This window comes from Uniformispora flossi (assembly GCF_049534875.1).
Lineage (GTDB): Bacteria > Actinomycetota > Actinomycetes > Streptomycetales > Streptomycetaceae > Yinghuangia > Yinghuangia aomiensis.
The window spans coordinates 1-53,887 of sequence record NZ_JBMULZ010000006.1 but is presented as its reverse complement, the minus strand read 5'-3'; the positions used below and the strand labels follow the sequence as shown (position 1 = coordinate 53,887).

Annotated in this window: 63 protein-coding genes; 22 read left to right on the top strand and 41 right to left on the bottom strand. The window is 69.3% G+C overall.

Translation table 11 applies throughout. The features are described from left to right. Nucleotides 1-48: 48 nt before the first annotated feature. Together ACPA54_RS15415 and ACPA54_RS15410 are read left to right on the top strand one after the other, a co-directional pair. Entirely contained in the window at nt 49-522 is a 474-nt protein-coding gene (locus ACPA54_RS15415; protein ID WP_423530001.1) for a MarR family winged helix-turn-helix transcriptional regulator, read from the top strand. Nucleotides 523-649: 127 nt separating this feature from the next. Further along, on the top strand, nt 650-1,624 hold the full coding sequence (locus tag ACPA54_RS15410; protein ID WP_423529999.1) for an LLM class flavin-dependent oxidoreductase: 975 nt from the start codon (nt 650-652) through the stop codon (nt 1,622-1,624). Nucleotides 1,625-1,874: 250 nt separating this feature from the next. On the opposite strand, the gene ACPA54_RS15405 is transcribed toward ACPA54_RS15410, so the two are convergent. From ACPA54_RS15405 to cysD, 4 genes are read right to left on the bottom strand one after another with little or no spacing between them, the layout of a single operon-like run. Beyond that, complete coding sequence (locus ACPA54_RS15405) at nt 1,875-3,101, bottom strand: hypothetical protein (RefSeq protein ID WP_423529997.1); 1,227 nt, start codon at nt 3,099-3,101, stop codon at nt 1,875-1,877. Beyond that, nucleotides 3,098-4,390, bottom strand: a complete 1,293-nt coding sequence (locus ACPA54_RS15400; RefSeq protein WP_423529995.1) for a sulfotransferase family protein — start codon at nt 4,388-4,390, stop codon at nt 3,098-3,100. Before ACPA54_RS15400 ends, ACPA54_RS15405 begins: the two co-directional genes overlap by 4 nt. Next, nucleotides 4,390-5,694 (bottom strand): sulfate adenylyltransferase subunit 1, encoded by a 1,305-nt coding sequence (locus ACPA54_RS15395; protein ID WP_423529993.1) that lies wholly within the window; start codon nt 5,692-5,694, stop codon nt 4,390-4,392. The genes ACPA54_RS15400 and ACPA54_RS15395 overlap by 1 nt, the downstream gene beginning before the upstream one ends. 2 nt (nt 5,695-5,696) lie before the next feature. Beyond that, complete coding sequence (gene cysD, locus ACPA54_RS15390) at nt 5,697-6,602, bottom strand: sulfate adenylyltransferase subunit CysD (RefSeq protein ID WP_423529991.1); 906 nt, start codon at nt 6,600-6,602, stop codon at nt 5,697-5,699. A gap of 131 nt (nt 6,603-6,733) precedes the next feature. On the opposite strand from cysD, the gene ACPA54_RS15385 reads away from it, so the two are divergent. The 3 genes from ACPA54_RS15385 (at nt 6,734) to ACPA54_RS15375 (ending at nt 9,724) form a co-directional block, all read left to right on the top strand. Then, nucleotides 6,734-7,552 carry a 3'(2'),5'-bisphosphate nucleotidase CysQ gene (locus tag ACPA54_RS15385; RefSeq protein ID WP_423529989.1) on the top strand — a complete coding sequence of 273 codons (819 nt, stop codon included), beginning with the start codon at nt 6,734-6,736 and terminating at the stop codon, nt 7,550-7,552. Between the two features lie 81 nt (nt 7,553-7,633). Beyond that, nucleotides 7,634-8,965 carry a hypothetical protein gene (locus tag ACPA54_RS15380; protein ID WP_423529987.1) on the top strand — a complete coding sequence of 444 codons (1,332 nt, stop codon included), beginning with the start codon at nt 7,634-7,636 and terminating at the stop codon, nt 8,963-8,965. 177 nt (nt 8,966-9,142) lie between these two features. Continuing rightward, entirely contained in the window at nt 9,143-9,724 is a 582-nt protein-coding gene (locus tag ACPA54_RS15375; protein WP_423530595.1) for a helix-turn-helix domain-containing protein, read from the top strand. A gap of 158 nt (nt 9,725-9,882) precedes the next feature. On the opposite strand, the gene ACPA54_RS15370 is transcribed toward ACPA54_RS15375, so the two are convergent. Together ACPA54_RS15370 and ACPA54_RS15365 are read right to left on the bottom strand one after the other, a co-directional pair. Continuing rightward, a complete protein-coding gene (locus ACPA54_RS15370; protein WP_423529985.1) occupies nt 9,883-10,281 on the bottom strand; it encodes a rodlin in 399 nt (132 codons plus the stop codon). 112 nt (nt 10,282-10,393) lie between these two features. Beyond that, a complete protein-coding gene (locus ACPA54_RS15365) occupies nt 10,394-10,792 on the bottom strand; it encodes a rodlin (RefSeq protein ID WP_423529984.1) in 399 nt (132 codons plus the stop codon). Nucleotides 10,793-11,185: 393 nt separating this feature from the next. Between ACPA54_RS15365 and ACPA54_RS15360 the strand changes: the two genes are divergently transcribed. Continuing rightward, nucleotides 11,186-12,220, top strand: a complete 1,035-nt coding sequence (locus ACPA54_RS15360; protein ID WP_423529982.1) for an LLM class flavin-dependent oxidoreductase — start codon at nt 11,186-11,188, stop codon at nt 12,218-12,220. A gap of 30 nt (nt 12,221-12,250) precedes the next feature. Here the strand turns inward: ACPA54_RS15360 and ACPA54_RS15355 are convergent, their stop codons facing one another. Further along, nucleotides 12,251-12,727 carry an SRPBCC family protein gene (locus ACPA54_RS15355; protein WP_423529980.1) on the bottom strand — a complete coding sequence of 159 codons (477 nt, stop codon included), beginning with the start codon at nt 12,725-12,727 and terminating at the stop codon, nt 12,251-12,253. Nucleotides 12,728-12,776: 49 nt separating this feature from the next. Then, nucleotides 12,777-13,121: a VOC family protein gene (locus ACPA54_RS15350; RefSeq protein WP_423529978.1), complete on the bottom strand. Its 345-nt coding sequence runs from the start codon at nt 13,119-13,121 to the stop codon at nt 12,777-12,779. 178 nt (nt 13,122-13,299) lie between these two features. On the opposite strand from ACPA54_RS15350, the gene ACPA54_RS15345 reads away from it, so the two are divergent. Further along, nucleotides 13,300-14,439 (top strand): site-2 protease family protein, encoded by a 1,140-nt coding sequence (locus tag ACPA54_RS15345; RefSeq protein WP_423529976.1) that lies wholly within the window; start codon nt 13,300-13,302, stop codon nt 14,437-14,439. 116 nt (nt 14,440-14,555) lie between these two features. Here ACPA54_RS15345 and ACPA54_RS15340 read toward each other — a convergent pair whose 3' ends face one another. Then, nucleotides 14,556-15,716 (bottom strand): acyl-CoA dehydrogenase family protein, encoded by a 1,161-nt coding sequence (locus tag ACPA54_RS15340; protein ID WP_345676193.1) that lies wholly within the window; start codon nt 15,714-15,716, stop codon nt 14,556-14,558. A gap of 60 nt (nt 15,717-15,776) precedes the next feature. Beyond that, the gene (locus ACPA54_RS15335) at nt 15,777-16,637 is read right to left on the bottom strand and encodes a 3-hydroxybutyryl-CoA dehydrogenase (RefSeq protein ID WP_423529974.1); all 861 of its coding nucleotides are present in this window, start codon (nt 16,635-16,637) and stop codon (nt 15,777-15,779) included. A 148-nt stretch (nt 16,638-16,785) separates the two neighbouring features. On the opposite strand from ACPA54_RS15335, the gene ACPA54_RS15330 reads away from it, so the two are divergent. Beyond that, nucleotides 16,786-17,526, top strand: coding sequence for a TetR family transcriptional regulator (locus tag ACPA54_RS15330; RefSeq protein WP_423529972.1), 741 nt, complete (start codon nt 16,786-16,788; stop codon nt 17,524-17,526). 142 nt (nt 17,527-17,668) lie between these two features. On the opposite strand, the gene ACPA54_RS15325 is transcribed toward ACPA54_RS15330, so the two are convergent. Continuing rightward, entirely contained in the window at nt 17,669-19,198 is a 1,530-nt protein-coding gene (locus ACPA54_RS15325) for an AMP-binding protein (protein WP_423529971.1), read from the bottom strand. A 218-nt stretch (nt 19,199-19,416) separates the two neighbouring features. Here ACPA54_RS15325 and ACPA54_RS15320 point away from each other — a divergent pair, with 218 nt between their 5' ends. Together ACPA54_RS15320 and ACPA54_RS15315 are read left to right on the top strand one after the other, a co-directional pair. Then, nucleotides 19,417-20,373, top strand: a complete 957-nt coding sequence (locus ACPA54_RS15320) for an NADP-dependent oxidoreductase (RefSeq protein ID WP_423529970.1) — start codon at nt 19,417-19,419, stop codon at nt 20,371-20,373. Next, nucleotides 20,370-21,749, top strand: a complete 1,380-nt coding sequence (locus tag ACPA54_RS15315; RefSeq protein ID WP_423529968.1) for an MFS transporter — start codon at nt 20,370-20,372, stop codon at nt 21,747-21,749. The genes ACPA54_RS15320 and ACPA54_RS15315 overlap by 4 nt, the downstream gene beginning before the upstream one ends. On the opposite strand, the gene ACPA54_RS15310 is transcribed toward ACPA54_RS15315, so the two are convergent. The 3 genes from ACPA54_RS15310 to ACPA54_RS15300 all read right to left on the bottom strand — a co-directional run bounded on the left by ACPA54_RS15310 (nt 21,676) and on the right by ACPA54_RS15300 (nt 23,169). Next, nucleotides 21,676-22,122, bottom strand: a complete 447-nt coding sequence (locus tag ACPA54_RS15310) for a carboxymuconolactone decarboxylase family protein (protein ID WP_345676199.1) — start codon at nt 22,120-22,122, stop codon at nt 21,676-21,678. The genes ACPA54_RS15315 and ACPA54_RS15310 overlap by 74 nt on opposite strands. A gap of 15 nt (nt 22,123-22,137) precedes the next feature. Next, nucleotides 22,138-22,371 carry a hypothetical protein gene (locus ACPA54_RS15305; RefSeq protein ID WP_345676200.1) on the bottom strand — a complete coding sequence of 78 codons (234 nt, stop codon included), beginning with the start codon at nt 22,369-22,371 and terminating at the stop codon, nt 22,138-22,140. Nucleotides 22,372-22,521: 150 nt separating this feature from the next. Then, complete coding sequence (locus ACPA54_RS15300; protein ID WP_423529965.1) at nt 22,522-23,169, bottom strand: GNAT family N-acetyltransferase; 648 nt, start codon at nt 23,167-23,169, stop codon at nt 22,522-22,524. A 42-nt stretch (nt 23,170-23,211) separates the two neighbouring features. Between ACPA54_RS15300 and ACPA54_RS15295 the strand changes: the two genes are divergently transcribed. Both ACPA54_RS15295 and ACPA54_RS15290 read left to right on the top strand, forming a co-directional pair. Continuing rightward, nucleotides 23,212-24,000: a methyltransferase domain-containing protein gene (locus ACPA54_RS15295; RefSeq protein ID WP_423529963.1), complete on the top strand. Its 789-nt coding sequence runs from the start codon at nt 23,212-23,214 to the stop codon at nt 23,998-24,000. A 102-nt stretch (nt 24,001-24,102) separates the two neighbouring features. Continuing rightward, nucleotides 24,103-25,206 carry a serine hydrolase domain-containing protein gene (locus tag ACPA54_RS15290; RefSeq protein WP_423529961.1) on the top strand — a complete coding sequence of 368 codons (1,104 nt, stop codon included), beginning with the start codon at nt 24,103-24,105 and terminating at the stop codon, nt 25,204-25,206. A gap of 55 nt (nt 25,207-25,261) precedes the next feature. Here ACPA54_RS15290 and ACPA54_RS15285 read toward each other — a convergent pair whose 3' ends face one another. Then, nucleotides 25,262-26,356, bottom strand: coding sequence for a WD40/YVTN/BNR-like repeat-containing protein (locus ACPA54_RS15285; RefSeq protein WP_423529959.1), 1,095 nt, complete (start codon nt 26,354-26,356; stop codon nt 25,262-25,264). Between the two features lie 189 nt (nt 26,357-26,545). On the opposite strand from ACPA54_RS15285, the gene ACPA54_RS15280 reads away from it, so the two are divergent. Beyond that, a complete protein-coding gene (locus ACPA54_RS15280; protein ID WP_423529957.1) occupies nt 26,546-27,724 on the top strand; it encodes a hypothetical protein in 1,179 nt (392 codons plus the stop codon). 10 nt (nt 27,725-27,734) lie between these two features. Here the strand turns inward: ACPA54_RS15280 and ACPA54_RS15275 are convergent, their stop codons facing one another. The 8 genes from ACPA54_RS15275 to ACPA54_RS15240 form a co-directional block, all read right to left on the bottom strand. Then, a complete protein-coding gene (locus tag ACPA54_RS15275; RefSeq protein WP_423529955.1) occupies nt 27,735-28,247 on the bottom strand; it encodes a GtrA family protein in 513 nt (170 codons plus the stop codon). Nucleotides 28,248-28,647: 400 nt separating this feature from the next. Then, nucleotides 28,648-28,875 carry a hypothetical protein gene (locus ACPA54_RS15270; protein ID WP_423529953.1) on the bottom strand — a complete coding sequence of 76 codons (228 nt, stop codon included), beginning with the start codon at nt 28,873-28,875 and terminating at the stop codon, nt 28,648-28,650. Nucleotides 28,876-28,945: 70 nt separating this feature from the next. Continuing rightward, entirely contained in the window at nt 28,946-29,815 is an 870-nt protein-coding gene (locus ACPA54_RS15265) for an amino acid ABC transporter permease (RefSeq protein WP_423529951.1), read from the bottom strand. Then, nucleotides 29,812-30,456, bottom strand: coding sequence for an amino acid ABC transporter permease (locus ACPA54_RS15260; protein WP_423529949.1), 645 nt, complete (start codon nt 30,454-30,456; stop codon nt 29,812-29,814). Before ACPA54_RS15260 ends, ACPA54_RS15265 begins: the two co-directional genes overlap by 4 nt. 58 nt (nt 30,457-30,514) lie before the next feature. Continuing rightward, nucleotides 30,515-31,438, bottom strand: coding sequence for a glutamate ABC transporter substrate-binding protein (locus tag ACPA54_RS15255; RefSeq protein ID WP_423529947.1), 924 nt, complete (start codon nt 31,436-31,438; stop codon nt 30,515-30,517). Nucleotides 31,439-31,452: 14 nt separating this feature from the next. After that, nucleotides 31,453-32,172 (bottom strand): amino acid ABC transporter ATP-binding protein, encoded by a 720-nt coding sequence (locus ACPA54_RS15250; RefSeq protein WP_423530593.1) that lies wholly within the window; start codon nt 32,170-32,172, stop codon nt 31,453-31,455. A 164-nt stretch (nt 32,173-32,336) separates the two neighbouring features. Continuing rightward, on the bottom strand, nt 32,337-33,155 hold the full coding sequence (locus tag ACPA54_RS15245) for an ABC transporter permease subunit (RefSeq protein ID WP_423529945.1): 819 nt from the start codon (nt 33,153-33,155) through the stop codon (nt 32,337-32,339). After that, entirely contained in the window at nt 33,155-34,222 is a 1,068-nt protein-coding gene (locus ACPA54_RS15240) for an ABC transporter ATP-binding protein (protein ID WP_423529943.1), read from the bottom strand. The genes ACPA54_RS15245 and ACPA54_RS15240 overlap by 1 nt, the downstream gene beginning before the upstream one ends. A gap of 252 nt (nt 34,223-34,474) precedes the next feature. On the opposite strand from ACPA54_RS15240, the gene dprE2 reads away from it, so the two are divergent. Together dprE2 and lpdA are read left to right on the top strand one after the other, a co-directional pair. Next, nucleotides 34,475-35,206: a decaprenylphospho-beta-D-erythro-pentofuranosid-2-ulose 2-reductase gene (dprE2, locus tag ACPA54_RS15235; protein WP_423529941.1), complete on the top strand. Its 732-nt coding sequence runs from the start codon at nt 34,475-34,477 to the stop codon at nt 35,204-35,206. Nucleotides 35,207-35,405: 199 nt separating this feature from the next. Beyond that, on the top strand, nt 35,406-36,812 hold the full coding sequence (lpdA, locus tag ACPA54_RS15230) for a dihydrolipoyl dehydrogenase (RefSeq protein ID WP_423529939.1): 1,407 nt from the start codon (nt 35,406-35,408) through the stop codon (nt 36,810-36,812). A gap of 41 nt (nt 36,813-36,853) precedes the next feature. Here lpdA and ACPA54_RS15225 read toward each other — a convergent pair whose 3' ends face one another. The 9 genes from ACPA54_RS15225 to ACPA54_RS15185 all read right to left on the bottom strand — a co-directional run bounded on the left by ACPA54_RS15225 (nt 36,854) and on the right by ACPA54_RS15185 (nt 41,245). Then, the gene (locus tag ACPA54_RS15225; RefSeq protein WP_423529937.1) at nt 36,854-38,176 is read right to left on the bottom strand and encodes a tyrosine-type recombinase/integrase; all 1,323 of its coding nucleotides are present in this window, start codon (nt 38,174-38,176) and stop codon (nt 36,854-36,856) included. A 53-nt stretch (nt 38,177-38,229) separates the two neighbouring features. Beyond that, the gene (locus ACPA54_RS15220) at nt 38,230-38,421 is read right to left on the bottom strand and encodes a helix-turn-helix transcriptional regulator (RefSeq protein ID WP_423529935.1); all 192 of its coding nucleotides are present in this window, start codon (nt 38,419-38,421) and stop codon (nt 38,230-38,232) included. 279 nt (nt 38,422-38,700) lie between these two features. Continuing rightward, nucleotides 38,701-39,690: a DUF932 domain-containing protein gene (locus tag ACPA54_RS15215; RefSeq protein ID WP_423529933.1), complete on the bottom strand. Its 990-nt coding sequence runs from the start codon at nt 39,688-39,690 to the stop codon at nt 38,701-38,703. A gap of 39 nt (nt 39,691-39,729) precedes the next feature. Beyond that, nucleotides 39,730-39,894 (bottom strand): hypothetical protein, encoded by a 165-nt coding sequence (locus ACPA54_RS15210; protein WP_423529931.1) that lies wholly within the window; start codon nt 39,892-39,894, stop codon nt 39,730-39,732. A gap of 214 nt (nt 39,895-40,108) precedes the next feature. Next, on the bottom strand, nt 40,109-40,303 hold the full coding sequence (locus ACPA54_RS15205) for a hypothetical protein (protein ID WP_423529929.1): 195 nt from the start codon (nt 40,301-40,303) through the stop codon (nt 40,109-40,111). A gap of 6 nt (nt 40,304-40,309) precedes the next feature. Continuing rightward, nucleotides 40,310-40,492, bottom strand: a complete 183-nt coding sequence (locus ACPA54_RS15200; RefSeq protein WP_423529927.1) for a hypothetical protein — start codon at nt 40,490-40,492, stop codon at nt 40,310-40,312. Then, on the bottom strand, nt 40,489-40,677 hold the full coding sequence (locus ACPA54_RS15195; protein ID WP_423529925.1) for a hypothetical protein: 189 nt from the start codon (nt 40,675-40,677) through the stop codon (nt 40,489-40,491). The genes ACPA54_RS15200 and ACPA54_RS15195 overlap by 4 nt, the downstream gene beginning before the upstream one ends. Before the next feature lies 1 nt (nt 40,678). Then, the gene (locus ACPA54_RS15190) at nt 40,679-40,918 is read right to left on the bottom strand and encodes a hypothetical protein (RefSeq protein WP_423529924.1); all 240 of its coding nucleotides are present in this window, start codon (nt 40,916-40,918) and stop codon (nt 40,679-40,681) included. A gap of 102 nt (nt 40,919-41,020) precedes the next feature. Beyond that, entirely contained in the window at nt 41,021-41,245 is a 225-nt protein-coding gene (locus tag ACPA54_RS15185; protein WP_423529922.1) for a hypothetical protein, read from the bottom strand. Nucleotides 41,246-41,357: 112 nt separating this feature from the next. Between ACPA54_RS15185 and ACPA54_RS15180 the strand changes: the two genes are divergently transcribed. The 4 genes from ACPA54_RS15180 (at nt 41,358) to ACPA54_RS15165 (ending at nt 43,467) form a co-directional block, all read left to right on the top strand. Then, a complete protein-coding gene (locus ACPA54_RS15180; RefSeq protein WP_423529920.1) occupies nt 41,358-41,597 on the top strand; it encodes a hypothetical protein in 240 nt (79 codons plus the stop codon). Further along, nucleotides 41,572-42,099, top strand: coding sequence for a DUF6879 family protein (locus ACPA54_RS15175; RefSeq protein ID WP_423529918.1), 528 nt, complete (start codon nt 41,572-41,574; stop codon nt 42,097-42,099). The genes ACPA54_RS15180 and ACPA54_RS15175 overlap by 26 nt, the downstream gene beginning before the upstream one ends. Before the next feature lie 15 nt (nt 42,100-42,114). Next, nucleotides 42,115-42,930, top strand: a complete 816-nt coding sequence (locus ACPA54_RS15170; RefSeq protein ID WP_423529916.1) for a helix-turn-helix domain-containing protein — start codon at nt 42,115-42,117, stop codon at nt 42,928-42,930. A 309-nt stretch (nt 42,931-43,239) separates the two neighbouring features. Continuing rightward, nucleotides 43,240-43,467: a hypothetical protein gene (locus tag ACPA54_RS15165; protein WP_423529915.1), complete on the top strand. Its 228-nt coding sequence runs from the start codon at nt 43,240-43,242 to the stop codon at nt 43,465-43,467. A gap of 228 nt (nt 43,468-43,695) precedes the next feature. On the opposite strand, the gene ACPA54_RS15160 is transcribed toward ACPA54_RS15165, so the two are convergent. Continuing rightward, a complete protein-coding gene (locus ACPA54_RS15160) occupies nt 43,696-44,793 on the bottom strand; it encodes an AAA family ATPase (protein ID WP_423529913.1) in 1,098 nt (365 codons plus the stop codon). Nucleotides 44,794-44,999: 206 nt separating this feature from the next. Between ACPA54_RS15160 and ACPA54_RS15155 the strand changes: the two genes are divergently transcribed. Then, a complete protein-coding gene (locus ACPA54_RS15155; protein WP_423529912.1) occupies nt 45,000-45,620 on the top strand; it encodes a hypothetical protein in 621 nt (206 codons plus the stop codon). 5 nt (nt 45,621-45,625) lie between these two features. Continuing rightward, nucleotides 45,626-46,375: a hypothetical protein gene (locus tag ACPA54_RS15150; RefSeq protein ID WP_423529910.1), complete on the top strand. Its 750-nt coding sequence runs from the start codon at nt 45,626-45,628 to the stop codon at nt 46,373-46,375. A 136-nt stretch (nt 46,376-46,511) separates the two neighbouring features. On the opposite strand, the gene ACPA54_RS15145 is transcribed toward ACPA54_RS15150, so the two are convergent. The 4 genes from ACPA54_RS15145 to ACPA54_RS15130 all read right to left on the bottom strand — a co-directional run bounded on the left by ACPA54_RS15145 (nt 46,512) and on the right by ACPA54_RS15130 (nt 50,211). Further along, entirely contained in the window at nt 46,512-48,461 is a 1,950-nt protein-coding gene (locus ACPA54_RS15145) for a pentapeptide repeat-containing protein (protein WP_423529908.1), read from the bottom strand. A 243-nt stretch (nt 48,462-48,704) separates the two neighbouring features. Next, complete coding sequence (locus ACPA54_RS15140) at nt 48,705-48,923, bottom strand: HNH endonuclease (protein WP_423530591.1); 219 nt, start codon at nt 48,921-48,923, stop codon at nt 48,705-48,707. A gap of 275 nt (nt 48,924-49,198) precedes the next feature. Beyond that, nucleotides 49,199-50,014 (bottom strand): DUF3310 domain-containing protein, encoded by an 816-nt coding sequence (locus ACPA54_RS15135; RefSeq protein WP_423529906.1) that lies wholly within the window; start codon nt 50,012-50,014, stop codon nt 49,199-49,201. Beyond that, nucleotides 50,011-50,211 carry a hypothetical protein gene (locus ACPA54_RS15130; RefSeq protein ID WP_423529904.1) on the bottom strand — a complete coding sequence of 67 codons (201 nt, stop codon included), beginning with the start codon at nt 50,209-50,211 and terminating at the stop codon, nt 50,011-50,013. The genes ACPA54_RS15135 and ACPA54_RS15130 overlap by 4 nt, the downstream gene beginning before the upstream one ends. A 214-nt stretch (nt 50,212-50,425) precedes the next feature. Here ACPA54_RS15130 and ACPA54_RS15125 point away from each other — a divergent pair, with 214 nt between their 5' ends. Continuing rightward, a complete protein-coding gene (locus ACPA54_RS15125; RefSeq protein ID WP_423529902.1) occupies nt 50,426-51,715 on the top strand; it encodes a NucA/NucB deoxyribonuclease domain-containing protein in 1,290 nt (429 codons plus the stop codon). A gap of 49 nt (nt 51,716-51,764) precedes the next feature. On the opposite strand, the gene ACPA54_RS15120 is transcribed toward ACPA54_RS15125, so the two are convergent. From ACPA54_RS15120 to ACPA54_RS15105, 4 genes are all read right to left on the bottom strand, one after another. Further along, complete coding sequence (locus ACPA54_RS15120) at nt 51,765-52,154, bottom strand: hypothetical protein (RefSeq protein ID WP_423529900.1); 390 nt, start codon at nt 52,152-52,154, stop codon at nt 51,765-51,767. Nucleotide 52,155: 1 nt separating this feature from the next. Next, the gene (locus tag ACPA54_RS15115) at nt 52,156-52,800 is read right to left on the bottom strand and encodes a DUF4406 domain-containing protein (protein WP_423529898.1); all 645 of its coding nucleotides are present in this window, start codon (nt 52,798-52,800) and stop codon (nt 52,156-52,158) included. A gap of 43 nt (nt 52,801-52,843) precedes the next feature. Next, nucleotides 52,844-53,275 carry an HNH endonuclease signature motif containing protein gene (locus tag ACPA54_RS15110; protein ID WP_423529896.1) on the bottom strand — a complete coding sequence of 144 codons (432 nt, stop codon included), beginning with the start codon at nt 53,273-53,275 and terminating at the stop codon, nt 52,844-52,846. A 222-nt stretch (nt 53,276-53,497) separates the two neighbouring features. Continuing rightward, on the bottom strand, nt 53,498-53,773 hold the full coding sequence (locus tag ACPA54_RS15105) for a dsRBD fold-containing protein (protein ID WP_423529894.1): 276 nt from the start codon (nt 53,771-53,773) through the stop codon (nt 53,498-53,500). Between the last annotated feature and the right edge of the window lie 114 nt (nt 53,774-53,887).

Genomic DNA, 53,887 nt, shown 5'->3' with positions numbered 1-53,887 from the left:
CCGGAGTGGATCTTCCCCCGGATAGTTGCGTGATGTATATCAACTATTATGAGCGCTCCACCCCCCGCACCGCGTGACGTCTCGTTGGAGAACGTGCACCGTGCGCTCGAAGCCCTGCTCGCCGCGACCCGCAGCACCCGCCTGCACCGCGAGCTGGCCGCACGTGCCGGCGGCAACCTCACGCGCACCGAGGCGTTCGCGCTCGGGCACATCGTCGCGTTCGGGCCGCTGCGCCTCTCCGCGCTGGCGGAGTTGACCGGGCAGGACCGGTCGATCGCGAGCCGGCAGGTCGACACCCTGGTCAAGGGCGGGCTGGTGCGGCGGGAAGCCGACCCCGACGACGGGCGCGCCCAGCTCCTGCACGCGACCGACGCGGGAGTCGCGCTGTCCCAAGGCCTGCGCGGCGTCTGGTCCGACTGGCTCGCCCGCTCCCTCGACACCTGGACCGACGGCGACCTGGAAACCCTCGCCGCCACGATGTCCCGCTTCGGCAACGACCTCCGCACCCCGAAGAACGACTGAGCACCGCACGTCGGCACGGCAGGACATCAGCACAGCGGGACATCGGCACGGCAGGACATCAGCACGGCAGGACATCAGCACGTCAGCACAGCAGCACCTCGGCACGCCCGACCGAAAAGGAACACCCGTGGTCAACGTCGGCATCTACTTCGACCTGCGCAACCCCGGCCCGATACGCCAAGACTGGGCCAGTCTCTACGCCTTCACGCTGGAGCTGTGCGAAGAGGCCGACCGCCTCGGCGTCCACTCGATCTGGCTCACCGAGCACCACCAGTTCGAGGACGGCTACCTCCCGCAGCCCCTCACCATGGCCGCCGCCGTCGCCGCCCGGACCCGGAACGCCCGGATCGGCACCGGCGTCACCATCGCCCCGCTGCGCCACGCCGCGCACATCGCCGAGGAAGCCGCGATCGTCGACCTGGTGTCCGGCGGCCGCCTCGAACTCGGCCTCGGCACCGGCTACCGCGTCCCCGAGTACGCGCTGTTCGACGCGCAGGACGAGGGCCGCGCGCGCTACGGCGCCACCGACGCCCGCGCCCGCGACATCCGCCGCCTGTGGGACACCGGCGCCATCACCCCGCCGCCCGTCCAGGAGCGCCCCCGCATCTGGCTCGGCTACCAAGGCCCGCAAGGCGCGCGCCGCGCCGGGCTGCTCGGCGAGAGCCTGCTGTCCGCGAACCCGGAGCTGGCCGTGGCCTACCGCAACGGCCTCGCGGAAGGCGGCCACGACCCCGCCACCGCGCGCATGGCCGGGCTGCTCAACGGCTGGATCACGCACGATCCGGAACGCGACTGGCCCGTCGTCTCCGAGGCGCTCGCCCGGCAGTGGAACCAGTACCACCGCTACTCGGTCGAAGGCACCGACATGCCCGTGCCGCCGCCGATCAAGCCGGAACGGTGGCGCGCCCGCGGCGCGAGCGCCAAGCCCGCGCACTTCCTGCACGCCACACCGGAGCAGGCCGCGACCGACATCCGCGCGTACCTCGGCGACGCCCCCGTCGACACCATCTGGTTCTTCGCCACCCTCGGCGGCATGCCGGAGGACCTGGTCCGCGAACACGTCCGGGTGCTCTGCACCGAACTCGCCCCGCGGCTCGCGTAGAGGCAGGGCCCCAGAAGCAGACCCCCAGAAGCAGGGCCCCCAGAGGCAGGGGCCTCGGAAGCAGGGGCCTCGGGGAAGACGAAGGAATCGGGCTCCGCACTGCCCGTCCCCGGAGGAGGCGGGACCGGGCGGCAGCGCGGAGCCCGGCACAAAGGGGCGCCCGGCCCGCTCCGCGGCTCGGAGCGGAACGGACCGGGCGCCGGTCCGGTTCACGGCGTCGGCATGAGCCGTGAACCGAGTCCGTGCGCCGTCAGGCGCGGAACCGCCAGGCCACGTGCGCGGCCCGGGCCCGGATTTGCGCCGCGCGTTCCTCCGCCGACACCGTCGGGGTGTCCGCGGGGAGGTGCTCCCGGAGCTGCGCCAAAGGCACCAGCGAAGCGCGCACCGTCGGCCGGGACCGAACGCCCACCCAGCGGTGCGTGCAGAACACCCGGTCGCGGCCTTCGGTGTCCAGCCAGTTCGGCACGCCCGGATCCGCCGCGGCGATCACCAGGAACGCGTGCCCGTCGGGGCCGCGGTGCGCCTCCCGGTGGTTCACACACGTCGTCCGGTGCGGGAAATCCAGCGACTCGAACCAGCCGATCGACTGCAGCTGTGCGTTCCACTGGGCGGACTCGTCCGGCACCACCTCGACGACCAGGGCCTCGCCGGGGCCGACCCGCACGTCCGCGAACGCGTACACGACGTCCTGGACGCCGCCTTCGACCACGTCGGGTGACGAGAACGTGTTCGGCGGCTGCGCGGTCGCGGTCTCCTCGACCCACGTGTTCCAGTACGAGACCGAGTTCTCCACCATCGCCGCCGCGCCGTCGAGCATCTCGGCGACCCGCTCCGGGGTCAGCGGCGGATGCGGCTCGCCCTGGTTGTCCAGCCGTTCGAGGGCGAACATCGCGGGCTGCGCGGGCTTCCAGTCGTAGTAGAAGTCGCGCACGTGCAGCACGGCCGCTTCCGGGGCGAGCGGGATCCACGGGCCGTCGTAGCCGTCCGGCCGCTCCGCGCACACCAGGATCTCGGCGGTGTCGCCGGGGCCGATGCCGAGCGCGTCCGAGTCGACTTCGGCGGAGATCCCCTTCACGCCCATGTGCATGTTCCCGGCTTTGATCTGCACGATGAACTTCTCGCACGCGTTCATCGCCACGCTCAGCCGGTACGTGCCGTCCCCCGCCACCGGCGCCCGGCGTGCGTTCTGGTCGACGTTCGGCCCGCCCCACCGGTAGACGAGGTTGTTGTGCGTGAACAGCGCCGGATGCCGCGGATCCGTCGCCGCCAGCTGGTACGTCAGCCAGCACGCCACCTGGTTCGCCAGATGCCGGAAGCCCTCGGCCCGGTCCCGGTCCGACCCGGGGAACTCCGGGCCCAGGATCCGGTCGCCGACATCCGCCATCCGCGCACAGAACTCCCGCCATGCGGCACCGGACAGCACGTCCGCGCCGGGCGTCCGCTCCCCGCTCGCGCCACTCGACTGGTCGTCGCTCACGCCGCACCGCCTTCCTCGGGGACCGCGAAGTACGCGCTGTAGTCCGCGAACTCCTTGCGCAGCGCGGCCGCGTCCAGCCGGAAATCGGACAGCTGGTACGTGTGCGCGCCGTGCTTGCCGCGCGGCCGCCCGGCCAGGTACGCGCTCATCGCGTCCTTCGCCTCGTCCGTCAGCTCCCGCCCGAACCGCTCGTACAGCGCGCCCACCGTGCCGATCGGGTCGGTCAGGAAGTCCGCGTAGTGCGAGTCGTGGAACGTCTCCGCAGGCACCCGGTCCGAACGCCGCAGCGCGGTGTACCGGTTGAGCACGCCCGCGTAGAAGTCGACCTGCGTCCGTGCGAGTTCCGGCGCGTCCACGGCGTCGCTGTGCGTCGCGTGGATGGTCGCCAGCAGGCTCGCCAGCGACCCGAGGACCTTCAGCGGGTCGCGGTGCGTCACCGCCACCCGGGCGTCCGGGTACGTGTCGAGCAGCGCGTCGAGCGTGCCCAGGTGCGGCGGTGCCTTGAGCACCCAGCGGCGGCCCGCCGGGTAGCGGCGCTGCAGGATCTGCAGCACGACCTTGTGCGCCCGGTACGCCGGGCGCATGTCGCACGACGCCAGCCACGCGGCATACGACGGCACCCGGAACTTGCCCGGGAAGTCCTCCGACAGGAAGGCGATCGCCTGCGCCGAAATGCACTCCTTCGGCATGCGCGCGCCGCGTTCGTGCATGGCGTCGAACCCGGGCGCGATCATCGCGGTGAGCCGCAGTTCGCGGTTCACCACCGGGATCCGCGGGTCGTCGGCGCCGCTCTCGTCGACACCGCCGGGCTGCGGCGGCGGCACCGGGCGCAGGAACTCCCAGCTTTCCGGGACCCGGTTGGCCGGGTCCTGGGCGAGGAGCGCGTGCAGGATCGACGTGCCGGTGCGCGGTGCGCCGGTGACGAACAGCGGGGCGTCGACGGGCTCGTCGAGGACGCCCGGGTCGTCGCGCAGGTAGCGGGCGATGTGCAGGCGCACCTGGAGCAGCCGCAGGATCTGCTGCCGGATCTCGTAGCGCCCGAGGACGTTGAGGCGGCCTTCGGCCTCCATCGAGTCGACGAGGATGCGGAGCGGTTCCTCGAAGCCGCCGGGGGCACCGAAGTCGAAGTCGCCGAAGTCGTCGAGGCCGGTCGTCGCGCGGGCTTCGCCGAGCAGGTCGGCGACGTCGAGGGGGCGGCCGTACTCCTCGGCGAGGAGCGGCACGCGTCCGGCGTTGACGTCGCGGACCCACGCGTCGGGTTCGGCCGGCGTCCAGTCCTGGCCGGTCATCACGAGGCTCCTTCGTCGTCGAGCAGGATGCCGGCGGCCACGGTGTTGTCGGTGGCTTCGTCGATGAGGATGAAGCCGCCGGTGGCGCGGTTGCGGCGGTAGGCGTCGTACATGACCGGCGTGGTGGCGCGGAGGGTGATCCGGCCGATTTCGTTGAGGCCGAGCGCGGCGGCGTCGCGGTCGCGGTGGCCGGTGTTGACGTCCAGCCGGTAGCGAAGCTCGCCGACCTTGGCGCGGACCGTGCGCGTGGTGTGCTTGAGCGCATACGTGGCACCCGGCCGCAGGTCGCCCTGCTCGCTGAGCCAGCACACCATCGCGTGCAGGTCCTGGCCGGTGCGCGGCCGGTTGAGCGGGCGGCAGATCATGTCGCCGCGCGACACGTCGAGTTCGTCTTCCAGCCGGATCGCGACGGCCATCGGCGCGAACGCTTCCCCGACCGGCCCGTCGGGCCCGTCGATGCCCGCGACGCGGCTGGTCAGGCCGGACGGGAGGACCACGACGTCGTCACCGGGGCGCAGCACGCCGCCGGTCATGGTGCCGGCATACCCGCGGTAGTCGCTGTCGCGGGGGCGGAGCACGTACTGCACGGGGAAACGGGCGTCGATGAGGTTGCGGTCCGACGCGATGTGCACGCTCTCCAGGTGGTGCAGCAGCGAACTGCCTTCGTACCACGACATGTTCTCGCTGCGGGTGACGACGTTGTCGCCGTTGAGCGCGGACATCGGGACGAACGTGATGTCGGCGATGTCGAGCCGCTCGGCGAACGCGGTGAAGTCGTCGCGGATGCCTTCGAACACGGCCTGGTCATAGTCGACGAGGTCCATTTTGTTGACGCACAACACCAAGTGCGGGATGCGCAGCAGCGACGCGAGGAAAGCGTGCCGCCGGGACTGCTCCAGCAGGCCCTTGCGGGCGTCCACGAGCACCATGGCGAGGTCGGCGGTGGACGCGCCGGTCACCATGTTGCGCGTGTACTGGATGTGCCCGGGGGTGTCCGCGATGATGAACTTCCGCCGCGGGGTGGCGAAGTACCGGTAGGCCACGTCGATCGTGATGCCTTGCTCGCGCTCGGCGCGCAGCCCGTCGGTGAGCAGCGACAGGTCGGTCTGCGCGTGTCCGCGGCGCCGCGAGGTGTCCTCGACGGAGGCGAGCTGGTCGTCGAAGATGCCCTTGGAGTCGTAGAGCAAACGGCCGATGAGCGTGGACTTGCCGTCGTCGACGGAGCCCGCGGTGGCGATGCGGAGCATGTCGACGGGGCGTTCGCCGGTGTCCGGGGCGGCGGCGGGGGACAGGGTGTCGGTCATGTCTAGAAGTACCCTTCGCGCTTGCGGTCTTCCATGCCGGCCTCGGATATCCGGTCGTCCGCGCGGGTCGCGCCGCGCTCGGTGATGCGGGTCGCGGCGATCTCCGCGGCGACTTCGCGGGCGTCCGCCGCGGTCGAGCGGACCGCGCCGGTGCCGGTCGCGTCGCCGATGGTGCGGAACCGGACGGTCTCCTCGAACGGCTCTTCGCCGTCCAGCGGCGTGAGGAACTCGGTGACGCCCAGCAGCATGCCGTCCCGCTCGAACACGGTGCGGCGGTGCGCGTAGTACAGCGGCGGCAGGACGATGTCCTCCTCGGCGATGTACTGCCAGATGTCCAGCTCGGTCCAGTTGGACAGCGGGAAGACCCGGATGTGCTCGCCGTGCCGGTGCCGGCCGTTGTAGAGGTTCCACAGCTCGGGGCGCTGGTTCTTCGGGTCCCACTGGCCGAATTCGTCGCGGAAGCTGAACACGCGCTCCTTCGCGCGGGCCTTCTCCTCGTCGCGCCGGGCGCCGCCGAACACCGCGTCGAACCGGTACTTCTCGATCGCGTCCAGCAGCGTGGTGGTCTGCAGCCGGTTGCGCGACGCGCGCGGGCCCTTCTCCTCGACGACCCGTCCGCTGTCGATGGACTCCTGCACGGAAGCCACCACCAGCTGCACCCCGGTCTCCTCGGCCCGCCGGTCGCGGAACTCGATCACCTCGGGGAAGTTGTGCCCGGTGTCCACGTGCATGACGGGGAACGGCAGCGCACACGGCGCGAACGCCTTCAGCGCGAGGTGCAGCATGACCACCGAGTCCTTGCCGCCGGAGAACAGCAGCACGGGGTTCTCGAACTCGGCCGCGACCTCGCGGATGATGTGGATGGCCTCGGCCTCCAAGGCCTTCAAGTGAGTGAGCCGGTAGGTCACTGGGGCTCCGATTCTCGTCGCACGACCGCAGTCGTTAGGCTGCCGCGCCGCGAACCTGACGGCTTGTCAGTTCCTGCAAAGTATCTTCTAATGAAGTTACTTATCAAGAAGGTATCGGGGAAGGGTTGGGGATGACCGAGGAGACAGTGGTCACTGCGGGTGCGGACCAGGCGCCGGCGGACATGGACGCCTTGGCGTGGCCCGCGCCGCACGCGGACGACGTCGCCTGCGCGGCGTGGCTCGCCCGCGAGGCCGGGCGGATCCTGCTCGGGCTCCGCGGCGAGGGCGGCAAGGAAGCGGGCAAGCGCGGCGACCGCGGCGCGCACGAGTTCCTCGTCGCCGCGCTCGCCCGGCTCCGCCCGGACGACGCCGTGCTGTCCGAGGAAGGCGCCGACGACCCGGTGCGGCTCGGCGCGGACCGGGTGTGGATCGTCGACCCTCTCGACGGCACCCGCGAGTACGGCGAACCCGGCCGGACCGACTGGGCCGTGCACGTCGCCCTCTGGTCCCGGGGCACCCTGACCGCGGGCGCGGTCGCGCTGCCCGCCCGGGACGCCGTCCTCACCAGCGGCGCCGACGGCCACCCGCCGCTCCCGGCCCGCCCCGACGGGGAGCCGATCCGCCTCGCGGTCAGCCGCAGCCGTCCGCCCGCCCTCGTCGGCGACCTGACCGAAGCTCTCGGCGCCCGCACGGTGCCGATGGGCTCGGCCGGCGTGAAGGCCATGTCGGTAGTGCTGGGCGAGAGCGACGCCTACGTGCACGCGGGCGGACAGTACGAGTGGGACTCGGCGGCCCCGGTCGCCGTCGCCCGGGCCGCCGGACTGCACACGAGCCGCATCGACGGCTCACCGCTCGCCTACAACCGCGAGGACCCGAAGCTCCCCGATCTGGTGATCTGCCGGGTCGAGTTCGCGGAGCGGATCCTGGCGGCACTGCGGCCGCTGGTCTGAGGCGGGGGGCGGGGGGGGCGGCCGATCGGAGGCCGCCCCACCAGCACGAACGCTGTCGGTCCCACCCGGCAAACTGGCCCCATGCTTCCCACCCTGCCGCTGCCCCTGCCTGCCGAAGTCGTCGACACGTACGCCATCGACCTGGCCGCCCCGTACACCGCAGGCTGGGGCTACCAGCACCTCGACGCCGCCTACGGCCCCGGCGGCGACCTGTACGTCCTCTCCCACCTCGGCCGCTACAAGCCCGGCGGCGAGGCCGCGGAGAACCCGCACGACCGGACGGTGTCCCTCAGCGTCCTCGCCCGCTACGCGGCGGACGGCGGCGGGGAACCGGCGTCGATCGCGGTCGTGCGCCGCCGCACCCGGTGGTCGAAGTTCGGCGACGCGTGGGACTTCCGCCTCGCCGTCCTCCCCGACGGCACGGTGGCGCTGTGCGGGCGGCACGACAACACCTACCTGTTCGATGCGGAGCTGACCCGCGAGATCGGCGCGTACACGCAGAACTCGCACCGGCGCGCCTACGAGGACTACGAGCCCGGCACGCCCTTCGCCTCCCGCATCGCGGTGACACCCGGCGGACGCCTGCTGTGCGTCACCGCCGAGTACGGCACCAACCAGTACGGCAACTTCTCCGCGAACCTGATCGGCATCGCCGACACCGCGCCGACCGCAGGCGACCGCCCGACCATCCACGCATTCGCCTCCCTCGACGCGCGGCCCCAGCACCAGGGTCCGGAACTCGACGTCAGCTCCTACGTGATGCACGAAGGCCGCCCCGTCGGCCTGGAACACCGCCCGGAACCCGCCCTCGGCGACCTCGTCGCGGAGGAATGGGCGGGGCTCTACCAGCGGCGCCGCAAGTGGCTCGGCGCCCCGCAGCCGCTCGCCGACGACCGGTTCGTCGTCCCCGTGTTCGCCGAACTCTTCCGCAGCGGCAACCGCGGGAACGCGTTCACGTTCGCGCTCGTCGACGACAAGGGCGCCGTCCTCGGGAAGCTCCGCGGCATGCACGCCTACCAGGACAGCCCGTACACCGGCGGGTGCTACCAGGTCGCCACCGACCCGGCGCGCGGCCGCGTCTACCACCTGAACCGCTACGGCCTCTACGCCTGGGACGCCGACGGCGAACTCCTCGCCAAGGTCTCCACCGGCATCAAGCCGTTCAGCCTGCTGAAGAACTTCAGCCTGCTCGGCTGCTCGCCCGACGGCGACCTCGTCCTCGCGCAGGACAAGCAGCACCTGCTCGCCCGCGTCCCCGTCCCGGCCGACGACCTCGCCGGCGGCCTCGGGACCGCGGTCGAGACCGGACTGGCCGCGTTCGGGAAGCACCGCACCGCGCTCAAGAAGCAGTGGACGCAGGAAGCCTGGCACTGGACGTACCGGCCCGAGGCAGGGCGGTTGCACGAGTTGTAGCCGACCTCGTCGCGACTCGGCCCTGCCCCGGTTCGGGGCAGTGCCGATTCGGCGTAGTTCCGGTTTCGGCAACAGCGTTTGCCGGAACCGGAACACCCGGGGTGCAATCGAACCGTGGAACCCACCGACGACCCCGGCACCGACCCCAGCACGGGCACCGGCCCGAGCCCCGACCCGATCGCCGAAGCCCTGTCCGGCGTCGGCCCGCGCCTGCGCAGGCTCCGTACCGACCGCGGCGTGACCCTGACCGCGCTCGCCGAGACGACCGGGATCTCCAAGAGCACGCTGTCCCGCCTGGAATCCGGCGGGCGGCGGCCCAGCCTTGAGCTGCTGCTGCCGATCGCGCAGGCATACCAGGTGCCGCTCGACGAACTCGTAGGCGCCCCGGCGGTCGGCGACCCGCGGGTCCGCCTGACGCCGCACAAGCTCCCGGACCGCACGGTCATTCCGCTGACCCGCCAGCCGGGGCCGTTGCAGGCCTGGAAGACGGTGATGCCGGGCGGCCCGACGGACTGCACGCCGGTCACCCACGAAGGCTACGAGTGGCTGTACGTCCTGGCCGGCCGCCTGCGCCTGGTCGTCGGCGACCGCACGCTCGTCCTCGGCGCGGGCGAGGCCGCCGAGTTCGACACCCGGCTGCCGCACTGCTTCGGCCCTGCCGACGCGCGCCCGGTGGAAATCCTCAGCCTCTTCGGCCGCCAGGGCGAGCGCATGCACGTCCGCGCGGCACCGAAGAGCCGCTGCGCCGCTTCCGACTGACCACTTCCGACTGAACCTTCCGGCCGACCCTTCCGGCCGACCGGTCCGCCCGGACCGGCCGGACACGGCGAAGCCGCCGGGCGGCGAAAGCCACCCGGCGGCCCGTGTTCCTCCCGAACCCGCCCCGCGGTGCGGGGCGGGCGGACGACGGCGAAGCGTCAGCCGTTGTTGGCGAGGATGTCGGAGAGGACGTGCGAGAGCACGTCGTCGCCGTTCTGCTGCACCGAGTTGTTGGTGCAGGTCTGGTTCTGCGAGTCGTTCAGCAGGTCCTGGACGCCGACGCCCAGACCCACGACCGCGCCGACCGGCACCTGGGCGCTGACCTTCTGGACATCGAAGCAGTTCAGCGCGCCGCCGTTGACCACACCGAAGTTCGGGCTGCCAAGGCCGTTCGTGCTGGTGTTGCCGATGTTCTGCTTGGCCGAGTTGCCGATGAAGTTGGTGTGCTGGCCGTTGTTGCCGCCCGCCATCGCGGCGGGAGCGGCAGCGGCGACCACGCCGACCGCAGCGGCGACGACGGAAGCGGAGGCAGCGACCTTCTTGAGGGTCTGGGACATCGGTATTCCTTTTCGCGATTTCGCAGGAGGGGTGGTGGTGCGGTGTTGCGCGTCCGGACGGCCGGGCCCGGCGTTCCGGGCCCGGCCGTCCGGACGTGGATCGGCCGGTGCGTCAGCCGTTGTCGGAGAGGATCCCCGACAGCACGTGCGACAGCGGGCCGTCGCCGTTCTCCTGCACCGAGTTGTTGGTGCAGGTCTGGTTCTGCGAGTTGTTCAGGAGGTCCTGGACGCCGATGCCCGCGCCGATGAGAGCGCCGACCGGGACCTGGGCGCTGACCTTCTGGATGTCGAAGCAGTCGAGCACGCCGCCGTTCACCAGGGCGAAGTTCGGGCTGAAGTAGCCGTCGCTCGAGGTGTTGCCGACGTTCTGCTTGGCCGAGTTGCCGACGAAGTTGGTGTGCTGGCCGTTGTTGCCGCCCGCCATCGCGGCGGGAGCGGCCGTCGCCACGACGCCGACCGCTGCCGCGACAACGGCGGACGAAGCGGCGACCTTCTTGAGCACGTGGGCCATCGATAGTCCTTCTCGGGAGGAGGGTGATCCAGCGGGTGTTGCTTTGCTGCCGGGGCACTGCCGGGGGCACTGCCTGCGCTCCCTGACAAACTCGCAACTCGCAATTTGGTTGCGGCAGTTCACCCTTAAGGATCAAGCGCCACCCGCGAGAGCGGTTTCGTCTGACCCATTCGGGTGGAATTTCGCGGCTACCCGTGGCCAAAAGCCACCTGTCCCAATCAACGACGCACTCAGCCCCCAAGTCACGCCGAATCCGGTCGAGCACCACCGAACGGACGAGCCTTCGCGGCCCCGGGCCGCGCCCCCGATGGCTGTTGATCATGCGGCCGATCTGCGGCAGGGTCTGATGGCCCGTCACCTCCGCGCCGCGGCGCGGGCCGAGAGGAGATGACCGTGGATTTCTCCATGTCGCTGCCGTTGCTCGTGGACCCCGGGGCCCGCGACCCCTACCGCGAGACCTTCGAACTCGCCCGGATCGCCGAAGCGAGCGGCTTCCACACGGTCACCATCGGCCACCACCACTTCATGCCCGGCAACCTCGGCGACCCGCTCACCTTCCTCGCCGCCGTCGCCGCCCGCACCGACACGCTCCGGGTCGGCACCGGCATCTTCCAGTTGCCCGTGCACAACCCGATCCGGGTCGCCGAACAGGTCGCCCTCATCGACCAGATATCCGGCGGCCGCATCTCCCTCGGCGTCGGCATGGGCTGGTGGCCGCTGGAGTACGAGGTCCACGGCTCGGAATTCCGCCGTCGCGGCGCCCGCATGGAAGAAGCCCTGAAGATCCTCCGCCACGTCTGGACCACCGAGGACACCGGCTGGGAGGGCGAATTCTGGTCCTTCCCCGACCTCACCGTGCATCCCCGCCCGGTCCAGGACCCGCACCCGCCGCTGTGGGTCGCGGGCGTCGCCGACGTCGCCGTCGACCGCGCCGCCCGACTCGGCGACGCCTGGCTGTGCGGCCCGGTCCAATCCCTCGGCAAGGCCCAGTCCTGCCTCGACGTCTACCGCGCCTCCTGCGCCGCGCACGGCACCCGCCCCGACTGGATCCTGCGCCGCTACGCGTGGCTCGGCACCGACCACGACCAGGTCGCCGCCGACGTCCTCCCGCACTACGTCGACGGCCTCATGGACCACTGGCGCGAGTCGGCCGAGGACGACACCGAGAAGGCCCTGTTCGCCCGCCTCGACGCCGGGGAGAAGATCTCCGCCGAGGAGATCGCCGCCGACCGCCTCCTGTGGGGCAGCCCCGACGACGTGATCGGGCAGGTGCGCCGCTACGCCGACGCCACCGGCTGCACCCACGTCCACGCCGCCTTCGGCGCGGGCCTGCCCGGCAACCATGCGCGCGCGTCCCTCGGCACGTTCGACGAGATCGCCGCCATGGTGAAACTGTTCGGACGCGAGGTCATCCCGGCGTTCCGGTAGCGGGCTGTGCCGCCGGCACCGGCCTACGGGTCAGTGCCGGGCTTCGGCTTCCACGAGTGCTTTGATGTGCGCGTTGCGCTCGGCGATCAGCTTGACCATGTACCGCCGCAGGACGAGCGCGTCCACGGCGCGCCCCAGGACGCCGAGTGGGGACGTGAACGCGACGACGTCGCGCATCACCGTCCCGCTCCCGTTCCCGGCGGCGTCGTCGGCGGCGAAGTGGTGCTCGTGCCGCCACCGCCGGAACGGGCCGCGCTGCTGTTCGTCGACGAAGAAGCCCGGCCGGTCATACGCGGTGATTGCCGAGGTCATCCGCCACCACACCCCGAAATGCCGGGCCCGCCACGTCACCGTGTCGCCCAGCCGCATGCCGCCCGCGGACACGCCGCCGACGACGCGCTCGCCGGAGTCGGCCATCGACGCCGTGTGCACGTCCACGTCCAGCGACGCGTCGAACACGCGCTCGGGCGGAGCCGCGATGCGGATGACCAGCTCGAAGGTCGGCATGGCGGGAGCGTAGAACGCACCCGGCACCGGGCCGCGCGCGGGTAGCGGGTCAGTCGTGCGCGACCGGGTGGCGCGGCTCGTAAAGGCCCAGATCGCCGCCCCCGGGCAGCCGCAGCGACGTCTTGAGCCCCCAACCGGCGTCCGTCACCGGTTCGGTGAACTCCGCTCCCTTGGCCTCCAGTTCGGCCATGGTCGCGCGCACGTCGTCGCACATCAGGAACACCTCGTGCGCGAACCCCTCGGCCGGATGCACCGCCGCCTCCGCGGGCGGCAGCCGGAAGATCAGCCAGCCGCGGCCCGCGTCGACGTGCGCGAAACCGAGGACGTCCTTGAGGAACGCCCGATCGGCGTCGGCATCGCGGCTGTAGATGATGACGTGCGCGCCGTTGATCACCCTTCCACGCTAACTTCGGCACCCCGCGGAACCCGGCAACGGCGCGCCTATCGCCGCGCTCTGCGGAATTCGCCCCCGCCGGCGCCCCCGTTCCGCGTCCCGGCGACGCAGTCTTGGAGTAAGGGGCCTCGGGATCCGGGGCCTCGCCGCGAGATGCGGGGAAATCCGGGAGCGGGCGATGAGGCAAAGCGTCAGGCTCGGCACCATCAGAGGCGTACCCGTCGGCGCCCACTGGTCCACGGTGGCCATCTTCGGGCTGATCGTGGCACTCCTCGCCACCCGCATCCTGCCGGCCGCCGCCGGCAACCCGTCGCCCGTCGTCGCGTGGGCCGTCGCCATCCCCACCGGCGCGCTGTTCCTGGCCTCGCTGCTCGCCCACGAAGCCGCCCACGCCGTGGTCGCCCGCCGGCACGGCATGCGCGTCAAGTCCGTGACCCTGTGGCTGCTCGGCGGCGTCGCCGAACTCGAAGAGGAACCCCCGGACTGGCGTACCGACTTGCGCGTCGCCCTGGCCGGCCCCGCGACCAGCTTCGCGGCCGGCGCCGCCGGCGTCGGACTCGCCTATGCCGCCGCGGCCGCCGACCTGCCCGACGTCCTCGCGCTGGCCCTGCTCTGGACCGGCGGTACCAACCTGCTCCTCGCCGTCTTCAACCTGCTGCCCGGCGCCCCGCTCGACGGCGGCCGGGTGCTGCGCGCCGTCATGTGGCGGCACACCGGCGAACGCGACCGCGCCGCGCGCGCCGCCGCCCGCGCCGGACGGATCCTCGGCGCCGTGTTCATCGGCGGCGGCGCGTTCCTGGTGCTGACCGGGGTGACCGCCGACGGCCTGTGGTTCATGCTGCTCGGCTGGTTCGTGGTCGGCGCCGCGGCGGGCGAGGAAGCCCGCAGCACGCTCGGCCGCGGCCTCGAAGGGCTGCTGGTGCGCGACGTCATGACGTCCGCCCCCGACACCGTCGGCTCGTGGACCACCGTCGCCGACTGCGCCGAACGCCTGGTCACCGGCTCCCGGCAGTCCGTCTTCCCGGTCGTCGGCTTCGACGGTCAGCCGGTCGGCGTCGTCACCCTCCGCATGCTCGCCGCCGTCCCCGCCCGCCTGCGCGCCGACACCCGCGTCGAGGCCGTCGCCCGCCCGGTCCACCGGCTCCTGGCCCCGGACGAGCCCGCCGACCAGGTCCTCACCGCCCTCACCTCGGGCAGCCACGCCGCCTTGGTCCTGGACGACGGCCGCCTCGTCGGCATGGTCACCCACGACGACATCGCCCGCCTCCAGCACCACGCGGCGCTCCGCGGCCGCCCGGCGGAACCGCCGCGGCCGTGACGGGGACGTCTCCCCAACGCCTCCCCATCGACCGCCGAACGCGCTGCGCCCCGGAGACGGATCCGGCGATACGGAGCGTCCACGGGGCTGCGCGTGGCCGTGACCTGCGGGTTGGCTTACTTGGGCAGGTTCCGTGCCATCACGATCCGCTGCACCTGGTTGGTGCCCTCGTAGATCTGCGTGATCTTCGCGTCGCGCATCATGCGCTCCACCGGGTAGTCCCGCGTGTAGCCGTAGCCGCCGAGGAGCTGGATGGCGTCGACGGTGATCTCCATGGCGACGTCGGACGCGTAGCACTTGGCGGCGGCGCCGAAGAAGGTGAGGTCGTCGTCGCCGCGCTCGGACTTCGCCGCGGCCTGGTAGGTCAGCGCGCGGGCGGCCTCCAGCTTCATGGCCATGTCCGCGAGCATGAACTGGATGCCCTGGAACTCGGCGATCGCCTTGCCGAACTGCTTGCGCTCCTGGACGTACTGCTTGGCGTAGTCGAGCGCGCCCTGGGCGATGCCCAGCGCCTGGGCGGCGATGGTGACGCGGGTGTGGTCGAGGGTCGCCATCGCGGTCGCGAAGCCGGTGCCCTCGGCGCCGATCATGCGGTCGGCCGGGATCCGCACCCGGTCGAGGTAGACCTCGCGGGTGGGGGAGCCCTTGATGCCGAGCTTCTTCTCGGGTGCCCCGAACGACACGCCTTCGTCGGACTTCTCCACCACGAACGCGGAGATGCCCTTGGAACGCTTGTCCGGGTCGGTGACGGCCATGACCGTGTAGTACTCGGACACCCCGGCGTTGGTGATCCACCGCTTCACGCCGTCGAGCACCCAGAAGTCGCCGTCGCGGACCGCGCGGGTGCGCATCGACGCGGCGTCCGAGCCCGCCTCGGGCTCGGACAGGCAGTACGAGAACATCGCCTCGCCCGCGGCGACCGGGGTGAGGTAGCGCTGCTTCAGCTCCTCCGAACCGGACAGGATGAGCGGCATCGTGCCGAGCTTGTTCACCGCCGGGAGGAGCGACGACGACGCGCACACCCGCGCGACCTCCTCGATCACGATCACCGTCGCGAGGGCGTCGGCACCGGCGCCGCCGTACTCCTCGGGGATGTGCACCGCGGTCAGGTCCGCGGCGCGCAGCGCGTCGAGGGCTTCCTGCGGGAACCGGCCGGCTTCGTCCACGTCGGCCGCGAACGGTGCGATCTTCGCCTCCGCCAACCCGCGCACCGTGTCCCGGAGCATCGCGTGCTCCTCCGAGACCCGGAACAGATCGAAATCACTACGACCGGCCATGATCAGGTTCTGCCTTCCAACGACGTGCACAAAAGGACGAAAAAGGGGGGGAGGCGTGGCTCAGTAGGCGTGGAACCCGCGGCCGCTCTTGCGGCCGATGAGCCCGGCTTCGACCATGCGGAGGAGCAGCGGCGGCGGCGCGTACAGGGGCTCCTTGAATTCCGCGTACATCGACTCGGCGATCGCGTTGAGCGTGTCGAGGCCGATGAGGTCGGCGAGGCGCAGCGGGCCGAGCGGGTGGGCGCAGCCGAGCACCATGCCGTTGTCGATGTCCTCGGCGGACGCGAACCCGGACTCCAGCATCCGCACCGCGGACAGCAGGTAGGGGACGAGCAGCGCGTTGACGACGAAGCCGGCCCGGTCCTGCGAGCGGATCACCGTCTTGCCGAGCAGCGCGGTGGCGAACTCCTCGACGCGCCGCGTGGTTTCGTCGGAGGTGACGAGCGAGGGGATGACCTCGACCAGGCGCTGCACGGGGACCGGGTTGAAGAAGTGCATGCCGGCGACGTGCTCGGGGCGCCGGGTCGCGGTGCCGAGCTTCATGATCGGGATCGACGAGGTGTTCGACGCGAGGACCGCTTCCGGGTCGGTGACGACGCGGTCGAGTTCGGTGAAGATGCCGAGCTTGACGTCCTCGTTCTCGGACGCCGCCTCGATCACCAGCGTGCGGTCCGCGAAGTCGGCGAGCGACGTGGTGAAGCGGATGGCATCGAGTGCCTTGGCCCGCTCGGGCTCGTCGATCTTGCCCGCCTTCACCGCGCGGTCGAGCGATTTGGCGATCCGTTTGCGGCCCTGCTCGGCGGTGTCCGGGCTGGTCTCGCACACCATCACGTCCAGGCCGGCGCGGGCGCAGACCTCGGCGATTCCGGCGCCCATCTGGCCGCCGCCGACCACGCCGATCCGGCGCAGGGAGGTCGTCATGAAGCTTCCTCACTCCAGGTGTGCCCGCGGCCCCTTGTGGGGGAGCGGACACGCGGTGGTGCACGGAACATGGCCGTGCGGAACACGCGTAGGGAACTGAGTTCCCTACTGTAAGGGTATCGAGTGTCATTCGGCTAGGCTGGGGCCCATGACCAAAGTGCCGATGCGCGACGCCCTGATCGAGGCGGCGTTCGCGCTGTTCCCGGACCGCGGCTACGACGGCACGACGGTCGACGACATCGTGGCCCGGGCCGGCGTCGGGCGGCGCTCGTTCTTCCGCTACTTCCCGACGAAGGAAGACGTGGTCTTCCCCGACCACGAGCACTCGCTCACCGAGATGCGGGAGTTCCTCGAAGCGGCCCGCGACGACGAGGACCCGATCGCCAAGGTCTGCGACGCCGCCCGCATGGTCCTCGGGCTCTACGCCGACAAACCCGCGTTCTCCGTCCAGCGCTACCGCATGACCCGCCAGGTCCCCGGACTGCGCGCCTACGAGCTCTCCGTCGTCCGCCGCTACCAGCAGGCCCTCGCCACCTACCTGCGCGCCCGCTTCGCCGGCTCCCCGCAGAGCACCCTGCGCGCCGACGTCATCTCCGCCTCCGTGGTCGCCGCGCACAACCACGCCCTGCGCTCCTGGCTGCGCGCCGACGGCGACGGCGACGTGTGGGCCGCCGTCGACGAAGCCCTCGACCTGGTCCGCAGCGCCTGGCACCCGGACGGCTCCCCGGCCGGCGCCGCGGCCCCCGAACCCGACGACGTCGTGGTGTTCGTGGCCCGCCGCAGCACCCCGATGTGGCGCGTCGTGCGCGACGTCGAGGCCGCGCTCACCCCCGCGGGCCGCGCCGAAGAATCCGGGCAGGCCGCGGACTTGGCCGATAGGACGGCCTAGCGGGCACGCCGCTCGCGGTACGCCGGTCACGCGACCTCCGCCGGGTGGGAACCCGCCGCGGATACCCGTGTCGACCGGCGCATAACCCGCGCGTCGGCGGCCCCGCGGAGGGACCGCCGACGCCGCGCATGCTCAGGTCGGCTCAGTGCACCTGCCGGTCGTGCCCCGCCCAGTACGGCTCGCGCAGCTTGAACTTCTGCAGCTTGCCCGTCGCCGTGCGCGGCAGACTCTCCGCGAAGTCCACCCGCTTGGGGCACTTGTAGCCCGCGAGCCGGGTGCGGCAGTGTGCGATCAGCTCCTCCGCCGTCACCCCCGAGCCGTCGGTGACGACCAGGGCGGTCACCAGCTCGCCCCACTTCTCGTCCGGCGTGCCGATCACCGCGACCTCCCGGATCGCCGGATGCGACATCAGGGCGTCCTCGACCTCGATCGACGACACGTTCTCGCCGCCCGAGATGATGACGTCCTTCTTCCGGTCCGAGATCACGACATAGCCCTCGTCGTCGACGTAGCCGCCGTCACCGGTGCGGAACCAGCCGCCGGCCTGCGCCTTGGCGGTCTCCTCCGGCTGGTCCCAGTAGCCGTCGAGGTTGTGGTTCGACGCCGTCAGCACCTCGCCGTCCACGTCGACGTCGACCCGGACGCCGAGCGCCGGGACGCCCGCGCGGCTGAGCCGCCGGGCCCGCTCGGTGCTGTCGAGGCCGTCCCATTCGGCGCGCATCCGGTTGACGGTGACCACGGGGGACGTCTCGGTGAGGCCGTAGATCTGCATGAACTCCCAGCCGAGATCGTCGAGAATCCGCTGGATCGTGCGGGTCGGCGGCGGGGCGCCCGCGCAGATGACACGCACCCGGTCGCGGCCGGGGATCTCGCCGTCCCAGTGCGGCGCGGCGTCCAGCACGGCGTTGACCACGGCGGGCGCGGCGCACATGAGGGTGACGCCGTGCTCCTCGACGCGGCGCAGGATCTCCGTGCCGTCGACCTGGCGGAGCACGATGTGGCGGCCGCCGAGGCCGGTGACGCCGTAGGGCATGCCCCAGCCGTTGGCGTGGAACATCGGCAGCGTGTGCAGGTACACGTCCCGGTCGCCGACGCCCGCGTGCAGGGCGAAGACCGTGGCGTTGAGCCACAGCTTCCGGTGCGTGAGCTGCACGCCCTTCGGGCGGGCGGTCGTTCCCGAGGTGTAGTTGATCGTCGCGGTCGCGGCCTCGTCGGGTGCGTCCCACGGGCGCGGCTCGACGCCGTGGAGGTAGAGCGCGTCGTCGTCGCCGAGCACGAACTTGTGCGGGACGTCGAGGCCGTCGAGGACGCCCGCACACGACGGGTCCGCGTAGACGACCTCGGCGCCGCTGTGCCGCACGATGTAGTCGATCTCCGGCGTGGTCAGCCGGAAGTTCACCGGAACGAGGACGCGGCCCCAGCCGGACACGCCGAAGAACGACGTGAACAGCCGCGCCGAGTTCTGCGAGATCACCGCGACCCGGCCGCCGGCCGGCACCCCGAGCCGGTCCAGCCGGGCGGCCTGTGCGCGGGCGAGCGCGGCAACGTCGCGGTAGGTGGGGGAGCCGAGCGGCGTCGCGGGCTGGTCCGGCTCGTCGACGACGGCGATCCGGTCCGGGAACACGCGCTCCGCGCGGTCCAGGAAGTCCCGAACGGTCAGCGGGTAGTACACGGCAGCACCTCCGGCATGGGGCGGGTCGTCGAAGTAAAGCCGAGGGGCAGGGGGTGGGGCCAGAACCCGGTGCGTGTGTCCTGCGGAGTCGTTCGGGTGGGAGAGGCGCGCGGGACGGCTCGGGACGGGGTCGCGGGACGGTGTGACGGAAAACCTGTTGCGGAGCGGATCGCTCCGTCTTAGTTTAACGGAGTGATCTACTCCGATAGGGGGCTCCCATGCACACCGTCGCGCGTATGCACGCCGTCGCCTTCACCGACTTCGGCCCGCCCGACGTCCTCCGCCCGGTCGACCTGCCGGTCCCGCACGTCGACCCCGTCGCCGACCCGACCGCGGTGCGCGTCGCGGTGCGCGCCGCCGGGGTGATGCCGTTCGATACCGGCGTACGCGCCGGCGAGTTTCCCCGAAGTCTCACCCCCGGCCTGCCGGAGCATCCGGTGGTGCCGGGCAACGAGTTCGCGGGGGTCGTCGACGAAGCCGGGCCGGACAGCGGATTCGCGGCCGGCGACGAGGTGTTCGGGTTCACGACGCTCGGCGCGTATGCCGAGTACGTGGTCGTCCCCTCCGCCAACCTCGCCCGCAAACCCGCCGCCATGCCGTGGACGGTCGCCGCCGCCCTCCCGGGCAACGGTCAAGGCGCGCACATGGCGCTGCGCGAGCTGAACGTCGGACCCGGTGACACCGTCCTGATCCACGCCGCCGCGGGCGGCCTCGGCACGCTGGCCGTGCAGATCGCGCGGGCGTGGGGCGCCGCGACGGTGATCGGCACCGCCGGCGAGGCCAACCACGACTACCTGCGCGAGCTGGGCGCCACCCCGGTCCGCTACGGTCCCGGACTGATCGAGCGGGTGCGTGCCGCGGCGCCGGACGGTGTGGACGCGGTCCTCGACGGCGCCGGACGCGAGGCCCTGCTGGCATCGGTGGAAGTGGTCCGGGACCGCGATCGGATCGTCACGATGATCGACGACGCCGCCGCACGCGAACTCGGACTGCGCGAATGGACGCCCAGCCGCGACGCCCGCCGGCTCGTCGACCTCGCCGACCTGTGGAGTCGGGGGGAACTGCGTGTGCACTTCCGCGCGGTCCTCCCGCTCGCGGACGCCGCGGACGCGCACCGGCTCGTGGAACGCGGGCACGGCCGCGGCAAGGTCGTGCTGACCGTGGACGCTTCGTGAACGGCCGCGAGCTGTTCCGGGACCGGCGGTTCGCGATCCTGTTCACCGCGCGCAGCTTCTCGGTCCTGGGCGCGGCTTTCGGACCGGTGGCGCTGGCGTTCGGAGTGCTGGACCTCCCCGGAGCGAACGCCACGACGCTGACGATCGTGCTGGCCGCGCAAGCGGTGCCGGAAGTCGCCCTGATGCTGTTCGGCGGCGTCACCGCCGACCGCATGTCCCGGGCCCGGCTGATGGCGTTCTCCGAAACCCTGTCCGCGGTCTGCTTCTTCGCCATCGCGGCGATGTTCCTGACCGGGCACGCGCCGGTCGTCGCGGTCGCCGGCGCGGCCGCCGGGACGGGCGTGGCACTCGCCCTGTTCTATCCGGCACTGACCGGGCTCGTCCCCGACGTCGTCCCCGAGGAGCACCTGCAGACGGCGAACGGCGTGCTGCGGATCGGCGTCAACGCCGCACGCATGCTCGGGCTGGCGCTGGCCGGTGCCGCGGTCGCGCTGATCGGGCCGGGCTGGGCCCTGGTGCTCAACGGCACGGGATTCGTGGCGTCGGCACTGCTGCTCAAGAGCCTGAAAGTCCCGCCCGCGGCACGCGGTGAAGCCCCCTCGACCCTGCGGGAACTCCGGGAAGGCTGGCAGGAGTTCCGGTCCCGGCAGTGGCTGTGGGTGATCGTGCTGCAGTTCACCTTCGTCATCGCCGGACTGCAGGCGTGCATGGGGGTGCTCGGGCCTGTCGTCGCGAAGGCCGACCTGGGCGGGGCGCCGGCCTGGTCGGCGGTGCTCATCGGCGAAGCGCTGGGCACCTTCGCCGGGGTGTTCCTCGCGATCCGGATCCGGCCCCGGCGGACGCTGTTCGTGGCGACACTCGCGGTGCTGCTCGTGCCGCTGCCGTTCCTGCTCCTCGGCCTGGGGGCGCCACTGGCGGTCGTGGTCGCCGGGGTGTTCGTCACCGGGGCCGCTTTCGACGTGTTCGGCGTGCTGTGGGAGACCACGATGCAGCGGGAGATCCCGCGCGAGGCGCTGTCCCGGGTCAGCGCCTACGACGCGCTCGGATCGTTCATGTTCGGTCCGCTGGGGCTGGTCGCGGCCGCGCCGCTGGCCGACGTCATCGGGGCGCGCGGCGCGCTGGTCGCGTTCTCCGGACTGGTCGTCGCCGCGACGGTCGGCGCCTTGCTGTCGCCCGACGTGCGGCGGGTCCGGGCCGGCGCCCCGCCCGCGGCGGAGTCCGAACCCGGACCCGACGCCGTCCCCGAGCCACGGGGCGGGGGCTCGGACGCCGCGACCGTGCCCCCGCCCCGGGTTCCCGACCTCACTCCGGCCGTTGCAGCCGCGCTGTCACCGCAATCCGGTTCAGCGCATTCGTCACCGCAATCGTCAGGATGAGGTTGCCCAACTGCTGGGGCCCGAACAGGTTTTCCGCCGCGTCATAGACCGCGTCCGGGACACCGTCGGGCCCCAGCCGCGTCACCGCGTCGGCAAGCCCCAGCGCGGCACGCTCCGACGCGGTGAACCGCGTCGACTCGCGCCAGCCCGCCAACTCGTGCAGCCGCTCGGGCGGTTCCCCGAGCCGCTGCGCGTCGGCGGCGTACTCGGCCAGATGCGGGGCACTCCCGTTGAGCTGCGACGTGCGCAACTTGACCAGCACCCGCAGCCGGTCGTCGACCAGACCGTCCCGCCGGATCAGGCTGTCGAGGCGCGCCAGCGCCTGATAGCCCCCGGCCGCGGCGGCGGGGAGGTCGATGCGCTGTCGATACACTGAAGGCTCCTTGCCCTACGGGGGACTTGCCACGGCCGCACCCGCCACTGCCCGGGATATGCAGAGCTCGGCGAGATCGATGACACCCGTGTCCCCATCGCGATGCGCCTCCACCCGGCGGATGAACCAGTCACCCAGCACGGCCCCTTCCGGATCCGCCGGCACGCCGCCGATGATCACCGCCAGCCGGAAAGCCGCCACCTTCGCATCGTCGTGCGCGTCCGACTCCGCACTCGCGCTCGCGCTCATCGCACCCTCTCGAAAGGACCGCGCCCTGGAAAGGCGCTCTTCCTGCCCTCCCACCCTCGGCCCTCGAGCCCCGCACGAACAACGACGAAGATCGCAACGCACATTAAGCCCCGCTAAGCGGTCCCCCGCGAGTCCGCCCGACGCGGACGGTCAGCCCCCGGCGGGCACGGGGATCCGGGACACCTGTCCGTCCCGGCGCAGCATGGCCAGCGCCTCGCGCAGCGTCAGGTTCGCCCGCGCGTGCCACTCGTCCTTGAGGACGGAGTACATGTTGGCGTCCCACCAGTGGCCGTCGCGGAAGTAGACGTGCCGGATCTTGCCGTCGAGTGAACCGCCCGCGGCCAGGAACAGCCGGTTGGCGATGGTGTTCTCCTCGGCGGCCATGCACCAGAAGCGCTCGGCGCCGAGGTCCTCGATCGCCATCCCGAGGACGAGCTGCGTCGTCTCGTAGCCCGCCGCGAGGTTCGCCAGGCCCGGCCGCAGGATGATCGTGTGGCTGTAGACGGCGGAGTACCGGTCGAGTTCGAGGGTCACCGTGCCGACGAGGTAGCCATCCGCGAGCTGGACGATGGCCATGCAGAAACGGACGCGGGCCGGGTCGGCCTGCTCGGCCTCGGCCTGACGCACCAACTCGACAACGGCGTCGTGCGATAGCGCACCCGACGAAGTGCGGCGCATGACATGCGGATCGCCCAGGATCTCGGACAACGCATCGGCATCGGACACGGTGAGTTCGCGCAACGCCAGCGTCGCGCCGGCACGTCGCACTCGGGCAGGGGACAGCACAGAGGATTCCATGAGCGCCGATACTAACTATATGGATGTGATTGACTACAACCCGTGACGATTTTGGGAGAACAGTTCAGCGCCGTCGACGACGCGGCCGCCCCGGACCCCTTCGTGTCCTACCTGGAGCAGGTCGCCGCCCTCCCCGCGATGGCGCAGGCCCGCCACCGCACCTACGACCTGGCGGCCGAAGTCGACGGCCCCGGAGCCGACATCGGATGCGGAACCGGCACCGCCCTCGCCGAGTTGGCCGCCCGCGGCATCTCCGGCACCGGCGTCGACCGGAGCACCGCGATGGTCGATGCGGCCCGGCTGCGCCACCCCGACCTCCCGTTCGCCACCGGCGACGCCCTCGAACTGCCCTTCTCCGACGGCTCGTTGTCCTGGTACCGGGCCGAACGCGTCTACCTGCACCTGGCCGACCCGGCGGCCGCGATCGCCGAAGCCCGGCGCGTCCTGGTTCCCGGCGGGCGCATCGTCCTCGCCGACCCCGACTTCGACTCCGTCGTCCTGACCTGCGGCGACCCGTCCCTCACCCGCACGCTGATCGCCGGCTTCACCGACAGCCTCGCCAACGGACACGCCGGCACCCGCACCATGGCCGACCTCGCCGCCGCCGGGTTCCGCGACATCCGCGTCGACGCCGTCCCGCTCACTTTCACCAGCCTCCCCGTGGCCGAGCCGCTGTGGCTGCTCCCCGCACTCGCACACGCGGCCGCCACCGGCCTCGCCACTGCCGAGCAGACCGCTCGGTGGCATGCCGACCTCCGCGACCGCGCGGACCGCGGCGCGTTCCTCGGCGCCGTGACCTTGTTCGTCACCTCCGCGCGACGCCCGGGCTGATCCGCCGCGGTGGGGATGTCAAGATTCCGCCTGCGGTTCCGACTCACGGGTGAACGGCGTCCCCGAAACGCCGCCGTCGAAGGTCGGGAAGGCAGGAACAGCATGCAGAAGCTGGTGCAGCAGGTCGTGGACGAACTGGTCGAGTCCGGCGCCGAGCTGGGCATCCAGGTCGCGGTGTACCGGCAGGGAGAGCTGGTCGTGGATGCGGTGGCGGGCGTCGCGGATCCGGCGAGCGGGCGGCCGGTCGCCTCGGACACCCCGTTCTTCAGCGCCTCGACCGCCAAGGGGGTGACCGCGACGGTGGCGCACGTCCTCGCCGAGCGCGGCGCGCTGGACTACGACACCCCGATCGTGGAGTTCTGGCCGGAGTTCGGCGCGCACGGCAAGGGCAAGGCGACCGTCCGGCACGCGCTGACCCATTCCGTCGGCGTCCCCGCGCTCCCGGCCGACCTCACCGTGTGGGACCTGGCCGACTGGGAGCGGATGTGCGCCCTGATCGCCGCCGCCGAGCCGTGGTGGGAGCCCGGCACCAAGACCGGCTACCACGCGGTGACCTGGGGCTTCGTCATGGGCGAAATCGTCCGGCGGGCCACCGGGAAGCCGATCGCGCAGGTGCTCGCCGAGGAGGTGGCGAAGCCGCTGGGCATCGGCGGCGAACTGTTCTTCGGCGTACCGGAATCCGAGATGAGCCGGCTCGCCCGGCTCCAGGACGCGCCCGGGACCGCCGCGATGATGGCGGCGATGCCTGCCGACCTCCCGCTGGTCAAGGCCACGCCGCCCGCGCTCACCCCCAGCGCCGACTACGGCAACAACCCGGTCGTGCTGACCGCGGACATCCCCTCGGGCGGCACGATGTCCGCCCGCGCGGTCGCCCGCATGTACGCCGCGCTGCTGGGGGAGGTGGACGGCGTCCGGCTGATCTCCGACGCGCGGCTGCGCACGGCCACCGCGTTGGCCACCGCCGACGTCGACCAGATGGTCGGCTTCCCGGCGCCGCGGGCGCTCGGCTACAACCTCGGCCGCCCGGGCGCCGACCCGCAGCGGACCCTGAGCGTCTTCGGCATGCCCGGCATGGGCGGCAGCACCGCATATGCGGACACCGAGACCGGCGTCGCCTTCGCGCTGACCAAGAACCGGTTCTTCCCCGGACCTTCCGATGCGGTCGACCGGATCGGGGCCTTGGTCGCGGAGGCGGTGGCCGACTGAGGATGGGGCCGGTCGGGTCCGTCGCGCGGCGGACCCGACCGGACGGGGCCTGCGGTCACCCCACGGTCGCCGCCCGCACGCACAGCACGTCCGGCAGGTGCTCGGCAACCCGGTGCCAGTGCGCGCCGCCATCCCGGCCGACGTACACCTCACCCGAGCGCGTCCCGAAGTACACGTTGGCTTCCGGGGTGTCGTCGACCGTCAGCGCGTCCCGCATCACGCCCGTCCAGAACCCGTCCTCCGGAAGCCCGGCGGACAGCGCCTCCCACGTCTCCCCGGCGTCGTCGCTGCGGTACACCCGGCAGCGGCCTTCCGGCGGGAACCGCATCGCGTCCGCGACCAGCGGGAACGCGAACACCGTGTCCGGCGCGTGCGGATGCACCGCGATCGGGAAGCCGAAGTCGCTCGGCAGGCCGTCCGCGATCGACTGCCACGTCGCCCCGCCGTCGTCGCTGCGGTACACGCCGTGGTGGTTCTGCAGGAACAGCCGGTCCGGGCGCGCCGGATGCCGGGCGATCTTGTGCACGCACTGGCCGAACTCCGGATACTCGTCCGGCAGGAAGTACGCCCGGATCCCCGTGTTCGACGCCTGCCACGTGACCCCGCCGTCGTACGTGCGGTACACCCCGCCCGTCGACATCGCCACCGTCATGTCGCCCGGCACCGTCGGATGCGGCAGCACCGTATGGATCGCCATCCCGCCGAACCCCGGCGTCCAGTGCGGCCGATGCGGGTGGTCCCACAACCCGCGGACCAGCGCGAACGACCGGCCGCCGTCGTCCGAGCGGAACAGCGCGGACGGCTCGATCCCGGCATACACGGTGTCCGGCTCGTGCGCCGCGCCCGGCTGCAACTGCCACACCCGCTCCACCGACGCGTCCGCGTCCTTCGGGAACGCCACCACCGCCACCTGCGGTTCGCCCCACGACGCCCCCAAGTCGTCGCTCGCCGCGACCGCGGGCCCGAAATGCTCGCTGGTCACCCCCGCCAGCACCCGCGGCTCCGCCCGCCGCTTGTCGATCAGCACCGAGTACACCCCTGTCATCGGGTGGTGCGGCCCGGTGAAATCCCACGCCCCGCCGCCGTCGGTCGAACGACCGAGCCACAGGCCCTTACGGGTGCCCACGGCGAGGAGGATGGTTTCCGGCATGGCAGCCTCCGAGCGGTTTGCGCGTACAGACGGACCCCCCACACCGTCCGCACGCTACGCCCGATCCGTCGGCAATCAAGCCAATCCACTCCGGTTTCTCTCGAACGAGTGAACGACCAACCGTGCGTGTCGGTGCGCTCCGTCATCATGGCCGCGGCAATCGCGCGTGCGAGCGTGAAGGGGGAAACCGTGCGAACCGTGTTCGACGGCGACGTCGATGTCGCCTACATGTCGATGTACGTCGATGCCCGGGACGATTGGGCCCGATCCCTCGGCAGCGCCGTCGGCGGCCAGGAGAACGGAATCTGCGGCGCCGCCGAGCCCGGGCACCTGCAGCTGATCACCGGCATGCATACCGGCCACGTCCGCCTGACCATCGAAATCCACGACACTGCCCCGGCGTTGGACGACCACTGGGAGGACATCGTCGAGGTGTCCTTCGCCCCGGAAACCGCGACGGTGTCCGTCAACCAGTGGGGCGGCGGCACTCCGTGCGAGTTCGCCCTGGCGGCGGCGCCGCACCGGGTCCGCTACTGCGCCACCGGCATGGATGCGGGCAACGACATGAACGTCTTGCTCAGCGGCGAGCCCCACGTCGACAGCTACTTGCTCCAGTTCTGGCCCGCAGCGGAAGAACCCGACCAGGTGCTCAAGCTGACCAGCAAGCAGGCCGCCTACTGGCACTCCCACGCGCGGTCCCAGCCACCCCCGCCGACCCCCGAAGAACGAGCCGAAGCAGCCCGGCGCGCCGCGGAGGAAGAACGGCAGCGGCAGCGGGAAGCCGCCCGGCGGTACGAGCTCACCGTCTGGGGTGGTCGCGAGCCGTCCGACCGGCTGCGCAACATCCGCGGGAACGTCCACGGGCTGCGGGTCCTCGACGTCCACCTCGTGCACGCGCTCGACGCGGCCGGCCCGGCGGTCCAGCGCCGTATCGCGCGCTGGGCCGCCCGTCGTGCGTTCGAGGCCGCGGGGTTGGCGCAGGTCGACTGGATCGCGCCCGCGCTCGACGCGCTCGATGCGGGGGAACCGCTGCCCGAGCCGTTCGGCGACGGCCGCCGCGCCTTCGACCGCGTGTACGGCGACCCCGGGGTGCCGCGCACCACGGTCGTCATTCCCGCCCTGGCGCCGCGCGAGATCAGCCGTCAAGCGGTGGCCCTGCCGGCGCTCACCGGGGCGGCCGAGCCCGACCCGCTGCAAGCCGCCGTGGACGCGTTGTACGCGGCGGCGTCCAGTTTCGGTTCGGACGGCCGCGGATTCCTCGCCGAAGTCCGGCGGAGGTTTCCGGAACTCGGCGAAGTGCCCGACCCGCCCGACCCGCCGGTGCCGACGGCGCCGCCGGAGATATTCGGTTGGGACTTCACCAGCTGAGGCGGCAGCCTCAAGCCGCGACCGTCACCGCGCCGCGGTCGATGGCCGGAGTCAGCGTCCGGCCGACGGCGGCGGTGCTCGTGCCGCCGATGCCGCGGGCGAAGACGTACACGCGCAGCGCGGCGAAGCGGCCGATGCCCGCCAGGCCCGAGGCCGACAGGTACACGGCCTGCTCGGTCATCACGCCGGGGGATCCGGCGGTGGCGTGCAGGGCGAGCATGGCGGCGGTGGTGAACAGGTAGCTGACCGCGGCGGTGCCGCTGGACTGGAGGTGCATGCGCCAGCCGCGGCGGTCGCTGCGGAACGTCATGCGGCTGTGCAGTTCGTTGGCGGCGATCGTGGACACGACGGTGACCGCGGCGTTGGCGATCGCCAGCGATATGGAGAAGTACGCGGTGAGCACCACCAGGACGCCGCTCGCCGCGATGCCGGTGCCGCCGCCGAAGACCACGAAGCGGACGAACGAGGCGACGGGGCCGGTGCCGGTGGCGGCGGTGCGGATCGCGCTGCGGCTGGTCTTCACGTACGGCTCCTCGTCCCCGGACGGACCCTGTCGTCCGCCATGCCCCAAACCTAGAAACCCAGGGCCGCCGGGCCCATGGGGCCGGCAGCCGAACCGACGTGGGGCCAGCCCCACCTTTGCGGTGGGGGACTGCCCGCCATGCCGTCCGTCCCGGACGACTCTACGAGCCATCTAGGAAAGGTCCGTTCCGCTATGCCTCCGGAATTGCTCCGGCCGGCGATCCGGCACGTGACCCGGCTTCCTCTCTTGCAGACCGCGGCGAGGCCGCGAACTCATCGGTGTGGCATAGCAGGACAACAAAGAACCCCCGGACGGGAATCCCGTCCGGGGGTGTGTTCCGCGCCACTGCCCGAGGCGGCCGGGCGCGGCCTGAGGGGCTGTCAGGGGCTGCGAGGGGCTGTCAGGGGCTGGGCGGATCGCGGTAGTACCGCTGCTCGTACACGTCCGCCCCGGAGCGGGAGCGGCGGCGCAGCGCGGTCGCCACGATCCCGGCGAGCAGGCCGACCGCGCCGCCCGCCATGAGGATGGTGCCGAGGACGTCGAGGTTCACCCACGTCGGGTCCCAGGTGATGGCGTATTTGAGGATCGCGCCGAGGATGATCAGGGCGAGTCCGCCGGCGATGGTCATGGCACTCCAGCCGCAAAGCATAGGCAGCAGCAAGCGCATATCAACGCCAATACGTTGATATGACACTTGATCAGTCACTGCCACTTTGTCCGGGCATGGGAGGTACGGCAACCGCAGGCGTGCGACGCCGCCCGATCGGCCGAACGCGCCGCTTGCTCCGACGGCCGCGGGACTCCACCCACTTCGCGAGTCCGGACAGCAGCATGCACATGCCGATGTAGATCGGCGCGATGACCATGACGACGGGGATGAACGGCAGGCTGTAGTCGAGGTTCGTGGCGATCTGCTTGCCCGCGTAGAGGAACTCCTCGTAGGAGATGAGGAAGCCCAGCGAGGTGTCCTTCAGCGCCACGACGAGCTGGCTGATGATCGCCGGCAGCATCGTGCGGACGCCCTGCGGGATGAGCACGTGGCTCATCACCTGGGTCTTGCGCATGCCCAGCGCGTACGCCGCCTCGCCTTGGCCGCGCGGCACCGCGTGCACGCCCGCCCGGAACACCTCGGCGAGGACCGAGCCGTTGTACAGCGTCAGTCCGCTGATCAGTGCCCACTGCGGTTCGACCTTGAGCGCGATGAAGATGAAGAAGATCATCACCAGTACCGGCATCGCCCGGAAGAACTCGACGACCACCGTCGACGCCCACCGGATCACCCGGTGGTCGGACAGCCGACCCGCCGCGAACACCGCGCCGAACACCAGCGACAGCACCGCCGCCCACGCGAACGCCTTCAGCGTGTGCTGGAGGCCCCGCCACAGCAGCTCCTGGATGCCGACGTAGGTGAACGGGCTCCACTTCTCGGCGGCGAACTGCCCGGTGTCGACCAGCTTGTAGACGATCCACGCGACGATCCCCGCGAGGACCAGCGACGCGAGGGCGCCGTACAGGCGGTGGCGCCGCAGTGCGGCCGGTCCCGGCTGGTCGTAGAGCGCGCTGCTCACCGGACCACCTCCCAATGCTTCTCCATGATCCGGAACACGAGGCTGATGGAGAGCGTGATGATCAGGTAGCCCACGGCGATCCAGACGAACGTCCACACGATGTTGAAGCCCAGTTCGTTGAGCGTGCGGTAGGTGCCCAGGAGTTCGACGACGCTGAACGACCCGGCGATCGCCGAGTTCTTCGCCAGCGCGATGAGCGTCGACCCGAGCGGCGGCAGCACCGACCGGAACGCCTGCGGCAGCACGATCACGCCGAGCGTCTGCCCGAACGACAGGCCCAGGCTGCGTGCCGCCTCGCCCTGCCCGGTCGGCACGGTGTTGATGCCGGACCGCACCGCCTCGCAGATGAACGCGGACGTGTAGCAGCCGAGCGTGAGGACCGCGAACAGGAAGAACGGCAGCACGATGCCGAACCGCGGCAGCCCCAGCACGACGGCGAAGAACAGCAGCGTCAGCGGCGTGTTCCGCAGGATGTTGACCCACGTGGCGCCGAACAGCCGCATCGGCGCGATCGGCGACACCCGGCACGCCGCCACGAGCACCCCCAGCAGCAGCGCGAGCGCGGACGACGCCGCGGTGAGTTCGACGGTGCCGACGAAGCCTTCCCAGTACGTGTGCCAGTTTTCGGTGAGAACGTTCATCGCTTCCGCTTTCTCGGCGTGACTCGGCGGGACCCGGCGTTTCTCGGCGCCCGGCCGGCTAGTAGCGGTCGATCGGCGGGGGAGCGGGCGCGGGGACGCCGGACAGGCCGAGCGTGGCGTCGTACGCGGCCTTCCAGTTCCCGTTCTGCTCGTTGTGCGCGATCGCGTCGTCGATGGCCAGCCGGAACGCCCGGTCGCCGCGCGGCACGCCGATGCCGTACGGCTCCTCCGAGAACAGCGGTCCGGCGAGCTTGAGCTGGTCCGGCACCTTGGCCGCGTAGCCCTTGAGGATCGTGTCGTCGGTGCTGACCGCGGCGACCTGGTAGCTGATCAGGTTGTCGACGCACACCGAGTAGCTGTCGTAGCCGACCAGCTCGACTTGCGGATAGTCCTTCTGCAGCCGCTGGTACGGCGTCGACCCGGCCACCGAGCAGACCTTCTTGCCTTTCAGGTCCTGGATGCCGTTGATGTGCTTCTCGTCGGTGCGTACCAGCAGGCCCTGTCCGGCCATGTAGTACGGCCCGGCGAACCCGACGACCTTCTTGCGGTTGTCGTTGATCGTGTAGGTGCCCGCGTAGTAGTCGACCTGGCCGTTCTGGATGGCCGTCTCGCGGTTCGCCGACGTGATCGTCTTGAACTCGATGCGGTCGGCGGGGAACCCGAGGTCGGCGGCGATCATCTTGGCGATCTCGACGTCGAAGCCCGAGTAGTAGCCGGTCGCGGGGTCCTGCTGCGCGACGTACGGCTGGTCGGCCTTGGTGCCGACGACCAGGTGGCCGCGGGCTTTCGCGGCCCGCCACGTCGGCGAGTCGGGCACGTTCGCGGCGTCGTTGACGGTGTACGTCGGCAGGTGCCCCTGGTTGGGGCCCTTGGGCGGCGGCGTCCCGGAGCGGCCGCACGCGGCGGCGGGCAGCACGGCGAGCGCGGCCAGCAGGCATGCGGCGGCGCGCCGTACCGCCCGCCGCGGGGGAGTCGTGGGCATGCGGAACGTCTCCCTCAGTGGTGCAGGATCTTCGACAGGAAGTCGCGGGCCCGCGCGGTGTTCGGCGACTCGAAGAACTCGGCGGGCTTGCGCGCCTCGACGATCTGCCCGTCGGCCATGAACACGACCCGGTTCGCGGCGGACCGGGCGAACCCCATCTCGTGGGTGACGACGATCATCGTCATGCCCTCCGCGGCGAGCGACCGCATGACCTCCAGGACCTCGTTGATCATCTCGGGGTCGAGCGCGGACGTCGGCTCGTCGAACAGCATCAGCTTCGGATCCATCGCCAGCGACCGCGCGATCGCCACCCGCTGCTGCTGCCCGCCGGACAGCTGCGCGGGGAACTTGCCCGCCTGGTCGGCCAGCCCCACCCGGTCCAGCAGTGCCCGGGCCCGCCGCTCGGCCTCGTCCCGGCGCATCTTCCGCACCCGCAGCGGGGCGAGGGTGACGTTGTCGAGCACGGTCTTGTGCGCGAACAGGTTGAACGACTGGAACACCATGCCCACTTCGGCACGCAGCTTGGCCAGCCCGCGGCCTTCCTCCGGCAGCGGCCGGCCGGCGACCGTGATGGTGCCGGACTCGATGGTCTCCAGTCGGTTGATGGTCCGGCACAGCGTCGACTTGCCGGAGCCGGACGGGCCGATGAGGACCACCACCTCGCCCTCGTCGACGGTGAGATCGATGTCGCGCAGCACGTGCAGCGACCCAAAGTGCTTGTTGACGCCCTGCATCACGACCAGCGGGCCGCCGGAAGCGGCCGGGTCCGGGGGCGTCGGGGCGGTTGGTGCGTCGGTCACACCCGCCACCCTGCCCGGGTGCCGCGCCGCCCGAGGGCGCGCCGCCGGGGCGGCACCCGGACGAGCGACACCCCCTCACCCGTCCGGCTCAGCGTCGCTCACGCGTCTTTGCGGGTGAACCGCATCCAGCCCAGGATCAGCAGCACCGCGATCTCCGCGCAGAACACCCCGAAACCGGTCCACGGCCCCAACTGGTCGCTGTGGTACTGGTGCGCGACCGTCACCTGGGACCCCGCGTTGCCCGGCATCAGCTTCGCCACCCAGTCGCCCCACGTGCCGGGCAGCAGCCCGACCAGCGACCCGATCACGAAGATCATCCCGAGGCCGACGGTGATCGCGCCCGCGGTGTGCCGCATCAGCAGCGCCAGCGCGAACCCGAACAGCCCCAGCACCGCCAGGTACAGGCCGTTGCCGATCAGCGCGCGCACGACGCCGTCCTGGCTCAGCGGGACCCCGATGTCCTTCGCGTCCAGGAACGCGTTGCCCGCGAAGTAGCCGAGGAACGCCACGATCGTGCCGATCACGAACAGCATCGCCGCGAGCACCAGCGCCTTGGCGACCAGCACCGTCGTCCGCCGCGGCATCGCCGTCAGCGTCGCCCGGATCATCCCCGTCGCATACTCCGACGACATCACCAGGACACCCAGTACCAGCGCCGCGACCTGCCCGAACACCACGCCGACGGAGATCAGCTCGTCCGGGTGGGTGTCCCGCTCCGAACCGTTCGCGATTGAATTCGCGGACAACGCGCAGAACAACACGGTCAGGCCGATGCTCACCACGGCCAGCGCGACCAGCGTCCAGAACGTCGACCGCACCGTACGGATCTTGATCCACTCGGCGTTCAGGAACGCCCCGAACCCGATCCGCCCCTCCGGCTGGGCGTCGCCCTCCGGCAGCAATACCTCGGTCGTCATCACACGCCCCCCTGCCCGCGCCCGGCATCGCCCGCCCGCCGCGGCGGACCCCACCCCGGCGGCGCCTGCGTCTCCCGCGGCGCCTGCGTCGACGGCCCGGGGGCCGGCGCGGCTCCTTCCCCGTCGCCGTCGTGCGGCGGATGCGCGGGAGTGTGGATGCCCGGCACCCCCGCGTGGTACTCGACGCTCTCCGCCGTCAACCGCATGAACGCCTCCTCCAGCGACGACTGCACCAGCGTCAGTTCGTGCAGCCACAAACCCGCCTGGCCGGCCGCGTCGCCGACCCGCGCGGTGTCCGGCCCGTCGACCCGCAGCGCCCCGTCCGGCAGCGCCGCGACCTCCCAGCCGAACTCGCGCAGGACGGTCTCCAGCCGGTCCTGCTGCGGAGAGCGCACCCGCACGTAGTTCGTGGAGTTCTGGTCGATGAACGACCGCATGTCGGTGTCCGCGAGAATGCGGCCGCGGCCGATCACCACCAGATGGTCGGCGGTCACCGCCATCTCGCTCATCAGGTGGCTGGAAACGAACACCGTCCGGCCTTCCGCGGCGAGCTGCTTCATCAGCGTGCGGATCCACAGGATGCCCTCGGGGTCGAGCCCGTTGACCGGCTCGTCGAACATCAGCACCCCGGGGTCGCCCAGCAGCGCCGCGGCAATCCCCAGCCGCTGCCCCATGCCCAGGGAGAAGCCCCGGGCCGGCTTCCGCGCGACCTCCCGCAGCCCGACCATGTCGATCACCTCGTCCACCCGGCGGCGCGGCAGCCGGTTCGACGCGGCCATCCACAGCAGGTGGTTGTACGCCGTCCGGCCGCCGTGCATCGCCTTCGCGTCGAGCAGCGCACCGACCTCGCGCAGCGGCGCCGACAAGCCCGCGTACTGGCGGCCGTTGACCGTCACCGTGCCCGACGTCGGCCGGTCCAGCCCGAGGATCATCCGCATCGTCGTCGACTTGCCCGCCCCGTTCGGGCCCAGGAAGCCGGTCACGGTACCCGCCGGGACGGCGAAGTCGACGTGGTCGACGGCCGTTTTGTCGCCGTACTTTTTGGTCAGTCCTTGCGCGACGATCATGCGTCTACCTTGCGTTCGGCCGCCCGTTTGCGCCATCAGGCGCGCGGCACACGGCCGCGATCCGAGGACCGTTCGGATGACGCACAGTCAGACCCCCACGGCGGCGCGTGACGCCCCGTCAGCGGGCCGCCGGGGGTATCCGGCAGACTGTCGCCTGTGAACTCCGCTCCCACCGGTAGTCCGTCACCGTCCGTGCATGATGCGCCTTCTTCGCGTCCTCTGCCCCCTCCGCCCGGCTCGCACCCGGGGACGGTGCTCGTCCTCGGCGGCCGCAGCGAGATCGGCGTCGCCGTCGCCGAACGGCTCGCCCGGCGCGGCGCCCGCCGCATCGTCCTCGCCGCCCGGCGCAGCGCCGAACTCGACGCCGAAGAGGCCGCGCTCCGCGCCGCGGGCGCCACCGACGTGGCGCGCGAGGAGTTCGACGCCGACGACACCGGCGGGCACGCCGCCTTCCTCGACCGGATCGCCGCCGCGTACGGCCCCCTCGACGTGGTCGTCACCGCCTTCGGCATCCTCGGCGACCAGGCGCTCGCCGAAGCCGACGCCGAACACGCACTCGCCATCGTGCACACCGACTACGTCGCGCACGTCGGCATCCTCACCCGGCTGGCCGCCCGGCTCCGGGAGCAAGGCCACGGGCGGCTCGTGGTCTTCTCGTCGGTCGCCGGCGTCCGGGTCCGCCGCGCCAACTACGTCTACGGCTCCGCCAAGGCCGGGCTCGACGGCTTCGCGAGCGGACTCGCCGACGCGCTCGCCGGCAGCGGCGTCCATTTGCTGCTGGTGCGTCCCGGGTTCGTCGTCGGGCGCATGACCGAGGGCATGACCCCGGCACCCCTGTCCAGCACGCCCGACCAGGTCGCCGACGCGACCGTCAAGGCCCTCCTGCGCGGCAAGGGCGAGGTCTGGGTGCCCGCGGCTCTGCGCCCGGTATTCGCGGGAATGCGCATGATGCCCAGACCGCTGTGGCGGAGGCTCCCACGCTGACCGGTCGGCTTCCGGGCGTCTTCGGTTGCCGAGCGCACACCGGCCCGGACCCGGCGTCGCACGCACCCGCGCGTGATGTTGGGATAGGACCGTCGAACCAGGGCGAGCACGCGGTCGCCGACCGCGGCCCGCCCGCAGCACGGCTGTACGACCGCACCGTACGACTGCACCGCAGTCGCGTTCGAGAGGGGAATCCGGCATGGCCGACGGACATTACGACGTGGTGGTCCTGGGAGCGGGCCCGGGCGGCTACGTCGCCGCGATCCGCGCGACGCAGCTCGGGCTGCGCACCGCGATCGTGGAGGAGAAGTACTGGGGAGGCGTCTGCCTCAACGTCGGCTGTATCCCCTCCAAGGCGCTGCTGCGCAGTGCCGAGCTGGCGCACATCGTCACGCACGAGGCCAAGGGCTTCGGCATCGAGATCGAAGGGCCCGTCAACCTCAACTACGGCGAGGCGTTCACGCGCAGCCGGCGGGTCGCGGACGGCCGCGTCAAGGGCGTCCACTACCTGATGAAGAAGAACGCGATCACGCAGTACAACGGCCGCGGCACGTTCCTCGACGACCACACCCTCCGGGTCGCCGAGGCGGACGGCGGGTCGTCGACGGTCACGTTCGACAACTGCATCATCGCGGTCGGCGCGACGACCCGGCTGCTGCCGGGCACGCAGCTGTCGCACCGGGTGCGGACGTACGAGGAGCAGATCCTCGCGGACAAACTGCCGGCCAGCATCGTCATCGTGGGCGCGGGCGCGATCGGCGTCGAGTTCGCGTACGTGATGAACAGCTTCGGCGTGGCGGTCACCGTCGTCGAGTTCCTCGACCGCATGGTGCCGCTCGAGGACGAGGACGTCTCCGCGGAACTCGCCCGCCGCTACCGCAAGCTCGGCATCACCGTGATGACGTCGACCGGCGTGCAGTCGATCGAGGAGACCGGGGCCGGCGTGCGGGTGACCGTCGCCGACAAGGAGGGCCGGACGCAGGTCCTCGAAGCCGAGCAGGTCCTCCAGGCGATCGGCTTCCAGCCGCGGGTGTCGGGCTACGGGCTGGAGAACACCGGCGTCGCCCTCACCGAGCGCGGCGCGATCGACATCGACGCGTACTGCCGCACCAACGTGCCGCACATCTTCGCGATCGGCGACGTGACGGCGAAGCTCATGCTCGCGCACACCGCCGAGGCGATGGGCGTGGTGGCATCCGAGACCATCGGCGGCGCGGAGACCATGCCCGTCGAGTACGTGATGGTCCCGCGCGCGACGTACTGCCAGCCGCAGATCGCCAGCTTCGGCCTGACCGAGGCCCAGGCCCGCGAGCAGGGCTACGACGTCAAGGTCGCCAAGTTCCCGTTCACCGCCAACGCGAAGGCCCACGGGCTCGGCGAGGCCGTCGGCTTCGTCAAGATCCTCAGCGACGCGAAGTACGGCGAACTGCTGGGCGCCCACCTCATCGGCCCCGAGGTCACCGAACTCCTGCCGGAACTGACCCTGGCGCAGCAGTGGGACCTGACCGTGCACGAGATCGCCCGAAACGTGCACGCACACCCGACACTCGGCGAGGCGGTCAAGGAAGCCGTCCACGGGCTGGCGGGGCACATGATCAATATGTGACTTGCAGGGCCCCTGACCTGCGGAAACGTGCTCCTGAACCCCTAGCGGGGCACATCCAGGGCACTTCGGGTTTCCTCGGCGCCGTCGGCTGCGTCCTCAAACGCGCGGTCGACGGCTGCCCGAGCCCGAGCCCGGCTCGACGGAATCAGGTGCGTGTAGGTCCGCAGCGTGAACGCCGGATCCTCATGCCCCAAGTAGTCCGCCAGGGTCCGGATGCTCTCGCCTGCGTCGAGCAGCACGCTCGCGTAGGTGTGGCGCAACGCGTGCATCCCGAACTGGCGAGAGTCCGACGTCCGGCCCAACCCTTCACGGGCTCGCTCCTCGTCGGTGCGCCGTCGCTGCACCACCTTGGCGGTGGTCACCTCGGCGTCGAGCAGCGCCCGTATCCATGTCTTGTTGAACGACATCCGGCGCAGGGCCTCACCGGATTCGGTGGTGGTGATCAACCGAACGGTTACTTCCTTGCCGTCCGGCTTCGCCCACGGCAACGTCACCTCGACCGCCGGAACCTTGCTCAGTTGGAGACTCAGCCGATTCGCGACCTCTTCAGGCAGCGGCACCGTGCGGGTCTTGCCGCCCTTCGGGAGGGCGAACACCAACTTGCCTTCGACGATCTTCACCTGACGGCGCACATGCATTTCGCGCCTCAGGAAGTCGACGTCGTCAACGGCAAGGCCGAACGCCTCACCCTGCCGAAGCCCACAGCCGAACGCTTCCACCGGCAATGACCGGTATCGCTCCGGAAGAGCCTCCGTCACCGCCAAGACGTCTGCCACCGGCCACGGCTGCGCCTTCCGCCGCGATAGCGTCGGCGGCTTCACCACCTTGGACCGGCACGGATTCTTCGTCACAACGCCGTCCTCAACAGCGATGTTGAAGATCGATGACAGCGTGCTCAGGATGTCCCGGATCGTCGAAGGGCCCAAGCCCGAGGCGTCCATTCGTTTCACGACTTGCTGAATCGTGGACGGCCTGACCGCCCGCATCTCCATGTCGCCGAACGCCGGAATGATGTGCGCCTCGACGTGGCCGGTCCAGATGCGGACCGTCGTCGGGTCGTTCGTCAGACCGGCCAGGAACGCCCGAGCCCTTGATTCGACGGTGACCTTCCCCGCACCCGGGGCGACGAACGTCTGCCTATCAAGCTCGGTCTTGATCTCCGCAGCGCGGGACTCGGCGGCCGGATAGGTCGCAAAGTTCTCCTTGGGCTGCTCGCCGTTGAGCCGGTAGCGGACTTGCCAACGCTTCCCCTTCATGTGCTGGGAGCCGGGCACGAGCTTCTTTGTCTTGGTGCTGTGCTCGCGGCACGGTTCCGCGCCGTCAGGAGGTCTTGACAGATGCCACCGGTCGTATATCTGGACCATGGTCGTTCACTCTTTTCGATGCTCTGCCCCCTGGCTGGGGGAGAGCGCAAACCTTACGAGGCGTCCTCGACGTCCACGTACTGGGAGTCCTCCCACTTGAGGACGTCGGCGAGCCGGTAGCGGACATGCCGGCCGACCTTCATGTACCGGGGCCCCGTGTGGCGGTAGTTCCACTGATAGACGGTGTCCACCGGAACCTGCTCGCGCTTCGCGAGATCCTCGACCGACAGATGCTTGTCGCACATGCGCCGCTGACCTCTCACTCGTCCCGGCGGATCTGGTAGCCGCCTGTCATATTTCGTTCAGCGAACGAGTCAGGGTCGGTGTGGAACACCTGGCCCCGCACGCCGCTCGGGGCAGCTCGTCCCGCCAGAACGCGAAGAACTGCACACGTCCCAGCGAGTCCGGCTCCGAGCCAGGCGCGATCCTGACGACGATCTCGCCTGGCTCAATCTCAGTCACCGCCGGAACAGAGGGCGCTGCGAAACGCGCGGCGCGCCCCATCCCGTAGTAACTGGCCATGGCTACCCGGCCACCAGAGCCGCAAGCGCGGTTTCGTCGGCCTTCTGCGTGCGGCCGTCGATCGCGGCCATCATCGACCGTTCGGCGCGCTCGCCGCCCCGAACCGGGGCTTCGTGCTGCCGGTAGGTGTTGACGGCCTGCCACGCCCCGAATGCGGTGCCCCGCCAGGGAGCCACCCGCTCGTCGTCGCGCCACATGCGCTTCAGCGCGGCTTGCTTGTTCAGGGCGATCGTCTCGCCGCGGGACGTCTTCGCGTCCCTCGGGACGGGCGCGAACTGCTGCTCCACGAAGTCGAAGAACTCGCGGTCGGAAACCGCGGTAGCAGTCAGCCGCGCGACCTCGGCTGCGAAGTCGTCAGCGGCTTCGTGCACGATCGCCAGAGCTTCGCGCGCATCCGAGATGCGGCCCATGCTGTTCCGCGAATGCCGCACCCGGAATTCCTGGCCGTCTTCGCGGAGCGACGCGCCGAGCGTGTTGTCACAGACGACGTTCGTCACGACCCGCTTGTACGTGGTCGCCACGGAGCCGTCAAAGCTCGTCGCCGCGACCAGGTTCGGGCGGAACACCACACCCTCGGGCATGGTGATGGAGTCGGGCACCTCGACGGACACCCACGCGACCGCGCCGCCGCGGAGCAGGCCAGCCGAACCGATGCCGAGGTCGGCATCCAGCAGCGTGGCCACGTTGTCGATGAGCCATTCGCCGTACTGGTGCGGCTGGTAGCCGTCCTTGAACACGCCGAGCGCTTCGGCGTTGTCGGAGCGGACGATGACCTTGCGGCCCGCGGCCTGCCGGATCTCGTCGTCGTACTCGTAGTACATCGGGGACTCGACGGCCGTCCACGCGAACAGGCGCTCATGGACGACGCTCACCGGGACCGCGCCCGGGTAGTGGTTGTTGTCGCCTTCGCGCCAGTGCCACGCGTGGCCGCGCTTCTCGGTGAAGCCGATCAGGGTGTTGTCGGACAGCCAAGTCAGGGTTTCAGCGGACATCGTTCTTGCCGATCACTCGCGGGTCGTTTTGCTTCGGTCTCAGCGGCTAGGGCGGAGGTACACGGCCCGCGCGGACTCCCCGGGGCCGGCCGCGTCCTGCTCGATACGCCACAGCGGACTCTCGTCGTTCCACTCCGGATCCCTGACGAGCATCACAGTCGCGTCGGGAGGCAGCGTTGCGAGCGCCTCAATGAGCTGCTTCACGGTCGTCATGGTCTTGCCGATCACTTGCGGGTCTTGGTCTTGCGATGGAAGCCCCGGCAGGAATCGAACCTGCCTTAACCCGCCGCCCTAACAGTGCACCTTCGGGCTTGAGGGGCCGGTGATCACTCCGGCATGTCCAAACGGGGCCATGTGCGCGGGCCCGTGGGCCTTTCCCTTGCGGGTCGGCGTGCGCGCTCTGCCGTGCCGTCCACGCTCACCGCGGGGCCGGGATGTTGGAGTGGAGGAGTTCGCCGAGCGTCGGCGGCTCGTGCCGCGAGTCGTGGTAGGCGACCGTAGGCGCCGCCAGATCCTCGGGAGACTCTTCGATGTGGTGCCGCGTCACGTACGGGGCGGCTTGCCCGTCGACGTACGACGCGATGTAGTCCTCGGCGACCAGCGTGGTGGTCATGGCATTTCACTTCTTCAAGGGACGGTCGCGGAACAGGTCCGCGATGTGGTGGGTGCGCAGGTTCTCGGCGCCCATGAGCGCCCATTCGACGGTCGCGTGATCGTCGTCGGGCATCTCCCGGATAACTCCGAAGCTGCTTGTCGGGTGGTCGATGTGCCTGACGTAGTCATCGACTTGGAGGTCGGTCATCGTTCTCGGTCCTTCGGCAGCACGACCGGTTCGGGGGTCATCCAGTGGATGCCGCGCCGCGAACCACCGATCGTGATCGGAGGCATCGACTCCATGTAGTCGATGCACTCGGCGCAGTACGGGGCTTCCGGGTGCGCCGGGCCGCCGCAGCTCTCGCAGCGACCCGCCGGGGTGGTGGCGTTCATGTCAGCCCCAACAGGCTTTGCAGAGTTCGCCATTTTGCGCGAAGCCAGACGGGCGGATGTTGCTCGGCGAGCCGCCGGAGAGAGTTCCGGTGTGCCCGCATGCGGTGGTGTAGTCGGTGAAGATCACGCCGTGCGCGTTGGTCCACTCGCCGTAGCTGGACGCCTTGTGCACTTGCATGCCGTGGGAAACCAGAGGTCCGGTGACGCGGAGCGGCGCGCGGCCCTGGGGATGGTTTCGCATCGTTCTCATCTTCTTGGGTTGTGACTTGGCTCGGTCATCGGCGTCTCGACGGCGCACCGGCTTCTCGGACGGTGCGTCATCGAGATACGGATCACCTCTTGCTCATGCGGCGAGACCGTGGTGTTTGGCGATCTCGTGGACGGGCCCACGTACCAGGCGAACGGTCTTGCGGCCCGCGACCAACGCCGCCCGGTAGCCGTCGAGGTCGAGAGGGGTCGGGTCGGCGACCACCAGGAGACCGGCCATGTACCCGGCGAGCACCGGGCGGTCGCAGGCCTGGCAGATCCGGGCCGTCGCGGGCGTGGTGATCAGATGCTCATGCGGCACGCACTCTCCCGGGGGACATGGCCCGACTCAGCGCACGCAGCTCTTGACGGAGCGTGCACCAGGGCGTGAGGGTCGTAGAACTCTGCGGAACACACGAGCCTCGGGGGCGACAGTGGGTCTACGGTTCATCGGGAAAGATTCGGGCACGGACGGGGCGAACTGCCCCACCGCCTGGGTCGACGAAGACGCGCAAGAAATCCTCATCCAAGGCTGGAAGGCCGAAGAAGCCACGCTCGCCGAGTGCCGCGAAACGGGGCCGATTCCGGACACCGAAGCAGTGATCCGGGTGCCCTTCCGCATGGCCGACGTCATCCGAAAGGCATGTGATGCTGCGGAACGCCCCGCCGTTTGAAGAACTGCTGGCCGGGTGCCGTAAGCAGGCGCTGCACCTCGAACTGCGGGACTCCTACACGGACCCCTACGAGGCCCAGCGCATCGCGGACTGGAAGGCGGGCGTGCGGCACACCGCCGACAGCCCGCGCGAGCTGTGGTGGCATCCCTGGCTCGACCTGGTGCAGGAAACCGTTGCCCGCGGCGTCGCCGTGCGCCGGGCCCGGGTCGTCTCCGAACCGGTCAGCGAATACACGCACGCTTTGTACGACCGGACGTTCGCCAACGTCTACGCAGGCGAAGACGTCCGGTGGCTGTCGCGGCGCAAGACGTCCGACATCGGCATGCCCGGGAACGACTTCTGGCTGTTCGACGACACGATCGTCAGGTTCGGGTACTTCGCCGGAGACGGCACGTACCTAGGCGACGAAGTCGACGACGACCCCGCGGTGCTGCGGCTCTGTGCCCGCGCCTTCGACGAAGTCTGGGACCGGGCGACACCGCACGCGGAGTACCGGATCTGACAAGCCGCACCGTCGATGCCGCGTTCGCCATCATCAACCGTCCAAGCCGCACGCAACGAGCTGGGAGTCCGGCTCCGCGAGCTGCGTAAAGAAGCACCGCTGTCCGGCCGCGAGCTTGCCCGGCTCGAAAACGGCGAGACCCTGCCGTCCGTCGACGACATCCGGATCTGGTGCCGGGTGTGCGGCGCCGACCACCAGGCCGAAGACCTGATCGCGGCGACCCGCACCGTCGACTCCATGTACGTGCAGTGGAAGCGGGTACAGCGGACCGGGCTCCGGCGACTCCAAGAGTCGTACGTCCCGTTGTTCGAGCGGACTCAGAGCTTCCGCGTCTACAGCTCGAATGTGGTGCCCGGCCTGCTTCAGACCGAGGGCTACGCGACCGCGCTGCTGACGGACATCACCGAGTTCCGCGGCACGGTCAACGACGTGCTGGCCGCCGTCGAAGCCCGCATGGAGCGCTCCCGCGTGCTCCGGCAGGGACGCCGCAGGTTCGCGTTCCTCATCGAAGAGTCCGTGCTGCGGCACCGGGTCGGCGACGACGACGCCATGGCCGACCAGCTCGGCTACCTGCTGTCCGCGATGGCGTTCCCCACCGTCTCGATTGGCGTGATCCCGCTCGCCGCGCCGCGGCACATGTGGGTCGTCGAAACATTCTCGATCTACGACGCCGAACAGGCGCAGGTCGAAACGCTGACGGCAGCGGTGACGATGACGGCCCCCGGAGAGGTCGCCGTGTATGCGAAAGCCTTCGCCGAGCTGGGCAAGGTCGCCGTGTACGGCCAACGCGCCCGGTCGCTCGTCGCGGCCGCCGTCGACTCTCTCGGGTGAGCCGCGTGGAATTCCGTGGAACACGGTGGAGCTGAATTGAGCCTGGTTCCTAGCGTGGTTGTCGGAAGCCGCGGCAACCTCGGGGAGCCTCCACGATGGTCCACCACCTGATGACCCTGCGCACGTTCGGTGTGCTCCCCGACGGCCAAGCGCTCCCACCTTCGGAAGTCACGGAAGTCTCGCGCCGGTCGGCGCCGGATCTACCGCCGGAGCGCCTCGGGGCGTGGCCGCCGTGTCGTTGCCCGAGGGCGAGAAGAGGTCAGGGTGCGTGCCCGGCAGTGACCGGGGCGGGACGGGGAGGGGCCGACGATGGCGACCTTTGAGCAGTTGGCGAGGCTGGCGGACGCGGAGACGTATGCGGCGCTCGTCCGGCATCGGGTCGAGCATCCGATCGTCCATCTGCCTGGCGGTGGGATTGGCGTTGTTGAGGAGCGTTCCGAGAATGGCTCGGCGACGATCCGCGCGCATAGTGACGGGCGGCTGATCGTCTTGCCGTGGTGGCTGCTGCGCCCGGTCGACGATCGGGACGATCGGTGATCGTTCGACCACGCAAAGGACCGGTCACGCTGTGTTGACGGGGGTGGCTCTCTGTGGACAGTCCCTCAAGGGGCTCCGGGACAGGGATTTGGGGTGAATGAAGAGAAGAAGAAGATATATATCTATCTACCTCTATCTATGTCTCTCCGTGACTGAGGGATACGGAGGGTAATTGCTCTCTCACTGTCACACTCCGTGTCTACGCCGTGAGCAATCCCCCCAATTCCCTCATTCCCTCACAGCGGGAGAACCTGACGCATCGGGCGGGGAAACCGGCAGCGACCACAGCCGCATCGCGCCCTGCCCGGACGCCGTCGACAGGACCCCGAGCTTCTTCGCGGCCCGCTCGATCGCAGACCGCGAGTGACCGTCCTTCTGGCCGTCCCGGAGGACTTCGCCGCGCATCGCCTGGCCGCCGCCCTGCACCAGGTAGACGCGCACGAAATCGACGGCCTCGGCGAGCGCCGTCTTTCCGCCTTCGCGCGGGCCCTCGGCGAGCATGTCGGAGACCGTGCGGTCGGTCTTCCCGAGCCACACGATCTTCGACGTCTGGATGGTGTCGGGGTCGAGCGGGTCGCCGAGCCATTCGGTCGCGATGCCGTACTTGAACGACGGCAGGTCGAGCCGCCCGAGGTTGTTCTTCTCCTGGCTCAGGACGATCGAGCCGTCGTCGGCGTCGGGGTCGCGCATGGCACCCATCACGGACCGTGACACGTTGGCCATCTCCGAGGAGCCCATGATCGCGTCGAGGAGGTTCGTCGTCAGCGCCTTCTTCGTGTGGGCGAGCCCGACGAAAGCGCCTTCAGACTGCTCGGCGGTCTTGCGGATGCGTTCGAGGGCGCCGCGCATCTCGTCCTGGTCGATCTTCTTCGCGGTCAGGTTCGACGACAGCGGGTCGAGGAACACCACGGGCGCGCCGAAGTGCTTGACGGCTTCGTGGAGCCGTTCGCAGTCGAGCGGCAGCATGACCCGGTCCCAGCGGCCGCCGATGTTCGCGCGGACGCGGTGTACGCGGGAGAGGTCGGCGCCGGCCGCGAGGAGCCGCGGCACCACCGTGTACTCCAAGGAGTCTTCGTTGACGACGTACAAGACGTCGCGGGGCTCCCCGAAGTACTCGCCCTTCATCTGGCCGGTCGTGATCCACGCACACCATTCAGCGAGCAGCGTGGACTTCCCGATGCCGCCCTTCCCGGCCACTAGGGTGAGTTCGCCGACGGGTATGCGGTCCTTCCACAGCCAGCGCACGCGCTTCGGGGTGACGCTGGACATGGGCGCGATGTCGAGCTGGCGGACGACGGCGATTTCGGTCTGCTGGGGTTCCGCCACTCGATCAGCGTTCCCTTCGTGTCCCCGTTGAATGATTGCGAATTTTGGGGGGATATCGGCTGGATAGTCCCATTATTTAATTTCGCTGTTGTCGAGGATAAAAGATGGGGGCTTGTGGTGTTATTCCTCTCTACCCTTGAACTCCTATGGGCGGGGCGCGTAGCCTGAAATGATCGGTTGGTCGTCAAAGATTTCGGGGGAAGTCAATGAAGAAACGACTCTTCGGTATCACGCGCACGGCGTGGGCCATCGCGCTTTCTTTCGCGGCTATAGCCACTTCGAGCGGATCGGCAGGCGCGGCCCCAGTAACCGATAACATGTTTCCGACGCTTAATTATGGTTGGCCCTGCCAAGATGGGGTGATCGGTGGCACGATTTGCCAGACCGATAACCGCGACCTGACTGGTGCAATTGATCAGCAAGCGGATCCCATAATAGGCTATACTGGATTCCTTGCTGCAATCCAAGACTTGAATGACAATTCAGTTTTGGATTTCACCGGAGAACTTCCTGTCTATGAAGGTGATGCAGAAACGGATATCATCTTTCAGACGGGGCCTCTCGACGAGGGCGTCGCCGGGCAAACGTGGTGTGATGACGCCGTCACTCCCCTTAAGTGCGATCAGCATTACGTCCGATTCAATACGAACTACCCGAGTCAATATTTGACATGCCACGAAATGGGGCACGCGGTCGGCCTCATGCACGGTCCAGAGGCGTACCCTGCGCTCGACATCAACGATGCGCGCCTTGCCTGCATGAATTACACCTGGAACGATCAATGGTATGGGTATAGCAACATAGACATTATCAATGCGACATACTGACGGGGGTGGCGGAAGTGGATTCCCTTCGCCAATTTTTCAGGTTTGCAATCATATTGGCCGCCGGTCTGGCAATGACCGCATGCAGCCAGGCGCCGGGTGATCGAAACAGCGTCGAAACGGCACAGGCGGCGCTGCTCATTCCGGCATCGGAGCCGTCGGACTGGGTCAGCTATGGTGATCACGTGCTCGTCGTCACCGTTTCCGAGGAGCGTGAGCTGCCCGATACCCAGGTCGCGTCGCGACATGAGGGCCTGATTATGCGCGACCTCAGGTTGACTGTGAGGGAAGTCCTTTGGAGCCGTGCGGGTGCTGACGCGGCGCCGCAAACAATGCAGGCAACGGCGTCCGGATGGATCGTGCGAAAAGGAAAGCGCACCGCGTTTACTAGCGAGGGCATGCCGCGCTTGGAAGTTGGGTCGACGTACATTACGGCCGTTTACCGGGACCATACGGACAAAGGCGGTGACGGCTGGTCGTCTTTCTCGACGATTCCCTACGAGCAGCAGCAGATAGGCAAGGGGGACAATTCCGGCGGAAAGCTGATGGCTCAGGGGGTCTTGTCTAAGACTGCTGGCCAACCTGCGGCCGCAATATCTCAGCTGCTCAGCACCACTTCTCCGGACCCAATTAGCATCAAGTACAGTGGCTTGGACGGGCCCGAGCGCTATCGGGCGACCATGGCCGAGAAGTTCCCGGTCGCCGTACCTCGGACACAGGGTCCAATTACGGTGACTATTCCAACGGCGGCACCCTAATTTTCGCCACAATGCCTCTCGGTGCGCGGACGCAGTAAAGAGGTCTAACGGCCGCCTGGGAGGGACACGGATTCTTCCCGGGCGGTCAGGACGCAGCCCCGCAGGTTCGCTGAAGGGCGAAGTAGGTGGCGTAAGGTCACCGTTTGACCCGGCCGCGAACTGCCAGAGCTGCCAGGGCAAGCAGCACCGGCTCGGTGAATCGACTGAGCATTTCGATGTAGGTGCCTGCGGCGGTGAGGTTCTGGCCGCTGGATCGGAAGACGACGCTGTTGACGACGACGCGCGCGGCCTTTTCGGTGCGCTGTTCGGTGAAGCGGCTGCCGTACGAGCCGTGCAGCTCGGGGTCGGGGTTGTCGGTGACGAGGTCGACGCGTTGGCCGGCGGCGGGGAGCGTGCCGGTGGTGTGGGGTTTGGGGTCGTGCGTGGGGAGGCCCCACAGCATCATCGCGAGCACCGTGGCGGTCATGGCGGCGAGTAGCCATCCGAGGGCCCGGGAGGCACGCAGGCCGTAGCCGGACAGGAGCCAGTAGCCGGTGATGAGCGCACGTTCTCCGAACGGGCGCCGCTTGTCGTGACGCCGCATCTCCATCTCGCCGTAGTAGAAGTCCGCGGCGTCCGGCTCGTTCTTGGCATCTTCAAACGCCTTGCGCAGCGCCCGGTAGAGGGGGGCCACGTCGTGCGGACCGGGAGTTAGATCCTGGTCAGGATGATCGGGGCCGTCCGTCCAACCGCGTGGCGGGGCCGGGTTGTTTGGGCTCAGCGCACGCCAGTGGTGCTCCTCGGCGAGGGTCCGGCGTCGAGTCAGGCGGGCGGGAACCCCGGAGCGCAGCCGCCAGCCGACCGGCGGCTCTGAGAAAACCGTGTCGCCCTCGAGACGGATCTGGTCTAGATGGAAGGCGCCAGCGAAGCGGCAGCCGGTCAGGTCAGTGTCAGTCAGCACCAAGTGCATAGCATCTACCCCGCGCAACGACTCCACACGGATCGTGGGTGATCCCGACAGGCCGGGTTCTGCGATTGGCCTGGGCCCACCCCCTGCCCACCGTGTGAAAGGAACAGCGTGAGCGGTGACAGCAAGCGGTTGAGTGAGGACCGCGTCGGTCAGGTCGAGCGCTGCGTAACGCAAGCGCAGGGTTGCCGTTTGTTCCCACCGGGTTCGGATGCAGACCACACGCGTCGCCGCGACCTCGACGGTTAGCGCCGCACGAAACGTTGCCCCAGACAAGTTCAGCCTCTGACACACCATCGGTCCGAGCGCAACCGTCTGGGTGAACGTCGCACGGCGGAACAGAATGTCTCCGAACGTGGCGCCGACAAAGTCGATATCGCTGGCGAAGGTTGCACCGTCGAAGTCGGCTTCAGCATTGAATGTTGAGTTCGGAAACCGGGCGTTTCCATTGAAGGTTGCGTCACCGAACCAAGCGATATCGGCGAATGTTGCGCAATCAAAAAAGGCCAAGTCTTCGAAGGTGGCCTTCGGAAACCGGGCATCGTCGACGAACGTTACGCTTTCGAAGCAAGCGTCGCCGTTGAACCTCGCGCCGCGGAACTCAGCGATGCCAGTGAACCTCGCGCCCTCAAATCGACCGTCAAGCGCGAACGTTGCATCGCGGAAATCAGCCCCGCGGTTGAACGTCGCACCTTCGAATATGGCGTCTCCCGCGAACGCCACGTCTGGGAACCATACGTTTCCGGCGAACGTCACCTCAGCGAACGCAGCTTGCCCATTGAACCTCGCGCCGCGGAACTCGATGGTTTCCGTGAACACCGCGCCGCTGAAGTCGGCCTCACCGATCTCGGGCGTGGCGGCTCCGGGGTTGGAAAGAGCGTCCAGGAGGTCGTCCAGGTCCGTGCGAGCGAGGGTTGTGCCGCGGTGGTCGACGTCGTCACCGGGTGCCAGTCCAGCGAGATAGGACGCGCGGTCGGCGGCCGTTAGGTGCGCAAGGCAATGCGTATGGGGGTCGACGCGGCGGCCTTGGCAGCCGACAGGGTCAGTCGGGCTTGTGCCCAGTCCACAGTGCGGCCATAAGGGCGGCACCGGGGCGGGGCCGGCTTGCGTGGTCATACCGGGACAGACGATGGCGGTCATCAAGACGGTTGCGGTGGCGCTGGATTGACGGACTCATCTTGCCGCCCGCCCGCACTTCTTGCAGAGCGGGCAGTCGGGCGGCGTGGTCGTATTCGTTTTGGCTGCCGGTGCCGAGCCAGAGGCAGGGCCAGGCGGGTTCGCGGCCGCATCGCGCGGACGCGTACGAGTTGGGGGAGTCGAAGGGCGCGAGGAGGTGCGAGGCAGTGCTGTCCGGCCCCGTGTAGACGCGCGTGTCGGGTTCGGTCATGGTTCGGGTTCGTGCCTTTCGCGGTTTTGTAGAAGCCCAGGCGCATACGTCCTGAGGATCTGCGTGGCCCAAGCGACTTGGTCCTCAACGCGGCCACCGGTCGGGTGGCCTGTTGTCCAAAGCTCAAGGTTTTCGGGCAGGTTGTCGTCTCGGATGCCGTTCCTGTGATGGACCTCTTCGCCGGGAAGCAGGGAGCGGCCAAGCAGCGATTCCATGACGAGGATGTGTTCTCGCACCCGGCCCGTGTACCTGCCAGCTCGCGGGTGCCCAGGGGCCGTCACGAGGGCATAGCCGTCACTGAAGGTCCATTCGACTCGCTCGCGTCGGAGGCAGCCGCAGCTCTTATGGCGGCCGCGCAGCAGGTTGCCGGTGATCGCGACAGTAGTTGATCCGCAGTCGCATTGGCATTCCCAGCGGACGTTTCGCTTGCCGTCGTGCACGCGTCTGATGACGAGGAGCCGAGCGAAGCGCTGGCCAGCGAGATCGTGCATCAACTGTCGGCCGACCGCGCTTGTTCGAGGCGGTCGATCTCGCGTTGCACGTACCAGGCGGCCTTTTTGAGGTCTTCGATCTCGGGTCCCTTGGACCCGGCGCGCCAAAGGTACTTCAACGCGTTGCCCTGGCAGAAGCTCATCGTCTCCGCGATGACGATGCATTCCACCGGGTGCTGGTTGTAGTGGCTGGGGTGGTTCACCGCGTCGGCGACGACCGAGCGGCGGCGTTGCGCGGCTTCACGAAGCGCTTCGTTCGGCTCGCCGGCCTCTCCGTCTTCGTCGACAGCCGGACGGATGACCCGACGGCGCCAGTCGAGCTTGTTGTTGCGCGCTTCGTAGGCGTCGAAGACGTCCCATTCGTAGTCGCGGGTGACGCCGTCGGTGCCCTTGTGTCGGCCTTCGTGATCAGGCCCGAGACCGCATCCGACGACGGTCCCGCTCATGAACGTGTACGTCGCGAAGCAGCGGGCCATGCCCATTCCTGGTGACTCCTCGTCGTCGGGGCAGTCGTCGTTGCATTCGAAGCCGGGATGGTTCCGCTTCTCGCAGGGTGCGAGGCGTTCGGTGAAGCTGCCGAGGTCGTGGGTTTCGCCGCGTCGGACTTGCTCGATGCCCGCGGTGAGGCGGGCGTTGAGCGCTGTTTCGTTGCGCGCCCCGTGGTCGTGTCCGACGTCATTGCACCAAGCGCAGAGGCACTGTTCGCCGTCGTCGGATGTGCACTTCGGGCAGAGGCAGTCACAGTGCCTCGATTCGGCGGTGAAGCCTGCGTAGTGGTCGCTCGGCTCACCGCAGGTCGGCTTGTCGTCGCTCATCCGTCGTCGTCTTTCGTGCTGCGGCCGTAGACGCGGAACACCTCGGCGGATTGGACGCCGGGTAGGCCGCCGAGGTGTTCGTTGAGGCGCTGGGCGACTTCGGCGCGGGAGGGCCGGTCGCCGCCCCCGCTGTTGCGCCAGGCCTCACGGTCGATGTCGACGCGGACGAGCACGTTGTACGAGTAGATGTCAGGCATCGGGACGTACGGCCTTTCTGTGGAGCGTGGTGACGGGTGCGTGCGCACGTGCCGGAGACGCAGGGAGAAGCTGATGATTTGCGCAATTTTGCGCGAATTTTGATACGCATTTTGCCGCGCAAAATGGATGGTTTGAAACCAACTGTTTTGCGCAAAGGCTCGCTGAGCCTCCTACCGTGGGCGCAAAGACGCCATCGCGATGGGGAGAGATTCGTTGATCAGGAAAAAGGCAATTGGTTGCCTTGCGGCAACGTTAACCATGATCTCTGGCGCAGTTATGGCAGCGCCCTCAGCCCAGGCTCAACCCCAAAAATGGTCCCAGACCATCACGACCTACGACGAGGTTGTCCCGCCGCCAGTCGGAAGCACAATTGACCGCGCGACGCTGCTCCAGAGCTTCGGGCTAAGCTCCAAAGTTCGACCGCAGTCAGCCACCACAGAGGATGAAATCTCAGTTAAGCGAAAGCAGCTGGGAGAATTCGTTATCGTCGACCCGGCCGAACAGGAGCCGCCTCCCGTAGCGTCGACTCTTGACGACGACCTAGAGAAATGCAAGACGGCTCCCGGGGCTGCCGATGACGGCGGGGAGTACGGAAATACTTGGAACTGGTGCCATCGAATCAACGGCATCTCGGTCTGGGGCGTGGGTAACCAGGTAAAGGGAACGCTCACCTGGACGCAGGTTACTACAGCCAGAGTGCAAGGCGGATCACGAGACTTTGGAGTTAAGTTCACTGCGTACAATTTCAAGCCGTCGGGGGATTTCAACGTTAACTCGCGTCTTGAGACCGGCCTCGTGCTCGACAACGGAACCGGCGGTGAGTGCCAAATTCAGGACAGTCAGAACCCTGCCGTCTTGACCGTCAGCGAGTGGTCGAATCCATCGGGATACGCGACCTGGAACGTTAAGTGTCCCGAGACTGGCGACTTCATCGAATTGCGGAACATGACTGGCGTGAATATTGCCACGATTACCCCGGATGCGCCAAATGCGGAGTGGGCGTGGGGCGCGGCGAATACGGTGCGACAGGACTCCGCTCCATACTTCTCGCAGAAGCTCGCGTCGTCCTTCCCGCTGGTCTACAAAGTGTTCCCGCACCGCGTTACGGGCACCGACTACAACGCGGTCTCACAGCACATCAAGGAGTTTTACGACGCCTATCCCAGTGCGCCCGGAAACTTCAACACGCTTGTCAGCGACGAGGCTTCGGCGTTCCCCTTGGAACGTAACTACGCAGCATGGAACGACGAGGCCGGCCAAGTGGAACGCGGTAACACGAACGCGAAGAATCGCGAATGTGCGCTGCTTCCGCCGCATCAACCGGGCGAGGAATGCGACGAATTCCCGTTCAATTCCACCCGCGAGGGTGGAAATTCCGGAGGGGACTTTTCCGTAAAATATATACCCGGGGGTGAGAACAGCAAAGGTGGCTTCTACCTGGCCGACTGTTACCTGAAGGCCCGGACCCTGCACCTGGACCCGTTCTACGTCTGGGCTTACTAAGCTCCAGAATTGGGGCCCCGCGCTGGCCATGGGGCGCGGGGCCCCAACTTCAAGATTCGCAAAAGTGAATATTGTATTTCTCTCCGGGGGTGCCCGCACTGTCAACCATTTTGCGTCGATATACGTGCATGGAATATCGCGATCGACTGTTGAGGGTGATTTTCACGTCTGTGGGCCCGGAGAGTAGAGTCCACGCCCGGACTTCCCCTGACGTAGTTTGGTACTCCTGTTCTCCTAAAAATTCCCACTCTGCGTCGTAGTCTCCCGGAGGCTCGTGCATCAGTTCCACGTGCGCGTCATGTTCCTGAATCCCGCTAACGATGACCGCGCCGCCAAGGCCGGTGCGGAATCCGTAGCGTGGCAGCTCGATGTGAATCCATGGCACTAATGGATTAATTTCATCATCTTCGATCCCAAAGATCGAGTATTCAACTTTCACCTTATCGTGGTTTTTCGTAGGCAATTAATTCTCCTCGTGACTCTTGTCGTATACACGACCATCTTCCCCCATTCAAGCGTGTCGCGGCACCCCGGGTTCGCTGAGCCGGTCGAAGCAGATGGCGTAGCCGACCAGGTCCACGATGGAGTCCCCGGTGGCCGGGCGTTGCGGCGAGCCGCGACATTTTGAGTCCGGCCATCATCAGGGCCACGTCTTCGGGGGCGATGGGCTCGCGGAGCTTCGCCGAGAGGTAACCGGACCAGATGCCGGCCGTCCGCTGGAAGTCGCTCCGCGGGTGCCCGTACACCTGCTGCCGGGCCCCGTTGCGCACGAGCTGCTGCGCTTCCAGCTCGATCGGCTGCGCGGCGGCATCTGCTGCTGCGCTGAGGACTTGGAGCCCGAGGTTGCGCGCGATGGCGTGTTCAAGGCGGGCGCCGTTGGAGTTCTGCCAGCCTTCGAGCATGAAAATCGCGATCACGTGCGGGTCTACAAGCTCGGTGAGGTCGGCCCGTATGTACTCGTCGTAGTCGCGGTCTGTGTCGCCGTCAAAGTGGCGCGCGGGATTCGTGACGTCCCAGCCGCGCTCCTTCAGCCGCTCCTCGGCCCGGTGGAACGCTGGGTAGTTGTGCTCCGGTATGCCTGTCATGGGGCCGTAAACCGGAGATGTAGATCTTGCCCATCTCCCTGCATCACCTTCCCTTCTTGCTTTTGTAGCTCTGTATGCGTTCCTGTTCGCAGACCCCGCAACGCGGACGAGGGTTCTTGATGCCCCGGAAGACGCGCGTCTGCGACATGAGATGCCGTCCCGAGCGGCAGCGCTCGAAGGGAGGCGGCCCGAACACTCCATTGCCGCGCCGGTAGTTCTCCTCATGAGTGACCGGTTCGAGGTGCTCAGGGTTCACGCACGGCCGTACTCGGCAGACGTGGTCGATCTGCAACCCGTCAGGTATCGGCCCTACGAAGAGTTCGTAGGCGACCCGGTGCGCTTCCTCGCTGCGCCCCTGGAACCAGAAGCGCCCGTAGCCCTTCCGGTTGGTGCTGCCGGTCCACAACCAGTGGCCGTCTTTGAGTTCGACGAAGGAGCGCAGCCGGGCCTTGTCGTCCGGATGCTTAGCCGGCACCGCCACCCCACTCCGTGGTGTTGAGGGTGGTGCTCCACGTCGAGAACCGGCCGGGCCATGTGATGCGGACTTCGGCGGTGTCGAGGGCGGCAGCGATGTCGCGTCGGGCGTCGCCGGTGTCGTCGAATTCAGCGAACTAGGTGTCGAGTTGCTGCTGCCAGTCGATGGCGTTGAGCGCGGCGATGACGATGTGCGCGGCCGCGGGCCGCCGTTCGGCGCTGCTCACAGGGCCTCGGCGAGCTTCTCGGCGAGGGCGGCGTACGCACGCGAGAGGGCGAGGGCTTCGCCGAGCGCCGGATTGTGCGGGTCGCCGGGGGCGCGCTTGGACGAGCCGGTGACGCGGATGGTCTCGCCGAAGTAGCCGCCGCGGTGCAGAGTGACCTCGGCGACGGTGGCGTTCCGGTCCGCGAGGATGCGGTGCGTCGGCGAGACGGGGATGCCGACGGGGTACGGGGTCAGGTCGTAGGCGAGCGTGATGGTCTCGGGAAGCTTTGCCATGGTGCGGGTCTCCTTTAGACGTCATCTCATTTGGCTCGGTAGCCTGGGCTGGTGTCGATGGTTGAGCGTTTGGTGCCGGACGAGTTGTACGAGCTGTTCGAGCGGGTGGTTCCT

Bases quoted from the DNA above. Each gene is read 5' to 3' on its own strand.
- ACPA54_RS15175 (WP_423529918.1), top strand. From the start codon at position 41,572: ATGCTGCGGAACGCCCCGCCGTTTGAAGAACTGCTGGCCGGGTGCCGT.
- ACPA54_RS15385 (WP_423529989.1), top strand. From the start codon at position 6,734: ATGACCGAGGAGACAGTGGTCACTGCGGGTGCGGACCAGGCGCCGGCG.
- ACPA54_RS15215 (WP_423529933.1), bottom strand. From the start codon at position 39,690: ATGTCCGCTGAAACCCTGACTTGGCTGTCCGACAACACCCTGATCGGC.
- ACPA54_RS15270 (WP_423529953.1), bottom strand. From the start codon at position 28,875: ATGACCATCGCCGGCGGACTCGCCCTGATCATCCTCGGCGCGATCCTC.
- ACPA54_RS15365 (WP_423529984.1), bottom strand. From the start codon at position 10,792: ATGGCCCACGTGCTCAAGAAGGTCGCCGCTTCGTCCGCCGTTGTCGCG.
- ACPA54_RS15140 (WP_423530591.1), bottom strand. From the start codon at position 48,923: ATGGAATCGCTGCTTGGCCGCTCCCTGCTTCCCGGCGAAGAGGTCCAT.
- ACPA54_RS15195 (WP_423529925.1), bottom strand. From the start codon at position 40,677: ATGAACGCCACCACCCCGGCGGGTCGCTGCGAGAGCTGCGGCGGCCCG.
- ACPA54_RS15300 (WP_423529965.1), bottom strand. From the start codon at position 23,169: ATGGAATCCTCTGTGCTGTCCCCTGCCCGAGTGCGACGTGCCGGCGCG.
- ACPA54_RS15115 (WP_423529898.1), bottom strand. From the start codon at position 52,800: ATGACAGGCATACCGGAGCACAACTACCCAGCGTTCCACCGGGCCGAG.
- ACPA54_RS15285 (WP_423529959.1), bottom strand. From the start codon at position 26,356: ATGCCGGAAACCATCCTCCTCGCCGTGGGCACCCGTAAGGGCCTGTGG.
- ACPA54_RS15305 (WP_345676200.1), bottom strand. From the start codon at position 22,371: ATGAGCGCGAGCGCGAGTGCGGAGTCGGACGCGCACGACGATGCGAAG.
- ACPA54_RS15370 (WP_423529985.1), bottom strand. From the start codon at position 10,281: ATGTCCCAGACCCTCAAGAAGGTCGCTGCCTCCGCTTCCGTCGTCGCC.
- ACPA54_RS15225 (WP_423529937.1), bottom strand. From the start codon at position 38,176: ATGGTCCAGATATACGACCGGTGGCATCTGTCAAGACCTCCTGACGGC.
- ACPA54_RS15355 (WP_423529980.1), bottom strand. From the start codon at position 12,727: ATGCCGACCTTCGAGCTGGTCATCCGCATCGCGGCTCCGCCCGAGCGC.
- ACPA54_RS15250 (WP_423530593.1), bottom strand. From the start codon at position 32,172: ATGCAGGGCGTCAACAAGCACTTTGGGTCGCTGCACGTGCTGCGCGAC.
- ACPA54_RS15190 (WP_423529924.1), bottom strand. From the start codon at position 40,918: ATGCGAAACCATCCCCAGGGCCGCGCGCCGCTCCGCGTCACCGGACCT.
- ACPA54_RS15345 (WP_423529976.1), top strand. From the start codon at position 13,300: ATGAGGCAAAGCGTCAGGCTCGGCACCATCAGAGGCGTACCCGTCGGC.
- ACPA54_RS15255 (WP_423529947.1), bottom strand. From the start codon at position 31,438: ATGCCCACGACTCCCCCGCGGCGGGCGGTACGGCGCGCCGCCGCATGC.
- ACPA54_RS15245 (WP_423529945.1), bottom strand. From the start codon at position 33,155: ATGACGACCGAGGTATTGCTGCCGGAGGGCGACGCCCAGCCGGAGGGG.
- ACPA54_RS15415 (WP_423530001.1), top strand. From the start codon at position 49: ATGAGCGCTCCACCCCCCGCACCGCGTGACGTCTCGTTGGAGAACGTG.
- ACPA54_RS15290 (WP_423529961.1), top strand. From the start codon at position 24,103: ATGCAGAAGCTGGTGCAGCAGGTCGTGGACGAACTGGTCGAGTCCGGC.
- ACPA54_RS15395 (WP_423529993.1), bottom strand. From the start codon at position 5,694: ATGACCGACACCCTGTCCCCCGCCGCCGCCCCGGACACCGGCGAACGC.
- ACPA54_RS15135 (WP_423529906.1), bottom strand. From the start codon at position 50,014: ATGAGCGACGACAAGCCGACCTGCGGTGAGCCGAGCGACCACTACGCA.
- ACPA54_RS15200 (WP_423529927.1), bottom strand. From the start codon at position 40,492: ATGACCGACCTCCAAGTCGATGACTACGTCAGGCACATCGACCACCCG.
- ACPA54_RS15260 (WP_423529949.1), bottom strand. From the start codon at position 30,456: ATGAACGTTCTCACCGAAAACTGGCACACGTACTGGGAAGGCTTCGTC.
- ACPA54_RS15105 (WP_423529894.1), bottom strand. From the start codon at position 53,773: ATGGCAAAGCTTCCCGAGACCATCACGCTCGCCTACGACCTGACCCCG.
- lpdA (WP_423529939.1), top strand. From the start codon at position 35,406: ATGGCCGACGGACATTACGACGTGGTGGTCCTGGGAGCGGGCCCGGGC.
- ACPA54_RS15330 (WP_423529972.1), top strand. From the start codon at position 16,786: ATGACCAAAGTGCCGATGCGCGACGCCCTGATCGAGGCGGCGTTCGCG.
- ACPA54_RS15340 (WP_345676193.1), bottom strand. From the start codon at position 15,716: ATGGCCGGTCGTAGTGATTTCGATCTGTTCCGGGTCTCGGAGGAGCAC.
- ACPA54_RS15130 (WP_423529904.1), bottom strand. From the start codon at position 50,211: ATGCCTGACATCTACTCGTACAACGTGCTCGTCCGCGTCGACATCGAC.
- ACPA54_RS15155 (WP_423529912.1), top strand. From the start codon at position 45,000: ATGAAGAAACGACTCTTCGGTATCACGCGCACGGCGTGGGCCATCGCG.
- ACPA54_RS15165 (WP_423529915.1), top strand. From the start codon at position 43,240: ATGGCGACCTTTGAGCAGTTGGCGAGGCTGGCGGACGCGGAGACGTAT.
- ACPA54_RS15240 (WP_423529943.1), bottom strand. From the start codon at position 34,222: ATGATCGTCGCGCAAGGACTGACCAAAAAGTACGGCGACAAAACGGCC.
- ACPA54_RS15170 (WP_423529916.1), top strand. From the start codon at position 42,115: ATGCCGCGTTCGCCATCATCAACCGTCCAAGCCGCACGCAACGAGCTG.
- ACPA54_RS15145 (WP_423529908.1), bottom strand. From the start codon at position 48,461: ATGACCGCCATCGTCTGTCCCGGTATGACCACGCAAGCCGGCCCCGCC.
- ACPA54_RS15220 (WP_423529935.1), bottom strand. From the start codon at position 38,421: ATGTGCGACAAGCATCTGTCGGTCGAGGATCTCGCGAAGCGCGAGCAG.
- ACPA54_RS15380 (WP_423529987.1), top strand. From the start codon at position 7,634: ATGCTTCCCACCCTGCCGCTGCCCCTGCCTGCCGAAGTCGTCGACACG.
- ACPA54_RS15335 (WP_423529974.1), bottom strand. From the start codon at position 16,637: ATGACGACCTCCCTGCGCCGGATCGGCGTGGTCGGCGGCGGCCAGATG.
- ACPA54_RS15205 (WP_423529929.1), bottom strand. From the start codon at position 40,303: ATGACCACCACGCTGGTCGCCGAGGACTACATCGCGTCGTACGTCGAC.
- ACPA54_RS15400 (WP_423529995.1), bottom strand. From the start codon at position 4,390: ATGACCGGCCAGGACTGGACGCCGGCCGAACCCGACGCGTGGGTCCGC.
- ACPA54_RS15320 (WP_423529970.1), top strand. From the start codon at position 19,417: ATGCACACCGTCGCGCGTATGCACGCCGTCGCCTTCACCGACTTCGGC.